Raw genomic sequence first — 55,969 nt, 5'->3', positions numbered from 1 at the left:
ATGATTAACCTGGCTCACAACCTGGAGCTGGAAGTCGTCGCTGAAGGCGTTGAAACCCCCGAGCAATTATCGTTGTTACGCGACTTTGGCTGCGACCAGGTGCAGGGCTACTTCATCAGCAAACCGTTGCCGCTGGCAGAACTGGTGGAGTTTTTGACGTTAGGGGCTGCGCAATAGGCCCGTCACGTCCATCCGTAGCGCACCAGATGAAAGAAAATCGGTGCTGCGAAACACACTGAGTCGAGTCGGTCCAGCATTCCACCGTGCCCTTCAATCATGTGCCCCCAGTCTTTCACGCCCCGGTCGCGCTTGATCGCCGACATCACAATTCCGCCAGCAAACCCCAGTAAGTTGATCAATAACGCGATCAAGAACGACTGCCACGGGTTAAATGGCGTCGCCCACCACAGCGCTGCACCAATCACTGACGACAGCAGTACTCCCCCTACAAAGCCTTCCACTGTTTTTGACGGCGACAGGTTGGGGGCTATTTTGTGTTTACCAAACAACTTGCCGCACACGTACTGCAAAACGTCAGAGAGCTGCACCACGATCACCAGGTAGGCGATCAGCAGGAGGCCGCGGCCCTCATGACCTGGAATGTCCAAAGTCAGTAGTGCTGGCACGAACGACACGCAAAACACCGCGATCATCAGCCCCCACTGCACTTTCGACGCGCGTTCCAAAAAGTGCGTACTGTCACCACCCAGAGAGGCAAGAATGGGTAACAGCAAGAACACATACACAGGAATAAAGATCGAGAAAAGCCCGTACCAGTCCAGGTAGATCAGCGCGTATTGCACTGGTAAAGCCAGGTAAAACGCAGCCACCAACGCCGGATAGTCGCTGCGACGGGTGGGGGTGAGGGTGAGAAACTCGCGCAGGGCGTAGAATGACACCGCGTAAAACAACAGGATCACGGCGCCAGAGCCCAGCCAGAAAGCGACGCCAATCACCACCACCATCACCCACCATGCGTTGATGCGAGCGTTGAGGTTGTCAATCAGCGCATTAGGCGCACCACGGGTGCGTCGTTTAAGGATCAGGCCGATAAGCGAGGCCAGGACCAGAATTAATCCGATCCCGGCGAACAACATCAGGGTGTGGCCATTCATGTCAGGATTGCTCCGAAGCAAGGGCGAGTAAAGCGTTGCGGGCGCGTACAAGAAACTGAGCCTTGTCTTCATCGCACTCCACGTACAGCGGTGCACCGAAGCGCAGGGTGCACAACAATGGCAGCGGTAGCGGGCGCCCCTTTGGCATGACACGGTTCAGATTGGCAATCCACACCGGAATCAATTCCACCTGTGGGTAACTTTTAGCCAAGTGATACATCCCGCTTTTAAACGCCAGTAAGCCCTCTTCCGGGTTGCGCGTACCTTCCGGGAAAATGATCAGTGAGTCGCCACTTTCCAAAGCGTTGAGCATTGGCTGCAAAGGGTTATCCACAGGCTCTTTGCGGTTACGGTCGATCAGAACACCGTTGAAGACCCGAGTGATGATGTAACGGCGCAAAACGCTCTTGTTCCAATAATCGCTGCCAGCGACCGGGCGCGTGAGCAGGCGCAAGTTGCGTGGCAAAGAGGCCCATAGCAACACGAAGTCACCGTGGCTACTGTGATTGGCAAAGTAGATACGTTGCACCGGCACCGGCGCGCAGCCCATCCATAAACTACGGGCTCCAGTGACAGTGCGCGCCAGCGAGGTAATCAAGGTGGCAACCATGGGTTCAAGCATGAGAATTCCTTATCCGCAGAAACGTAACCAGAAGCTGGTGAAAATGGCTGCCAGCGTCAGCATCACTTGCGCGCCGAATAACCACGCTTGCTTGTGCAGCAGTGCAAGCGCGCCATGACAGCGTTCAGTCCAAGGCCGGCCGGCTTTATTCGCCGTTTGCAGGCCAAGGCTTTGCAAGGCGAGGTCGAGTTGAGGGGTGTGGTGCAAGGTATCCGCCATCAAGGCGAACAGATCGGCGTCCAAAGCCACCCTTAGCGCCCAATATTTTTGCAAAAGGCCGACGATAATTATTCCAAGGCTCAATAGCAGAACGATCGGTGCAACAGGGAGCATCAATAGGGGCGCTAAACCCAATATCACACCCAACAAGGTCAGGCCCGTAGATAGGTGATCCAGCGCGCGGCCCCGACGCAACAAGCAGGCGGCCACCTGGAGCCGCATATCAGCGGGCATGCACCAAGGCCTTCAAAACGCTGCGATGGGCAGCATGCAGAACCACGCAGGGCCGTGCTGTACCTATAATGGCCACTGCCTGATCAAGCGTCTCCGCGCGCCGGCTGATCAACAGCCAAGCGGCAACCGCCGTAGCGCTTCGCGAATAACCCAGTGCGCAGCACACCAGCAACGGTCCGTGATGGCGTAAGCGCTCAATGGCTTGACCGGCTTCCAGACATTGCGACAGGGTAGGTACGGTCAAGTCCAGCACCGGCAAGCTGTAATAAACACGGTCCTGTGGTTTCACCGGGAGCTCTGCACACAGGTCCACCACGACGTTGAAGGGTTGTAGTTCGTTTGCTGCAGGAATACGTCCTAACCACACGTTATCCACAATCAGGTCAGGCCGTGGATGGTCATGCGTCCACAGCCGAGAGTTGACCCAAGCAGCGCCCAAATACGGCGCATACAGCCAGCGCGAGGCTTGAGTGAGCTGACCATCGATGCCTTTCTGAAAACCTGCAGCGCCCAGTAATCCATAATTGAGCGCTACCAACAGAAAGGATGCGGCTGGCCAGAGCATCCACAACCACCACCCGCCCAATTTAAATGCCAGTATCAGCAGCCCCAATACGCCCGCCCCATAGCGAAGCGCTAGTTGCCAGCGCGTTGAATCTTGCGCGAGTCGGGCACTCGACAACGGGCTGGACTGTTGCAATGGCCACATCCACACGCACAGCCAGCCAAGCAAAGCCCCGGTGGGCACATCGATAAAATGATGTTGATACGTGGTCAACACCGAAATACCAATCAGCCCGAACCAGCCATGCATCCACCAGCGCAACAGGCCTTGGGTATGGCGCTGGAACATGACCCACACAATCACCAGCAAAGCGATATGCAGCGACGGTGCCTGGTTGAACGGCTTGTCAAACCCCGCCAGCACAGCGAACAACCAACCGAACACACCGTCCAGTTCTGGCCGCTCAAACGTGAAGCGCAATGGCCAGATCAGGAAACAAGTGACCGCGATTAACTGGGCCGAAAGAAGACGCAGCACATGGCGTTTGAGCTCAGCGCGGTTATCGGGCAGAAACAAGGAGAGGCCATATAGCAGATCAATCGACCAGTACGGCACGATGGTCCAAGCCAGAAACGGCACATGGGTTTCCCAGGCGAATACCAACGTGCCCACGTCGTTACGCTGGCTAGTGAACCACGTCGCAAAACCGTAGGTGCTGAAAAATATCAGCGCCAACAGCAGCAGCCAAAAAGTCGCAAGCCTAAACAGACCGGGTTCGCGCATGGTCAGATCTTTTGCGCCAGGGACACGCTGAAAATGCCCCATTCGTCGACGCGCTGAGTCACCTTGCGGAAACCGGCGGCTTGTACCAGTTGATCCATTTCTGCCTGTGAGCGCCGGCGCATGACCCACGCCTGACCTTGACGGTGGCTGGTGAGGGCACGGGCAATCAATTCCAGTTGTGGATGCCATGGCTGGCCGGTGTAAATCAGATAGCCACCAGGCTCCACGGCCTCGGCAAGTCCGGCCAGAGAGTCCCCTACCATCGCGTTGTCGGCGAACAACTCATACAAGCCGGACACCACAGCTAACGTCGGTTTAGGTTGCAATGCTGCTAGATCTGCACGATCAAAAGCATCTCCTTTCACGAATTGCGCGATGCTTTCCAGACCTTTCTCACGAATGAGTGCGCCGCCGTTGCGTACATTTATATCGCTGTAATCGCGTAGCAAGATCGATTCCGGTAACGGCGTGACGCCCTGCAACGCTTCAAGAATGTAACGGCCGTGACCCGCAGCAATGTCGAGGATGCGGACTTCACGCCCTTCTTCGCGCAGCCGGGCCATGGTCGCACGCAGCAATTCCTCGGCGTTCAGCTTGCGCTGACGGATCCCGCGCCAGCCGATGGAATTCAGGTAATGGGCGTCGATCATCCGTCCCAGTGCGCCCTTGCCGGTGGGCTTGTTGCGGTAGACGTAATCCAGAGTGCTGCCGGAATCGAAGCCCGTTTCAACGCCCAGCTTTACACCCGCCGACAGGGCGCTGCCCAACCTCATGCTGGCACGGGTCATGCGCCAGTACAGATCGCGCAATGAATTGCGCGGTAGGGGCGCGGCCAGTGATTCGGACTCGGCACAAGTGGCCCCCAGTTTGTCGGCATCCAACAAGCACGTACGCGGCACGGGGTGCTCGAAGTTCTGCAGGATAAAACGCCGGGCACGGCTCAACGCCGTATCACGATCACGCTCACCGAGGGTGTCATGAAAGAAACCGGGAAGGATGTGCAGCTCTTTTTTCAGGCTGCCCAAGCGATCATGGAATTGCTGTTGGGGTTTGCGCTGAACCACAAAGTCCGAACCCGAGATCAACACCTGAGTCGGGACCTGAATGGCCTGAGCATCGGCAACCACCCGGTCGGCCGCTTCGTACAAGCCCAATAGCACGTTCACCGAAATCGCTTTGGTGATCAGCGGATCGCTGTCGTAAGAAGCGATGCGTTCAGGGTCGTGAGTGAGAAACTTGGACTTCACATAACTGTTCACGAAAAAGTTACCCCGCACTGCGCGCATCAGCGCCAAGCCCGGACGGGCGAAGGGCACGTAAAGTTTGACCTTGAAGGCGGGAGAGGCGAGTACCAAAGCGCTGATCTTAGGCGCGTAGTCATGCACCCACGTGGCCGCAACCACCGCGCCGACGCTTTGCGCGATCACCGCGAGGTTTTCTTCCTTAATTGCGTAGGTGCTGACGATATGGTCACAGAAGGTTTGCACGTCCCGTGCGCTGGTGGCAAAACTGGGGCTGTCACCTCGTGGGCCGGGAGACTGGCCATGTCCACGGGCGTCCCAGGCGAAGAAATCAAACTCCGGTAAGTCGAGTTCATCGACCACATGGGCGATACGCCCAGAATGCTCGTGACCGCGATGAAATAAAAGAACCGCCTTGCGCGGCTTCAGGTCTGTCGATTTCGCGGCAGGCCAGTGACGGTAGAAAAGTTCAACGCCGTCATGGGTGCTGAAAGTCTGTGTTTGCTGCTCTCGCATCGTAATGTCCTTATGCAGACGCTGAAGGTTTTATGGCTTCAAGGAGGCCCTGACGCACACGATTGACCGCGGTATAAACCAGCAACGCGCTAAGCAGCCACATCACTGCGTCGACTCCGCTGGCATCAAGCCAGCCCGTGGCCACCCCGATAGCCAATACGCTGATCACAAATGCCCGATCGCTCTTGCCCATGGGCCCGTCATAACGGCGCGAGGCGCCAACCATCGGCCCAAGGACGCCGGCGTATTCGCTGAACACGGCTAATAACGTCACCAGCAACACGGCGGTCAGGCTTACGTCGGGAATCAGTGCAAAAGGCAGAATTAGCGCGCAGTCAGCGATGACGTCGCAGAGTTCATTGAGATAGGCGCCGAGCCGTGACTGCTGGCCGAATTCCCGGGCTAGCATGCCGTCGATGGCATTGAAGGCCATGCGCAGAATCATCCACACCGGCATGAGCGCAAACAGCCAAACGTGCTGGACAAACACTATGATGAGCAGGCCGATCATCAGGGAAATAACTGCAGCCAGCACGGTGACTTGGTTGGCAGTGATACCGCGGTGGTCAATATATTTAACCAGCGGCCGCAGAAGATTTTGAAACGCAGGTTTAAGGTGGTAAATGGAAAGCATCTAAGAGTTATCTCGGCAGTTGAACGCGAGCCAACTCATGGTCGACTGCATTAGCCGACACGCTATCCAATACCGAAATTATTTGATGTAGGAACTATCTGAAATGTTTAAAACATATTGCTGATAGTTCCATTCAAACGTAACGCATGCTTTAGCGTCTAACGCTGACGTTTCAACATACGCCGCATTTTCCATTCAAAGGCCAACGTCAGGCTTATTGACGCGCAAGCCAGTCCCAATGCGAGCCCCCACCAAACACCCGTGGGGCCCCAGCCCAGTGTGAACGCCAATAGCCACGCCATCGGGGCGCCTATGACCCAGTAGCAAAACAGCCCGACCAAAAACGTGGTTCTGGCATCTTTAAGCCCACGAATGGCGCCCATGGCGATGGTTTGCGCACCATCGAACAGTTCGAACCAGGCAGCCACCGCCAACAAACTCACGGCCAGCTCGAAGACTGGACGGAACGCCGGGTCGTTGTAGTCCACAAACAGCCCGATCAGTTGGGTCGGCCAGAACCAGAACACCACTGAAAAACCCAGCATGATGAACGCACCACAACCGATGCCAACGCGCCCCGCCAATCGTGCCCGCAGTAAATCGCCGCCGCCGTAATGCTGGCCGATACGCATGGTGATCGCGTAGGACAGGCCGGCTGGCACCATAAAGGCGGCAGACACAATCTGTAGGGCAATTTGATGAGCGGCCAGTTGCGTACTGCCCATTGTGCCCATGCACAGGGCGGCAAACGCAAACAGGCCGACTTCTACCGCATAGGTGCCGCCGATGGGCAGACCAAGCCGCCACAGTTCACGCAGGTACGTAAGGTTGATCCGGGATAAACCTTTGCTGATCGGATACGCGTCGTAGGCCGGGTGCCAATGAATATGCCACGCAAGACCTAATGCCATAGCGGTGGCCACAATCGCTGTGACCAGCCCGATACCCATGAGACCCAGCTTCGGAAGCCCGAACATGCCTGTGATCAGTGCGTAATTGAGCAAAAAGTTGGCCACGGTGCCGATCAGGCTAATCACCATCACCGGCGTTGCACGGCCCATGGCACTGGTGAACCCTCGCAACGCCATAAACGTCATATAGCCGGGCAGGGCCAGCGGCAGCAGTAACAGAAACTGACCTGCGGCTTCGACGTTGGTGGGCGTTTGGCCAAATAGCAGCAACAGAGGTTTGATATTCCACAGTGCCACTGCACCCACCAGGGCCAACGCCCACGCAAGCCACAATCCGGCCTGAGTCAGGCGGGTAGCGCCTTCTATGTCCCCGGCCCCTTGGCGAATAGACACCAGCGTACCGACAGCGGCAATGACACCGATGCAGAAAATGGACACGAAGGAGTAACTGGCTGCCCCAAGGCTGCCCCCGGCCAATGCTTCGGGGCTAAGGCGCGCCATCATCAACGTGTCGGTGAGCACCATCAGCATGTGAGCCAACTGCGAGGCAATCAGCGGCCCTGCCAGCCGTAGAATGGCCCGGAGTTCGATACGTGCAGGATGCTTTTTGATCATCGGTCAATATTCTTCAAGTGCGTTTAAGGGCTGGATTTTCGGTGCCCTGACTGATTTAAGCAAAGGGATAAAAAAGATTAGTGGCATGATTTAAACTCATGCATCGTGTGGGTGCCCAACGCATCCAGCCCTTGCGCTACCGGAACAGCCCTGATGATCCGTAATCTACCGCCGCTTTATGCCCTGCGCGCGTTTGAAGCCGCAGCCCGTCATAGCTCGTTTACCCGTGCGGGCGAAGAGTTGTCGATCACCCAAAGCGCGGTGAGTCGACACATCAAAACCCTTGAAGCTCACTTCGCCTGCCGTTTGTTTCAGCGTAACGGGCGCACATTGCAACTGACTGAAGCCGCACGCCTGTTGCTCCCCGGTGTTCGCGAAGGGTTCAGCGCGCTGGAACGTGCGTGCACCACCTTGCGCGCCGAAGATGACATCCTTCGCATGAAGGCGCCCTCAACGCTGACCATGCGCTGGCTATTGGCACGTCTGAGCCGCTTTCGCCATCTGCAGGCAGGCAATGAAGTGCAGCTCACTAGCGCGTGGATGGACATCGACCATGTGGATTTCAATCAAGAACCGTTCGACTGTGCCGTGCTGTTGAGCAACGGCCACTTCCCGCCTGACTGGGAAGCGACCTTGTTGTTTCCCGAGATGCTGATCCCGGTGGGTGCGCCTATCGTGCAAGATGAATTGCCCTGGAATGCCGAACGGCTGGCGGCGACCGAACTGTTGCATCCCACGCCTGACCGTCGAGACTGGCGGCGCTGGCTTGACTGCATGGGGCTGACTGCACAGGTATCCCTTAAAGGCGGCCAGGTATTCGATACCCTGGAGTTGGGCATGATTGCCGCGGCGCGGGGTTATGGGGTCTCAATGGGCGATTTGTTGATGGTCGCCGAAGACGTAGCTCAGGGCCGACTGAGCTTGCCCTTTCGCGCGGCAGTGGCCAGCGGCGAAAACTATTACCTGGTGTGGCCCAAAACTCGGCCCGGCGGCGAACGTTTGCGCCGCTTGAGCGACTTTTTGCTGCAGGAAGTGGATGCAATGGAATTACCGGAGGTGGAACGTCATTAAGCTTCACCGACTGTCCGGCCGATACTGCAACGCCTCCGCCAGATGCGTCCTCTCTATAGCGTTTGCTTGCTCCAGATCCGCCAATGTTCGCGCCACCTTCAATAAGCGGTGGGCTGCTCGCAGCGATAAGCTCATGCGCTCACATGCGGTCTCCAGCCAAGTGTTATCCACTGCACTTAACGTGCATTGGGCTCGCACTCCCGGCAGGTCAAGAAAGGCATTGGCGCAGCCCTGACGTTGCAGTTGCCGCTCACGAGCAGCCGCCACTCGCTCGGCCGCCTTGGCCGTGGTGTCGTTTGAGGTCAGCGGAGGGTTGAGCGAGGTGGTTTCGCGAGCCACGGTCAGGTGCAGGTCGATCCGGTCGAGCAAGGGCCCGGACAGTTTGTTGCGGTAACGCTGGATTTGCTCCGGCGTGCAGCGGCAGCGTCCCGTCGGTTCACCCAGATAGCCACAGGGGCAGGGGTTCATGGCGGCGACCAGTTGAAACCGCGCCGGAAAGCGCATGCGGTCGCGGGCGCGGGCAATCACGATAAAACCCGATTCCATCGGCTCTCTTAAAACTTCCAGAACCTTGCGGTCAAACTCGGGCAGTTCATCCAGAAATAAAACACCGTGGTGGGCCAAGGTGATTTCGCCCGGTTGCGGTTTAGAGCCTCCACCCACCAAGGCGGGGCCAGAGGCTGAATGGTGTGGCTGACGAAAGGGGCGCTGCGGCCAACAGCTCAACGGCACATGGCTGGCAACGGATTGAATGGCGGCCACTTCCAATGCTTCCTGCTCGCTCAACGGCGGCAGCAAGCCGGGCAGGCGGCTCGCCAGCAAGGTTTTGCCCGTGCCGGGCGGGCCGGTGAACAGCAAGTTGTGGCTGCCCGCTGCGGCGATCAATAGCGCCCGCTTGGCGGAGAGTTGGCCTTGTACGTCGCTCAAGTCTGGGTAAGGTTTGTTCACGTGTAGCAAACCGCTCGCCACATACGGTTCGATGACGGCTCGTGCCGAGAAGTGCGCCACGACCTGCAGTAAATGTTCAGCTGCAATGACCGTCAGCCCTGAAGCCAGGCTGGCTTCTTCTGCATTGGCCATTGGCACCACCAGAATACGACCCGCTGCCCGAGCTACCAGCGCGGCCGGAAGCACGCCCTGCACGGGACGAATCGCGCCCGACAACGCGAGCTCACCGAGGCACTCCACCTGTTCCAGCGCTGCCGCGGGCATTTGCCCACTGGCCGCTAAAATGCCCAGCGCTATCGCAAGATCAAAGCGCCCGCCATCTTTGGGTAAATCGGCGGGCGCCAGATTGAGAGTGATGCGCCGGGCGGGGAAATCAAAACCCGAATTCAGGATGGCGCTTCGTACCCGGTCCTTGCTTTCCTTGACCGCAGTTTCGGGCAACCCGACCAGTGTCAGCGCTGGCAAGCCGTTCGCCAGATGAACCTCAACCGTGACGGCGGGCGCTTCCACGCCGACTTGAGCGCGGCTGTAAACGATGGCCAGCGACATGACTCATTCCTTGAGCAGGCAAAAAACGCATGGTGCGCGAATCGCGGGCCAAGGGCAGGGCGTGAATGGATACGGGATGTGTTTGTACGACGGTGCGGCCACCCGCTCTGGAATCCAGCGAACGGACTAAACGCACCGCTGTTGAGCGTTATTCGCCGGGTGGCAACAGTTTGGCTTCCAGCTCCGCCACTTTGGCTTCCAGGCTTTCAAGGCGAGCGCGGGTACGGGCCAACACCACCATCTGGCTGTCGAATTCTTCACGGCTGACCAAATCCAGTTTGCTGAAGCCACTTTGAAGCAAGGCTTTGAACTGGCTTTCGATTTCGTTGCGGGGCAACGGCGTTTCGCCACTGAACAAACGTGAAGCTTGGCCACTCAGGGCGTCGAGAAAGTCTTTGGGCGCGAGCATGGGTAATGTCCTGAACACTGATGGCGGCGAGTGTAGCACGCAGGCTGTGGGCTCAAGGCTGACGGCCCGGCGCACAGCTTTCGGGCAGGCTGCTCGCAAGCCGAGCACTGTTTTGGTGCGTAAATGTCTTCCAGCTTGGGTCTAAATGCCATCAATGGATCTTAATTGACTGTAATTATTGGTTTTTTCAGACATGGCAAGGTTTCTGCTTAGTTGCCTGTGACTCATGTACTGATGCAGTTGCTGTGACGATGGCAGTGCGGCAGGTGGTTCAGAGAGTGTTTTCGTCACCAGCGATTGATACACGTTGTGTTGCTTGTAACTGGCAGCGACGCGTTACAAAGCCAGACACTGCGCTTAGACTTGAGCCGGGTTTGTTTTCCTGGGGCAAGTCCACCAATTCGGGAGAAGTTTCATGAAGCTAGTCACCGCCATTATCAAGCCGTTCAAGTTAGACGACGTACGCGAGTCGCTGTCTGAAATCGGCGTGCAGGGCATTACCGTTACTGAGGTTAAAGGCTTCGGCCGGCAGAAAGGTCACACCGAGCTGTATCGCGGCGCGGAATACGTGGTCGATTTTCTGCCAAAGGTGAAGATTGATGTCGCCATTGACGACAAAGATCTTGATCGGGTTATCGAGGCGATAACCAAGGCTGCCAACACCGGCAAAATCGGTGACGGCAAGATTTTTGTAGTCAATCTGGAACAGGCTATTCGCATCCGTACCGGCGAAACCGATACCGACGCAATCTAAGCCGCCAAACCCCAACGCCCCAGGAGAAAACACTATGACTCTGCGTAAATTCGCAGGGCTCGGAGCCCTGTTGTCTGTCGTAATGCCTGGCCTGGCCATGGCCGCAGACGAAGTGGCCGCTCCAGTCCTGAACTCCGGCGATACCGCCTGGATGCTGACTGCAACAGCCCTGGTGCTGTTTATGACCATTCCCGGCCTTGCGCTGTTTTACGGCGGCATGGTGCGCTCCAAAAATCTTCTGTCCGTAATGATGCAGTGCTTTGCCATTACCGGGCTGATCAGCATTCTGTGGGTCATTTACGGCTACAGCATTACGTTTGATACGACGGGCATGGAAGAAGGCGTCACCAACTTCAACTCGTTTATCGGCGGCTTCGGCAAGGCCTTTCTGGCTGGTTTGACGCCCGCCAGCCTGACCTCGTCCACGGCTCTGTTTCCAGAAGCGGTGTTCATCACCTTCCAGATGACCTTTGCCATCATTACCCCGGCACTGATCGTGGGTGCCTTTGCCGAACGCATGAAGTTCTCGGCCATGCTGATCTTCATGGGCGTGTGGTTCACGCTGGTCTATGCGCCGATCGCGCACATGGTCTGGAGCGGTCCTGGCGGCCTGATGTGGGACTGGGGCGTACTCGACTTCGCGGGTGGCACGGTGGTGCACATCAACGCCGGTATCGCAGGTCTGGTGGCGTGTATCGTACTGGGCAAGCGCAAAGGCTACCCAACCACCCCGATGGCGCCCCACAACCTCGGTTACACCCTGGTGGGTGCCGCGATGCTGTGGATCGGCTGGTTCGGCTTTAACGCAGGCTCTGCGGCCGCCGCTAACGGCACAGCGGGCATGGCCATGCTGGTGACTCAGATTGCAACGGCCGCAGCCGCGCTGGGCTGGATGTTTGCCGAGTGGATCACTCACGGCAAGCCAAGTGCCTTGGGCATCGCCTCAGGCGTGGTAGCCGGGCTTGTCGCCATTACTCCTGCCGCAGGCACCGTTGGCCCTATGGGTGCCATCGTGATCGGCTTGTCGGCAGGTGTGATCTGCTTCCTTTGCGCCACTGCCCTCAAGCGCAAGCTGGGTTATGACGATTCGCTGGATGCGTTCGGTGTTCACGGCATCGGCGGTATCGTAGGTGCCATTCTGACGGGCGTGTTTGCCGCTCCGGCAGTCGGTGGCTTCGGCGCGGTGACTGACATTGGTGCCCAAGTCTGGATTCAGTTCAAAGGCGTAGCCTTTACCCTTGTCTACACGGCGGTGGTGACCTTCATCATTCTCAAGGTACTGGATGCCGTTATGGGCCTTCGAGTGAATGATGAGGAAGAGGCTGTTGGTCTGGATCTGGCGCTACACAACGAAAGAGGCTACAACCTGTAAGTAGCACTTTTAAAAATACCCGGCTTGCCGGGTATTTTTTTGCCTTTAATGTGAGTTATCCCCTGCAAGAGAATGATTTTTCCCACAGTTTTGAGACGGATCCCAGCCGCTAAAATTTGTAGGATGATCACTTACTGCACAAGTCGACTATTCGCTGCTTTGTTTTTTTCTTCAGCACGCTAGAATGCGCGCCGAGGGCAGCAAAGCTGCTCCCTGTGCAGGCTATGGAGCGAGGATAATTTCCTGGCGCTTCCATGCTTTGCGAGCCGGATTGTCGCGGTATGTGCCCTTGCGGCAGGTCAGCGACAGATGGCGCGTCAGCACAGTGTTTTTTGGACAGGCAGCGTGAACATGACGGTGCCTGAAAGTCCTCATCACCCTTTGTGGTGAGGAGGCGTAAGCCGGGGGATTGACCAGGGCTACTTTTTCACCACCCGAGGTCGACATTTGTCGCATCTGGTCTATATAAATAATCTGCTTTACGAAAGTCATGAGGTAGAACATGAGCGACGACGATCTGGAAAATGATGACCTCGAAGTAGGTGACGAGGACGAGACCGAAGAGGGTCTTGAAGCCGCTGCCGATGACGTGGCTGATGACGATGGCGAAGATACGCCGGCCCCGGTGGCCAAAGGCAAATCCAAAGCCGCAGTGTCGGTTGATGACCTGCCCAGCGTAGAAGCCAAAAACAAAGAGCGTGATGCTCTGGCTCGTGCGATGGAAGAGTTCCTTTCCCGTGGTGGCAAGGTGCAGGAAGTCGAGGCGAACGTGGTGGCAGACCCACCCAAAAAGCCAGACAACAAGTACGGCAGCCGTCCTATCTAAGGACTGCTGCACGGCTTGAAAAAAACCCGCCGTCGCTGCGGGTTTTTTTGTGGGTTCAGGGCAGGGACGCAGGCACAGGGCAGGGGGTTATTAAAACTGCTTAAGCACACTCGGCAACTCACTCAAGCAACCAATCTCGGCATCCGGTGCCTTGTCGCCGTCCCAGTGCTTGCCGCCAGGGTTGAACCACACCGCCCGCAAACCTGCTTGCTGAGCACCGGCAATATCATCGCCCGGATGATCGCCCACATGCACCGCCGCGCCTGCCGTAACGGCACCTCGCAACAATGCCTCGTGAAACAGCCGTGCATCCGGCTTGGCTATGCCGATGTCTTCGGCGCACAGCACAAATTTGAAATGATGCCCCAGCCCGATGCGGCGCACATCGGCATTGCCATTGGTCACTACGCCTAACGCGTAATCCCGGGCCAGCGCCGCCAGCGTCGGTTCCGCCTGCGCGAAGACCTCAAGTGCGTGCCGTGCCTCGATAAATACTTCGAATGCTTCATCGGCCAGCCGCTGAGCGTCGCCGTAACCGGTGTCTTGAAGTGCGTGAAACAGCACGCGGCGACGCAATGCACTGATTCGGTGCTTAAGCTCGGGTTGCTCCGTTAATACGCGCAGGCGAAGTGCCTGAAAGTCGGCCACCTCAAGAGCGCCCGCTTTTGGTGCATGAGTCGTCAGCCAGTCACGCAGTACGGCTTCGGCACGCACGATCACCGGAGCGGTGTCCCACAGGGTGTCGTCGAGGTCGAAGGTAATCAGCTCAATCGTCATTCACTGTCCTTGCTGCGTTTGGCCCGTGGGTGGGCGCTGTCGTAAACCGATGCCAGATGCTGGAAATCCAGATGGGTATAGATTTGGGTGGTTTTGATGTCTGCATGACCCAGCAACTCTTGCACCGCGCGCAAATCCTGCGAAGACTCCAGCAAGTGGCTGGCAAACGAATGGCGCAGCATATGTGGATGCAGGTTCTGGCCCAGCTCGCGCTCGCCCGCCGCCTTGACCCGTAACTGAATCGCCCGCGGACCCAGGCGCTGACCGCGCTGGCTGATGAAAACGGCATCATCCTGGGGGTTGGCCAAGGCGCGCAGGGGTAACCACGCCTGTAACGCCTCACGGGCCTTTCTGCCCACGGGCAACACGCGGGTCTTGCTGCCTTTACCCAGCACCTGGATCAGGCCATCGGCCAAGTCCAGCTGCTCCAGATTGAGCCCCGTCAGCTCTGACAGGCGCAAGCCCGACGAATAAAACAGCTCCAGAATGGCCTGATCGCGCTGCGCCAGAAAGTCTTCTTCAACCGCACCCTCCAGCAACTGAAGCGCTCTATCGGTATCAAGGGTTTTAGGCAAACGACGTTCGCCCTTGGGCGGGGCGAGACCGTTAGCCGGGTCGTGATCGCACAGGCCTTCTCGGTTCAGGTAGTGATAAAGCCCGCGCACCGCAGACAAAAGACGCGCAATGCTGCGTGATGACTGACCTTGCTGGTGCAACCGCGAGACAAGCTGGCGCAGGCGTTGAATATCCAGAGCAGCCCAGCGGGTGATGGACTCTTTGTCGCAGAACACCAGAACCTTGTTCAGGTCGCGGCGGTAGGCTTGCAGTGTGTGGGGCGACACTTGGCGCTCACTGCGCAAGTGGGTGCAGTAAGCGTCCAGTTGCCGTTCCACAACTAACGCACCGAACGCAGTGCGTGGGTAAAGCGCGGCAACATGCGCCCCAGGACTTCAGCGATGTGATTGAGAAACAGCATGCCCACCGAGCTTTTGTAATGCTGCGGGTCGCGACTGGCAACCGCCAGCACACCATGCAAGCCCAGATGGTTGAGCGCTACCACAGCGGTAGAGCCGATTTCCTTGCGCTGATTTTCGCCGAACAGGAAGTCCAGCTCATGCTCGCGCAGGCTGCCACTGACGGCTTTACCTTCCGCCAGCAAACCGCCCAAGGCGCGTTGAGCGTCAGCACTGTTGACCCATCGGCCAACAGGCATTGGGTTGTCACCAAACAGCACCAGACTGACAAACGGAACCTTAAAGTCCTGTCGCAGGCTGTCTTCGACGGCAATCACCAGTTCTTCAAGGCTGGTGGCATCCATCAAGGCCAGGTTCAAACGACGGGTTTTTTCGAACAAGCGGTCGTTATCGCGTGCCACGTCCATCAGTTGCGACAAGCGATGACGCATTTCGATATTGCGGCCCCGCAACAATTCCAGCTGGCGCTCCACCAGCGAAATGGTGTCGCCACGCTGATGAGGAATACGCAGCGACAGCAGCAGCTCGTCACGCTGGTTGAAGAAGTCTGGATGGGCCTCAAGGTAGGCCACTACGGCGGCCGCTTCGGGGCTTTGCTCAGAATGTTCGAGGTCTGAAGACTGTGGCTGATCGGTCATCGTGTGCGCTCGCTCATAAACGGACTTGTCCTTCGTAAACGCGCATGGCAGGGCCGGTCATGATCACCGAATGGCCAGGGCCAGCCCATTCAATCGACAATCGGCCACCGGGCAAATCGAGGATCAAGGGTGAGTCCATCCAGCCTTGGCTGATGGCTGCCACTGCCGCTGCACAAGCGCCAGTCCCGCATGCCTGAGTTTCCCCGGCACCGCGCTCCCATACCCGCAATTGCCCGCGTTGGCGGTCAACCACGTGCAGAAAGCCGACATTGACCCGGGCAGGAAAGCGCGGGTGATGCTCAATCTTAGGCCCCAACTCATGCACCGGCGCGTTATTGATGTCATCTACCCGCAAGACGGCGTGCGGGTTACCCATTGATATGGCGGCCAACTCAACCTTCTGCCCGTCCACATCCAGTTCGTAACTTAACGCTTGAGCGTCAGCGACAAACGGGATTTCTTCCGGGAGCAAGCGGGGCGGGCCCATATCGACGCTGATTTGCCCATCGCTGCGAACGTTCAGCTCAATAATGCCGCTTTTGGTTTCAACCTTGATCTGACGCTTGGTGGTCAATCGCTTGTCGAGCACGAAGCGCGCAAAGCAGCGCGCCCCATTGCCGCATTGCTCCACTTCCGAGCCGTCGGAGTTAAAGATCCGGTAACGGAAATCCACTTCCGGGTTGCTGGGTGCTTCAACCAGCAACAGCTGATCAAAACCGACACCCGTGTGCCGATCACCCCATTGTTTGGCGTGCTTGGGCAGGATGTGCGCGTGCTGGCTGACCAGGTCGAGCACCATGAAGTCATTGCCCAGGCCATGCATTTTAGTAAAACGCAGCAACATGGGATTACTCCGGCAGCAGGCTTTCGCCAGCAAACAACTCAGCGACCGTCTCGCGACGGCGAACTTCAAACGCTTGATCGCCATCCACCAGCACTTCGGCGGCGCGGCCACGGGTGTTGTAGTTCGAACTTATCACAAAACCATAGGCGCCAGCCGAATGCACGGCCAACAAATCGCCTTCAGCCAGCGCCAACTGGCGGTCTTTGGCGAGGAAGTCACCGGTTTCACAGATCGGCCCCACGATGTCATAGGCGCGGGCTTCAGTGTCTCGCGGGCGAACTGCAGTCACGTCCATCCAGGCCTGATACAGCGCCGGGCGAATCAAGTCGTTCATGGCGGCATCGACAATGGCGAAGTCTTTGTGCTCGGTGTGCTTGAGGTACTCGACTTGCGTCAGCAACACCCCGGCGTTGGCCACGATAAACCGGCCCGGCTCAAACACCAGCGCCAGGTCACGCCCGTCGATGCGCTCACGTACTGCTTTGATGTAATCACCTGCCAGCGGCGGCTCTTCATCGCGATAACGAACGCCCAGGCCACCACCGAGGTCAATGTGACGCAGGTAAATGCCGCAATCGCTTAAGCGGTCAACCAGTGCCAAAAGGCGGTCGAGGGCGTCGATAAACGGCTCAAGCGTGGTCAGTTGCGAACCGATGTGGCAATCCACGCCGACCACTTCCAGGTTTGGCAACTGGGCGGCACGGATGTACACATCTTCGGCGTCAGCAATGGCGATACCGAATTTGTTTTCTTTAAGGCCGGTGGAAATGTACGGGTGGGTGCCCGCGTCAACGTCCGGGTTGACTCGCAGCGAAATCGGCGCGCGAACGCCCAGTTCTGCAGCGACTACTTGAAGACGCTCCAACTCGTCGGTGGACTCGACGTTGAAGCAATGCACGCCGACTTCCAGTGCGCGACGCATATCATCGCGGGTCTTGCCGACACCGGAAAAGACGATTTTGTCTGCCGAGCCACCCGCGGCCAGCACCCGTTCCAGCTCGCCCCGGGACACAATGTCAAAACCGGCGCCCAAACGCGCCAGGACATTGAGGACAGCCAGGTTGGAGTTGGCCTTGACGGCGAAACACACCAGGTGCGGCATGCCCTTCAGCGCGTCGGCGTAAGCGTTGTACTGCGCCTCGATGTGCGCGCGGGAGTAAACGTAAGTCGGCGTGCCAAAACGCTCGGCAATCGACGTCAGCGCAACACCTTCGGCGAACAACTCACCATCGCGGTAGTTAAAAGCGTCCATGGTGCTCCCTTATTATTGGTGCTTGTGTGCTTGCGATTGCGACGACTTCGCTTGCTCATCGGGAGATTTACTGTCATCGGGCAGATACAGCGGACCTTTTTGACCACAGGCAGAAACAAGGCAGGCAACCGCGACGAGCGCAGCAATAGAAGAGATCAGGCGCTTCATGGCGAAATCCTTTGAAAAGCATTAATTGCGCCCGAGTATACCGAGCACCCACCAGCTTGCCTATGCAGTAGACGGCTCCCGTAAATCCACCTGTGTGGATAATCAGTGGTGCATCGGGCCGCGTCGTCTTAGGGTTTGCAATCGGTCTGGAGCGCCCGTATCTTGCGAGTTCCGAGCATGACTAGATATTACGAGGTTCCACCATGAGTTTGACTGAAGCCCGTTTTCACGATCTGGTCGATGCAACCCAGGAAAACCTGGAAGACATCTTCGACACCTGCGATCTGGATGTTGATGTAGAGAACTCAGCCGGCATTTTGACGGTCAAGTTCGAGAATGGAAAAGCACTGATATTCAGCCGCCAGGCCCCTCTGCTACAGCTATGGCTTGCGGCTCCCAATGGTGGTTTCCACTTCGACTACGATGAAAAGCGCAGCGCATGGAAGTGCGACAAAAGTGACGAGCTGCTCAGCGAAATGGTTGAGCGCCTGACTAAGGAACATGCAGGCGCCGAGCTGGAATTTGAAGAGATTTAATTGTGACTGCTTCTGCTAAACCCGCAAAACCGCTCTACAGCAACGTCAGCCCGGCCGTGGCTTCACCTTGCATCAGCACGTGCCGGCTTGATGAGCACAAAGTTTGCCTTGGCTGCTTTCGGCATGTCGAAGACATCCGCGAGTGGCGCTCGGCAGACGACCAGCGTCGTCGGGTGATTTGTGAGCAGGCCCGTCAACGAAAGGGCTGAAACGCATTTCCTCCTCCCTTGTGTATTTATTTTGCTGTGGTAGTGTCCGGGTTCGCCTCGCACTGTCGAGGTTGGTCAAAACCCCGCCATATTCCGGCGGGGTTTTGCTTTTTCGTGCAGAAAAAAGGAGTCTGCCAGTGAGTACTTCACCCGCCATCATCCTCACCCGCCTCGATGTTCAACGTCTGGAGGCATTGATCGACAGCCTTGATGATTCATTGCCGGGCGTTATTGCGTTGCAGGACGAACTGGATCGCGCTGAAACCCTGGTGGGCCATGAAGAGGTGCCAGCAGGCGTCGTGACCATGAATTCTCGTGTGCACTGTCGCGAAGAAATCAGCGGCAAGGACTATCACCTGACCCTGGTTTATCCGAAAGATGCCAACGCCGACGAAGGCAAGATCTCCATCCTTGCGCCTGTGGGTAGCGCATTGTTGGGCTTGCAGACGGGTCAGCACATCAACTGGCCAGCGCCGGGTGGCAAGACCCTCAAGCTCAAGCTCAAGCTCCTTGAAGTTGAATACCAGCCCGAAGCGGCCGGCGACTACAGCCTTTAAGGTCGATCCTCAAGAGCGGTAACGCACGGTTTCGCAGCGTTACCCCAATGCCGTGGTCCGCACTTTTTCGCCGAGCGCAAAGTGCCTCAAAAATCGATAGCTGACGCTCAGCTCGCGGGCGACCGCCAGGCGCTCATGGCTCACCTGTTCGGCATCCCAGTGCGAACGATTGTCGAGCGCCGCACGCGTGCATTTATCCCAGCCCCACTCAACCGTCAATCGCTCCAATAATTGGCGCTGCCATTGCCTGCCCACGTGCACAGTGGGACCAGTGAGCTTGCGATTGACCTGCAGGTACAGACTGCGGCGTACCCGCTCCAGCCGTTGCAAGTCACCCACCCCTATTAGATAACGTTCGATAAGTCGGTACACCCCGACATAGGGGTCCAGTTCGTCGAGGTTCAGCGGGTTGGCGTGCACCGCTCGCTTGAAGTCCAGACTCAAGCAGTTCACGTGCGGATGCTCGCTGGCGTACACCTCAATCAGCAACAGTTTGAGCACTGATTTGTGGGGCGATTCAATCCCTTTGAACAGTTGCCATAACCCGGCCCCCAAAAATTCGTTCGAGGGTATGCGCGCCAGATGCCCAAGATCCACGACCTCATCGCTGTCCATTAAAGGCTGATCTCGTGTGGCACGGGTGAATTCAGCGTACCGAAATTCTTCGCAGGCAGGCACGTACCACCACAAGGGTGTGCGCCCCGCTAGCCAGATGGCGGTGCGATAAAACTCATCGAGCAATAAATGATGTTGAGTCGTACCGCCATTTTCGGTGCACAACTGAACCTCATGCTCGCCTTGAGCGAAGCGCTGGGTGTCGATTAAAAAGCAATGCGCTTCGAACCCCTGACTGGCCGCCCACATCTCCAGCCGCTGGCATTTACGCTTCAAGGCTTTTCGCTCGGCCTCAGTTAACTGCGGGCCATGGCACACCCACACATCCATATCGCTTTGATCGGTATGAGCCAGAGTGCCGAGGCTGCCCATCAAAAAGACACTGTGGATGGGCTGTCGGCGTTCGGGGTTTGAAGCATAAGTAAACTCACGAGCCAAGCGTTTAGCGGTGCTGATGACCGCCGCATCGGGTTCATAACCGGATACCCCGGCAGGGGTGCAGTCCGATACATAACCCGGCAGTGAAGGGTGGTTTACATGGAAGAACAGCGCCAGCAGGCGCAGGAAGCGTTGCTGGCGAGGCGCCAGACTCTCCATGGCACGGGCTATTCGGCCTTGGTTGACGGTCAAAAAACGCTCACGTATGCGCGCAAAAGACTGCCGGTCGCAGGTGCTCTTTAACGTTGGGCGCTTTTCAGGTGGGTGTGTCATCTCAAACACAAACAGGCTGCCACGTCAGGAAGAAAGGAAACGTAGGAGGAGTTTACAGTTCGCGATGCCAAAGGCTTATGGCGGATGTATTTTTGGCGTCAGAATTTTTACGGGTAGAGCAAGTGTGCCCGCGGAATCGTTAAGTTGCTGGATCCCGTGGGCATGGCAGTTGGTTAGGCAAGTTCTTTCAGAGGCACTTCAACGAACGCCTCAGTGGTGAGAATGGTCAGCAGTGTTTTCACGCTTTCAACCGCATCACGACCTAAACCTGTCAGGTAGCCGCCATCGGGCTGAGTGATCAGATCTTTTGCATACAACCGCTTTGCGGCTTCAACCAGTGCAGGATCGGCGGTTTGATGGACTTTCAGGCCCTCAAATGTGCTGTCCAGGTCAAACAGGGCAAGGACTTTCAGTTCGGCAACCAACTCAGGGGTGAACGACATAAAGACTCCAGGCTTTGCAGGAAAAGACGACAGTGGCTCTAAGGTGATCCCACTTGCGCTGACTGTCCAGCGAGATAAAGCATCCTGTCGTGCCTGCCCCGCATTAACGAGGCAATTGGAGTGTAGTCAGTGCATGCATTTATGCCGTGGAATTCTTACCTGCTGTCTAAATGTCATTTCAGTTATATAAACATTCTTAAATAGTATTTTTAAGAATAATCCCGGCTCACTACTATTGCCCCTACGCCAGCATCCCCCTCGGCATTTTATTTCAGGAGCAGCACCATGAGCGCATCTCTGCGTAGCGTTGACGGTCAGGACGAAGCCACCATTCTGCGGGAAATCCAGAGTGCGCTGCGAGATCTGCGTTTTGGCGCTGTGGAAATCACCGTGCATAACGCCCAAGTGGTTCAGATCGAACGCAAAGAAAAATTCCGTCTGCAAAACCCTGGCCAAAAAAACACCTGATCTGTCCAAAGCGCATTCACCTGAATGCGCTTAATAAAAACTAAAAAGTGCTTTGGAGCCTCACCTATGTCCCTACGCCGTTACGCTTTGGCCGCGCTGGCCAGTGCCATTTTTGCCGGCTCCGCAGTGGCCAAAGATTACGAGTTGTTGAACGTCTCCTACGACCCGACGCGTGAGTTGTATCAGGATTACAACGCTGAGTTCAGCACGTTCTGGAAGCAAAACCATCCCGGCGATACGGTGAAAATTCAGCAATCGCACGGCGGTTCAGGGAAGCAGGCCCGTGGTGTGGTTGACGGTTTGCGTGCCGACGTCGTGACCTTGGCGCTAGCCGGTGACATTGACGAAATCAGCAAGCTGAACAAAGGCTCGCTGCCGGAAAACTGGCAAACCCGCCTGCCGGACGCCAGCACCCCGTACACCTCGACCATCGTGTTTCTGGTGCGCAAGGGCAACCCTAAAGGCATCATGGACTGGGGCGACCTGACCAAAGACGGCGTATCGGTCATTACCCCCAACCCTAAAACCAGCGGCGGCGCCCGCTGGAACTTCCTTGCGGCTTACGCCTACGGCCTGAAAGCCAACGGCGGTGACGAAGCCAAGGCCAAAGAATACGTCAGCCAGCTGTTCAAACACGTGCCTGTTCTGGACACCGGCGCTCGTGGTTCAACCATCACCTTCGTCAACAACGGTCAGGGTGACGTGTTACTGGCCTGGGAAAACGAAGCGTTCCTGGCCCTGAAAGAAGATGGCGGTGCTGACAAGTTCGATATTGTCGTGCCTTCTCTGTCGATTCTGGCCGAGCCTCCGGTGGCTGTAGTCGACAAAAACGCCGACAAAAAAGGTAACGGCGAAATCGCCAAAGCCTACCTCGAACACCTGTACAGCCCGGCGGGTCAGGAAATCGCGGCGAAGAACTTTTACCGTCCCCGTGACGAAAAAGTCGCTGCCAAATACGCTCAACAATTTCCCAAGCTGGAACTTGTCACTATCGACAAAGACTTCGGTGGCTGGAAAACTGCGCAACCCAAATTCTTCAATGACGGTGGCGTATTCGATCAAATCTACACGCCGCAATAACCTCTGGGGTGGGGCCTTGCGCCTCGCTGAAAGCTAGAACATCGAGCCCGCGACTGAGTTGCGGGCTTCGTGCGTTAACCAAGGACTCTTATGTCACGTCGTATTTCCCCCGTCATACCCGGCTTCGGGCTGACGCTGGGCTACACCTTGGTGTACCTCAGCTTGATTGTGCTTATCCCGTTGGCCGCGATGTTTGTGCATGCTGCGCAACTGACCTGGGAGCAATTCTGGGCCATCGTTACCGCTCCCAGAGTGTTGTCGGCGTTGCAATTGAGCTTCGGCACCGCCTTTGTTGCCGCGCTGATCAATGGCGTCATCGGCACGGTGCTGGCGTGGGTGCTGGTGCGTTACACGTTTCCCGGCCGCAAAGTCATCGACGCCATGATCGACCTGCCGTTTGCATTGCCCACTGCCGTAGCCGGTATCGCCCTTACCGCGTTGTATGCACCTAACGGCTGGATCGGCCAGTTCGCGGCTGATCTGGGCTTCAAAATAGCCTACACCCCGATGGGCATCACGCTGGCGCTGACCTTCGTCACCTTGCCGTTTGTGGTGCGTACAGTGCAGCCAGTGTTGGCCGATATTCCGCGTGAAATCGAAGAAGCCGCTGCGTGTCTGGGCGCTAAACCTTTGCAGGTCTTCCGCTACATTCTGGTACCGGCCTTGTTGCCGGCGTGGTTAACCGGTTTTGCCTTGGCCTTTGCACGGGGTGTCGGTGAATACGGCTCGGTAATCTTCATCGCCGGCAACATGCCGTTCAAAACCGAGATCCTGCCGCTGTTGATCATGGTCAAGCTGGACCAATACGACTACACCGGCGCTACCGCCATCGGCGTGATGATGCTGGTGGTTTCCTTCATTTTGCTGCTGATCATTAACTTGATTCAGCGGCGCATCGAAAAACCGTGAAGGAGGCCTGACATGTCCAACTCAACACTGAGCGCCTCATCCGTGGCCAACGCCGCCCGCCGTGGCAGCCCGCTGTCGCGGCGCTTGCTGATCGGCTTTGGCTGGTTGTTCTTCATTGTCTTCTTGCTGCTACCGCTGCTGATTGTTGTGTCCCAGGGGCTGAAACTCGGCTTTGGCGCGTTCTTCGACGCGATCCTTGAGCCGGATGCCTTGTCGGCCCTGAAGCTGACCATCATCGCCGTGGTGATTTCCGTGCCGCTGAACGTGGTGTTCGGCGTCAGCGCTGCCTGGTGCGTGAGCAAGTACAGCTTTCGCGGCAAAAGCATTCTGGTCACCCTGATCGACCTGCCGTTTTCGGTCTCGCCGGTCATCGCCGGTCTGGTCTACGTGCTGATGTTTGGCGCGCAAGGCTTTCTCGGTCCGTGGTTGCAAGACCACGACATCCAGATCGTGTTCGCCTTGCCGGGCATCGTGCTGGCCACCATCTTCGTCACCGTGCCCTTTGTGGCGCGTGAGCTGATCCCGCTGATGCAAGAGCAGGGCACTCAGGAAGAAGAGGCGGCACGCCTGCTGGGCGCGAATGGCTGGCAGATGTTCTGGCACGTCACGGTGCCCAATATCAAATGGGGCCTGATCTACGGCGTGGTGCTCTGTACTGCGCGGGCGATGGGTGAATTCGGTGCGGTGTCAGTGGTTTCCGGGCACATTCGCGGGGTGACCAACACCCTGCCGCTGCACGTCGAGATCCTCTACAACGAATACAACCACGTTGCCGCCTTTGCTGTGGCCACCCTGTTGCTGATCCTGGCGCTCTTCATCCTGCTGCTCAAGCAGTGGAGCGAATCCCGTATTAACCGCCTGCGCGCCAGCGCCGCGGAGGAATAAACCATGTCGATCGAAGTCCGTAACGTCAGCAAGAACTTCAACGCCTTCAAGGCCCTGAACAGCATCAATCTGGATATTCACAGTGGTGAACTGGTGGCGCTGCTGGGCCCTTCGGGCTGCGGCAAGACCACCTTGTTGCGCATCATCGCCGGCCTCGAAACCCCCGACGAAGGCAACATCGTGTTCCACGGTGAAGACGTCTCGGGTCACGACGTGCGTGATCGTAATGTCGGTTTTGTATTCCAGCATTACGCCTTGTTCCGTCATATGACGGTGTTCGACAACGTGGCGTTCGGCTTGCGCATGAAGCCGAAAAAAGAACGCCCGAGCGAAACCCGCATTGCCGAAAAAGTCCATGAACTGCTGAACATGGTGCAACTGGACTGGTTGTCGGATCGTTACCCTGAGCAGCTCTCAGGCGGTCAGCGTCAACGTATTGCGCTGGCCCGAGCATTGGCCGTCGAGCCCAAGGTTTTGCTGCTGGACGAACCGTTTGGCGCATTGGACGCCAAGGTGCGTAAAGAGCTGCGTCGCTGGTTGGCGCGCTTGCACGAAGACATCAACCTGACCTCGGTCTTCGTGACCCACGATCAGGAAGAGGCGATGGAAGTCGCGGACCGTATCGTGGTCATGAACAAAGGCGTGATCGAACAGATTGGTTCACCGGGCGAGGTGTACGAACACCCGGCCAGCGATTTTGTGTATCACTTTTTGGGCGACTCCAACCGCCTGCATCTGGGCGAGGATCAGCATGTGCTGTTCCGTCCGCATGAAGTGTCGTTGTCGCGTCACGAGCTCGAAGACCATCATGCTGCAGAGGTGCGTGACATTCGCCCATTGGGTGCGACCACCCGGGTGACCTTGAAGGTTGAAGGGCAAAGCGAGTTGATCGAAGTGGAAGTGGTCAAAGACCATGACAGCCTGACCGATCTGGCGCGGGGCGAAACGTTGTTCTTCAAGCCCAAGGTGTGGCAGAAGGCTTAAAAGCCAGAGCACCCTCACCCCAACCCTCTCCCGGAGGGAGAGGGGGCTAAAGGCAGAAGCAGATTTAGATGGCCCCACGAATCAGTCCCCTTTCCCAGAGGGAGAGGGGGCTAAAGGCAGAGGCAGATTTATGTAGCCCCACGAATTAGTCCCCTCTCCCTCCGGGAGAGGGTTAGGGTGAGGGGCTTTTGATCTTCAGGGCTTTTTCAGTTTCGGATTAGGAAAAAACTGCACCGCCTGCACCTTCGGGTCCGGCGTCTTTTTCAATGCCGACACATTCACCCGCGTGCCCAATTCCTTGGGCACCGACAAACCCTGCTCATTCAACGTATCCGAATAACCACAGGCCACACACTCACGGTGCGGCACGTCGTCTTCGTTCCACATCATCAACTTGTCAGGCTCGCTGCACGCCGGGCAAACAGCCCCGGCGATAAAGCGTTTTTTGGTCACGTTCACAGGGGCCTCACTCATACCGCGGCGTCCTCAGTCAGGCCGCTGTGGCGCAACAGGGCGTCAATCGACGGCTCACGGCCGCGGAAGTCCTTGAACAGTTCCATCGGTGCTTTCGAGCCACCACGGGCCAGAATGGCCTGGCGGAACGCTTTGCCTGTGTGTGGGTTGAACACGCCTTCTTCCTCAAAGCGCGAAAACGCATCCGCCGACAGCACTTCAGCCCACTTGTAGCTGTAGTAACCCGCCGCGTAGCCGCCCGCGAAAATGTGCGCAAAGCTGTTCGGGAAGCGGTTGTAGGCCGGTGGACGCATCACCGACACTTCGTCACGAATACCATCAAGCACCTGAGCCACGCTGCGACCGTCGCCGTGGGTGGCGTGCAGTTCAAAGTCGAACAGCGAAAATTCAAGCTGGCGAACCATCATCAGCCCGGACTGGAAGTTTTTCGCGGCCAGCATCTTGTCGAGCAAGTCTTTAGGCAGTGCTTCGCCGGTTTCGTAATGGCTGGAAATCAGCGCCAAGCCTTCAGGCTCCCAGCACCAGTTTTCCATGAACTGACTTGGCAACTCGACCGCATCCCACGCCACGCCGTTGATACCCGACACGCCCGCGTGTTCGATTTCGGTCAGCATATGGTGCAGGCCATGACCAAATTCGTGGAACAAGGTGGTCACTTCATCGTGGGTCAGCAGCGCAGGCTTGCCTGAAACCGCTGGGGTGAAGTTGCACACCAGATTGGCCACCGGGCTTTGCAGCGTACCCGCCATAGTGCGACGGCGGTCGCGGGCGCCATCCATCCACGCGCCACCACGTTTGTTGGCGCGGGCATACAGGTCAAAGAAGAAGCGTCCGATGTGCTGGCCGTTTTCCTTGATTTCGAAAAGGCGGACGTCCGGGTGCCAGGTGTCAAAGCCTTTGAGTTCAACAATGTCGATGCCGTACAGCGTATGCACGATGTCGAACAGGCCACTCAGTACCTTGTCGATCGGGAAGTAGGCGCGCAGGGTTTCTTGCGACACGCTGTAACGCTGTTCGCGCAATTTCTCGCCATAGAAGCCCACGTCCCAGCTTTTCAGCTCCGGGCAACCCTGTTCGGTGGCGTACGCCTGCAATTGCTCAAGGTCGCGAGCGGCGAAGGGTTTGCTCTGCTTGGCCAAATCGCGCAGGAAGGTCAGCACCTGTTCCGGCGTCTCAGCCATTTTGGTGGCCAGACTCAACTCGGCAAAACTGCCGAAACCCAGCAGTTTTGCCAGTTCCTGACGCAGGTCGAGGATTTCTTCCATGACCGGGCCATTGTCGAACTTACCGGCATTCGGGCCTTGGTCCGACGCACGGGTGCAGTACGCGGCGTAGACTTCTTCGCGCAGGGCGCGGTCTTCGGCGTAGGTCATGACCGGGTAGTAGCTTGGGAATTCGAGGGTGATCAGCCAGCCATCCAGACCTTTGGCTTGAGCCGCCGCAGCCATTTGTGCCTTGGCTGAATCGGTCAGACCCGCCAGCGCGGCCTCGTCGGTGATGTGCTTGGTCCAGGCTTGGGTGGCGTCCAGCAACTGGTTGGAAAACTTGCTGCCCAGTTCAGACAATTTGCTCTGCACTTCGGCGTAACGCTTCTGCTCGGCTTCAGTCAGGTCAATGCCCGACAGCCGGAAGTCACGCAGCGAATGCTCAAGGATGGTCAGTTGGGCCTGATCGAAATCAGCCACCTGCGGGCTGTGGGCCAGCGCTTCAAAAGCCTGGAACAACGCACGGTTTTGGCCCATCTCGGTGGAGTAAGCGCTCAATGCCGGCAGGCAGGCCTCATAGGCTTCACGCAATTCAGCGCTGTTGCACACCGCATTAAGGTGACTAACCGGGCTCCAGGCTGCGCCCAGACGGTCGTTCAGCTCGTCCATCGCCAGCACCAGACCTGCCCACGTAGGGTTTTGGCCTTGGTCGGCAAGGATGTTTTGAATGCCGGCGCGGTTGTCGGCGAGGATCTGCTCGATGGCCGGCTGTACGTGCTCAGGACGGATCGCCGAGAACGGCGGCAGGTCGTAGGGCTGCAAAAGAGGGTTGTTCTCGCTCACGTTGGCACCTTGGCTGGAAGAAACATTGGGCCATCTTAATTACAATCGCCGTTGCACGCAGCATTGCAACGTCCTATTACGGCTAAAGAAGGAAGCTATTTGTGTCCATTCGTCCATTTCAGCAGCACACACCGGCCTTGGGTGAGCGTGTCTTCGTTGACCGCTCGGCCGTGGTGATAGGCGACGTCGAGATCGGCAGCGACAGTTCGGTCTGGCCGCTGACCGTTATTCGTGGCGACATGCACCGTATCCGCATCGGCGCGCGCACCAGTGTGCAAGACGCCTGCGTGCTGCACATCACCCATGCCGGGCCCTTCAATCCCGAGGGTTTCCCGTTGTTGATCGGCGACGACGTGACCATCGCCCACAAAGTGATGCTGCACGGCTGCACCGTGGGTAGCCGTATTTTGATCGGCATGGGCAGCATTGTGATGGACGGTGCGGTGATTGAAGACGATGTGAGCGTGGGCGCGGGCAGCCTGGTGCCACCGGGCAAGCGTCTGGCCAGCGGGTTTCTATATGTGGGCAGCCCGGTCAAACAGGTGCGCGAATTGAGCGACAAAGAAAAAGCCTTCTTCACCTACAGCGCGGGCAACTACGTGAAACTCAAAGACCAGCACCTGGCCGAAGGCTACGATCAGCCGGTTTAAGCCCTTTTTTTGGAGCCTTGCATGCACTATCAAAACGTATTGTTCGACCTCGATGGCACCCTTACCGATCCGCGTGAGGGGATTACCCGTTCGATCCAGTTTGCCCTGAGCAAAATGGGTATCGAAGAGCCTGATCTGACACAGTTGGAACACTTTATTGGCCCGCCGCTGCTGCAAGCCTTTATGGAGTTCTATGCCTTCACTGAAGCGCAGGCGTGGGAAGCCGTGGGGTATTACCGCGAGCGTTTTGCGGTGACGGGGCTGTATGAGAATCAGGTGTTTGAAGGCATTGCGCCGTTGCTTGAAGCGCTGAATGAGCAGGGCCGCAACCTGTTTATTGCCACCTCAAAGCCGCAGATTTACGCGCGTGAAATTGCCCGTCATTTTGACTTCGGCAAGCATTTCAAGGTTATTTACGGCAGTGAGCTGGACGGCACCCGCACCAACAAGGTTGAGCTGATCAAGCACTTGATGACCCAGGAAGGCCTCGACCCGGCACACACCTTGATGATTGGCGACCGCAAGCACGACCTGATCGGTGCGCGGGACAACGGAATGGACGCGGCCGCCGTGGGCTACGGTTTTGGTAGCTTTGAGGAATTGAACTCGTTTGCGCCCACGTATCATTTCGAGACGCTGGCGGACATGCATCGGGCTTTTGTGGCAACCGCTTGAGCCTGACGTTACATCTCTCGCATGACCAGAACCCCCAGCACATCGCAGCCTTCTTGCAACAACAGTGAGGAGGCCTCGCACACAGCGCTCAAATCATGGGGATCGCTGCTGTAAGCGTTCATGTGGGAGAGGCAGCGCAGCAGATTCTTGGCCGCCTGAATGCGCTGTTCAGCGCACGCCAAGAGGGCGTGAAGCGGGGCACGGGTATCGATCAATAAAACGTTTGAATCGGCGGGGTTGTCGGTTTGTGGAAGAAAGTGCGACATGGTTGAACTCCAATTATTAAAGGAGCCAAATCGATCAGCTTGCATGCAGAAAGAAGGTGGCCGTTGTGCGCGGGTATGCAAGACCGGTTATTGGAACCCGGCAGACCCGAAGATCTCCCACGCACAACTGCCATAACGCTGAGTGCAGGCGTGGAGCCTATCAAAGCGATATGAAAAGTTGAAATCCAATAGTCAGGCTTGCATACCTGATCGCTGATTGTCAGCGACGGCGGACTATAGGCAGGCCGCCACTGACGCCACAATAGGGCCTACGAAGGCCGAGCCGTGTCCCACAGAAGTCAGGGAAGGGTCTGTCGCAGCCCTCACCCTAACCCTCTCCCGGAGGGAGAGGGGACTAAACGCACGCGACTTCAAGAACACCACAAACCAGCCCCCTCTCCCTCTGGGAGAGGGTTGGGGTGAGGGTCAGCCGTTACCTCAACGCACCAAGTGCAAGAACTGCATATGCCGCTCGTACTGATCGAGGATGTCGTTGATGATTTGCTCTTTGGTATAGCCCGTCAGGTCATAGTCCTGACTGCCCTCAGCCAAGTGCACTTCTGCCCGGTAATAGCGGCGGTTGCGCAGTTGCTCTTTTTTACCAAAGCCACCGCGTGCGAACGACGGTGTGAAGTAGCCGCGCATCTGTACCTGATAGATGAACGGGTGCTCTTCACCATGCCCAATTTCCAGACTGACGTTGTCGTTGGCCGGATCCGGCTGGGTGACAACGCTCAGGCCTTTTTCACGGAACACCGCACTCACCTCTTCAATCGCCGGGCGCACGGTGGAGTCCATAAAGCGGTACACCTCGTCACGTGACGGGAAGTGAACGGCCTGGCTCAAGCGCTGACGCCAACCACCACGGCGCGAGTGAGACACGGGCGCCAATGAGTGTGTCTGGGCGATTTTCTTCTGCGACTCCAGGTAGAACGCCTTGTGCAGCCCCCACATCATCAGCAACAGAATCAACGAGAAGGGTAGCGACGTCAGTACCACCGCCGATTTAAGTGCGTCGATGCTGCCCGAGAACAACAATGCACTGGTGACCAGCGCGGTCATTGCGCCCCAGAACACCCGCAGCCATTTCGGGCCGTCTTCGTCAGCGTTGTTGCCCCGCGCCGACAAGGTAGACAGCACCACGGTGCCGGAGTCGGCCGAAGTCACGAAGAACACAAAACTGATGAACACCGTCACGGCGATCACGGTTTTGCTCCACGGATAGGTTTCCAGCAGCAAGTACAGGGTGCGCGACGGGTCATCAATGGCCGACTGGCCCAAGGCAACCATGCCGTGGTTGAGCACTTGATCGATGGCGCTGTTGCCGAAGATCGACATCCACGCCAACGTGAAGCCCAGCGGAATCAACAGCACGCCAAAGACGAACTCGCGGATGGTGCGGCCACGGGAAATGCGCGCAATAAACAGGCCCACAAACGGCGACCATGCAATCCACCAGGCCCAATAAAACACCGTCCAGCCGCCCAGCCAGTCGCTTGGCTTGTTATAGGCGTACACATCGAAACTCTTCACGGGCAATGCGCCCAGGTAATCGCCGATGTTCTGGATCAGGGTGTTGAGCAAGTGTTGGGTCGGCCCTGCGAACAACACAAACAGCAGCAGCGCACAGGCCAGCAGCATGTTGATGTCGGACATCACCCGCACGCCTTTATCGACGCCGGCAATGGCCACCAGAATGGCCGCGCCCATCATCAGGGTGATCAAGCCCACCTGAATCCATTGGGTATGCGGAATGCCAAACAGGTAATCGAGGCCAGAGTTGAGGTGCAACACCCCAAAGCCCATGTCTGCGCCCAGACCGAACACCGTGGCGATGATGCCAAAGCCGTCCACGGCGTAACCGATGGGGCCGTTGATGCGTTTGCCAATCAGCGGATACAACGCCGACCGCAGGGCCAGCGGCAGGTTGTGACGATAGGCAAAGTACGCCAGCGCCATGCCGACAAAGGCAAACACACCCCAGCCATGCAGGCCCCAGTGCAAGAACAGTAGCTGCATGCCTTGGCGTGCAGCTTCTGACGTGCCGGCCGGGCCCTGAGGCGGGGCGAGCATGTGGGTCAGGGGTTCCGAAACACAAAAGAAAAACAGCGTGATGCTGATCCCGGCGGCGAACAACATCCCCGCCCAGGACAGGTAACTGAACTCAGGTTCGTCGTGGTCGGCACCGAGCTTGATCTTGCCGTAGCCGGACAAGGCGGTGACGACCACGAAGATCAGATACAGGGTCATCGCTAGCATGTAATACCAGCCGACCGTATTGGCCGCCCAGTTTTGTGCAGCCAGCAGCCATTCACCGGCCGCTGCGGGCATGGAGATCACCACCACACCAAAGATCAGAATGAACGCTGCGGCAAAGTAAAACACCGGCGGGTTCATGCGTATGACTGACGTCTCAGACGTTGTTGGGGCACTCATTGGATGTGCACCTTGTAGAGGTAAAACGCGGGCAAAAAGAGCAGATTCGGCAAAGGTTAGCCTCCTGTTGTGAGCGGGCAGCGGACCACCGGTTTAACTTGAACAAGCATTCAAGTTAAACATAGATGGCTTTTTAGAACTAATCGCTGCCCACGGCTACGCGTCTAATACGTTAGCTCATGGCAGGGTATGACACATGGCCATGATCAACGTTCAGCCGTTATAGGATGGGGCTATCAGAGATTTGCGGTCGGTAGTAAAAGACGGGCTTTTTGCACCGTGAAAAAAAATTTGAAACGCTGCGTGGCTGGTTAAAAAACCGACAAATTCAATGGCCGAATCGCGCCCATCCAGATGGCATGGTCGGTATGGTCGAGCAGGTTATGGCCGGTGTCGGGATGCAAAAACACCACCAGCCCATGCCGATTCAGCGCCAACCACGGCAAGACGACGCCGATCAGCTCGGGGCCGAAGGCCAATTGGCAGCTCCAGTCCGGGTGCGGTCCGACAGGCCGCTGGTGAACCCGCCCCTGGGTGACGCCAAACAGCTGCGCGGCCTCTTCGCATAAGGCGCGGGCCTGTTCGAGAGTGCTGGCGTCGAAATAAACGTGCGCGTGGTAGCCCTTGATTCGTTGCATATGCCCCTCTTTATCACGACCCCATTCAAGCGCTGGCGCATGATAGGGTTCTGCCTGACTTTGTGTTAACGAGACCCTTATGGCCTGGCCCAACCGCGCTGACATCCTGCCATTTTTATCCTGGTTGCCCAAGCAAACCCGCGCCAGCGTTGGCCGTGATGCGGTCGTAGGCCTGAGCGGGGCGGTTCTGGCGTTGCCGCAGTCTATCGCCTATGCGCTGATTGCCGGGTTACCCCCGGAATACGGGTTGTATGCGGCTATTGTGCCGGTGATCATCGCCTGCTTGTGGGGCTCGTCGTGGCATTTGATTTGCGGCCCCACGGCAGCGATCTCTATCGTGCTGTTCGCCAGCGTCAGCCCGATGGCGGTGCCCGGCTCGCAGGATTACATCGGTTTGATTCTGTTGCTGACGTTTTTGGCCGGTATTTTTCAGTGGCTGATGGGGATGCTCAAGTTTGGTGCGTTGGCCAATTTTGTTTCGCATTCCGTGGTGCTCGGGTTCACGTTGGGAGCCGCCGTGGTGATTGCATTGGGACAGTTACCCAATGCGCTGGGGCTGGATATTCCAAGTAAAGCGACTGCTCTCGACAGCCTGCTGACACTGCTTGCCCATGTGCGCGAGTTTGATCGCGCTTCGCTGGGCTTGGCGTTTGCAACTCTGCTGGTGGGGATAGTGCTCAAGCGCTGGCTGCCACGTTGGCCGGGCTTATTGATTGCGCTGGTCAGCGCCAGCCTGATGGTGTGGGGCTGGCCGCAGGTGTTTGGCCATGTCCGACTGGTGCAGGCGTTTGTCCCAAGCCTGCCGCCCTTCAGCCCGTTGCCACTGGATCTGGAAGCCATACTCCGCCTGCTGCCCAGCGCCGTGGCGGTGGGGATGCTGGGGCTGGTGACCAGCTTGTCGATCGCCCGCTCGTTAGCCGCCCGCTCGCAGCAAATACTCAATGCCAATCAGGAAATTCGTGCACAAGGCTTATCCAATGTCGTCGGCGCGCTGTTCTCCGGGTATCTGTCTTCAGGCTCCTTTACCCGTTCAGGGTTGAGTCTTGAGGCCGGTGCCCGGTCGCCGCTGGCCGGGGTGTTTTCAGCGCTGTGGGTGGCGCTGTTTGCCGTCACCGGGGCAAAGCTGATCGCCCACATTCCGATTCCGGCCATGGCGGGTGGGATTTTGTTGATCAGTTGGGGGTTGGTGGACACGCGTGGCATCCGCGCGCTGTGGCGGGTAAGCCGGGCTGAGTTCGCGGTCATGGCGCTGACGTGTGTGGCCACCTTGTTGCTGGAGCTGCAAACGGCGATTTATGCCGGGGTGTTGGCTTCGCTGTTTTTCTATCTCAAACGCACATCACGGCCACGCATTCAGCGCTGGCGTGAGGGGGATGAAGAGGTATTGCGGGTCGGCGGTTCGATCTTTTTTGGTGCTGCCCATTACTTGCAAGTGCGCCTGCAACGTACGCAGGGAAAGCGAGTAGTGATTGAGGCGCAGCACATCAACTTTATCGATTATTCGGGGGTTGAAATGCTGCATCAGGAGGCCAGGCGACTGCGCGAGACGGGTCGCAGCTTGACCTTGCGGGGCGCACGCCCGCAGGTGGTGGAGGAACTGAAAAAGCTGGAAGGGGCAGCGAACTGCCCCATTTTGTTTGAAGGTTGAAAGGGCAGCCCTCTGTCGCACAGAGGGCGCGTTTCAATAAGGCTTGATGGCTGCCGGGTTCATCATGCGGGTCAGGCCCATGTTTTTCAGGGCCAGTTGCACGGTGCTGCGAATGACCTGCGGGTTGTCGATGGTCATGACTTCGGCCAGTAACTCTTTCGCCCGGCTCAAACTGACCTGACGCAGCATCCATTTCACTTTGGGCAAGTTGGTGGCGTTCATCGACAGGCTGTCAAAGCCCATGGCCATCAACAAAATAGCCGCCGCCGGATCACCGGCCATCTCGCCGCATATGCTCACCGGCTTGCCTTCGGCATGGGCGTCGCGCACGACCGATTGCAAGGCTTGCAGCACCGCCGGGTGCAGGTAGTCGTACAAATCGGCGACTCGCGGGTTGTTGCGGTCGACGGCCAGCAGGTATTGGGTCAGGTCGTTGGAACCCACCGACAGAAAATCCACTTGGCGCGCCAGTTCTTTGGTCTGGTAAACCGCAGCCGGGATTTCGATCATCACGCCTATCGGCGGCATCGGTACATCGGTGCCTTCGTCACGCACTTCGCCCCAGGCACGGTGCAGCAAGTGCAACGCTTCTTCGAGCTCGTGGGTGCCGGAAATCATCGGCAACAAGATGCGCAGGTTGTTCAGGCCTTCGCTGGCCTTGAGCATGGCCCGGGCTTGCACCAGAAAAATTTCGGGGTGGTCGAGGGTTACGCGAATCCCGCGCCAGCCCAGGAACGGGTTGTCTTCCTTGATCGGAAAATACGACAGTGACTTGTCGCCGCCAATGTCCAGGCTGCGCATGGTCACCGGTTGCGGATGGAAGGCGGCGAGTTGTTCGCGATAAATCGCCAACTGCTCCTTTTCGCTCGGAAAGCGCTGATTGATCATGAACGGCACTTCGGTGCGGTACAGACCTACGCCTTCAGCGCCTCGCTGCTGCGCCCGGGCAACATCGGCCAGCAGGCCGGTGTTGACCCACAGCGGCATGCGATGGCCGTCCGGGGTGATGCAGGGCAGCTCGCGCAGAGCGTCGAGCCCTTGGGACAACTGACGTTCTTCTTCGACCACCTCGGCGTATTGCTTGCGCAGCACGTCGCTGGGGTTGGTGTAGACCTCGCCGTGATAACCGTCGACGATCATCTGAATGCCGTCGACCCTGGAATAGGGCAGGTCGACCAGCCCCATGACCGTGGGAATGCCCATGGCCCGAGCGAGAATGGCGACGTGGGAGTTGCCCGACCCCAACACCGACACCAGACCGACCAGCTTGCCTTCAGGCACTTCGCCGAGCATGGTGGCGGTCAGTTCTTCGCTGACCAGAATGGTGTTGTCGGGGTACACCATGGTTTGCTGGCGATCATGTTGCAGATAAGCCAGCAGGCGGCGCCCGAGGTCACGTACGTCCGACGCCCGCTCACGCAGGTAGTCGTCGTCCATCAATTCAAAACGGTTAACGTGATCCGTGACCACTTGGCGCAGCGCACCCTGTGCCCACTGGCCGGTCTTGATCACATTTTTGACTTCGCTGCCCAGCGAGGCGTCGTCGAGCATCATCAGGTACACGTCGAACAGTGCCTGTTCTTCGGGTCGCAACTGAGTGGCGAGCTTTTTCGACACGGCGCGCATGTCGCTGCGCACGCCTTCGAGGGCGGTTTTGAAGAGGGCGATTTCAGCTGGAATGTCGGTAATGGTTTTATCTGGCACCACGTCCAGATCGGCGGGTGGCAGCATGACCACCGCCGTCCCGACTGCCGCGCCCGGGGACCCCGGTACACCGACGAACTTGGCCTCTTGTATGCCCTTGCCCTGACGCCCAAGCCCGCGAATCGACCCCGTGGCTTCAGCGTGGGCGATCACCCCGGCCAGTTGCGCGCTCATGGTTACGAGGAAGGCTTCTTCGCCCTCATCGAACTGGCGGCGCTCTTTTTGCTGGATGACCAGCACCCCGACTACGCGGCGGTGGTGGATGATCGGTGCGCCCAAAAAGGAGGCGTAGCGCTCTTCGCCGGTTTCAGCAAAGTAGCGATAGCGCGGGTGATCGGCGGCGTTTTCGAGGTTCAGGGGTTCTTCGCGGGTGCCCACCAGGCCGACAAGGCCTTCGTTGGGCGCCATGCTGACTTTGCCGATTGAGCGCTTGTTCAAGCCCTCAGTGGCCATCAGCACGAAGCGATTGGTCTCCGGGTCAAGCAAGTAGACCGAGCAGACCTGGCTGCCCATCGCCTCTTTGACGCGCAGCACAATAATGCCCAACGCCGCCTTGAGATCCTTGGCGGAGTTAACTTCCTGGACGATCTTGCGCAGCGTATTGAGCATGGCTCGGGGTCGAACTCCGTGTCAGGCGCGCGTTAAAAGGCGCGGGGCAAGCTCTTTGAGAGCGCGACGGTACACCTCGCGCTTGAATGTCACCACCTGGCCCAACGGATACCAATAGCTGACCCAGCGCCAGCCATCGAATTCCGGTTTACCGGTCAAATCCATCCGCACCCGTTGCTCGTTAGAGACCAGGCGCAGCAAAAACCACTTCTGTTTCTGGCCGATGCACAGCGGTTGGCTGTGGGTACGCACCAGACGTTGCGGTAAACGATAACGCAACCAGCCTCGCGTGCAGGCGAGTATTTCAACATCTTCGCGTTCAAGGCCAACTTCTTCGTTCAGCTCACGGTACAAGGCGTCTTCCGGCGTTTCGTCAGGGTTGATACCGCCCTGTGGAAACTGCCACGCGTCTTGATTGATTCGGCGAGCCCAAAGTACCTGACCAGCATCATTTGTCAGAATAATCCCGACATTAGGGCGGAAACCATCGGGGTCGATCACGGCAACAACCTCGCAAACGCATGTCGCCGCATTGTTCCACAAAGGTTGTTAAAGCAGCAACGCGCCTTCCTGCCTTATGTGCACTCTTATTAAAAGACCGTATTCTTGTAGGCTCTCTACTGACAAGTGCGCGGGTAATTGCAATGCGTCTGGCTTTATTCGACTTGGACAACACCCTTTTAGGCGGCGACAGCGACCACGCATGGGGTGATTACCTGTGCGAACGCGGCATTCTCGATGGTGCGGCTTACAAGGCACGTAACGACGAGTTTTATCAGGATTACCTGGCTGGCAAGCTCGATAACGAGGCTTACCTCAATTTCAGCATGGCTATTTTTGGTCGTACTGATCTGGCTCAATTGGATCAGTGGCACCGTGAATTCATGCGTGATCGGGTTGAAGGCTTAATGCTGCCCAAGGCCGTTGCGTTGTTGAATGAACACCGACAGGCCGGTGACACGTTGGTCATCATCACCGCGACCAATCGGGTGGTGACGGCGCCGATTGCGCAAAAATTGGGCGTGGAACATTTGATCGCCACTGAATGCGAAATGATTGAGGGGCGTTACACCGGCAAGGTCACGGATGTGCCGTGCTTTCGCGAGGGCAAGGTGACTCGCCTGAACCGCTGGATCGAAGAAAACGGCTACAGCTTGGATGACAGCTATTTTTACAGTGATTCGCTGAACGACCTGCCGTTGCTGGAGCAAGTGGCGCATCCGGTGGCGGTTGATCCGGATCCGAACTTGCGGGCTGAAGCCCTAAAGCGCGGCTGGCCAGTGATTTCGTTGCGCGATTAAAGGCAAAAGCCCCTCACCCTAACCCTCTCCCGGAGGGAGAGGGGACTAAAAGCTAAAGCACCGATCAAGCCCCCTCTCCCTTTGGGAGAGGGTTGGGGTGAGGGAGGGGCTTAAATCGGCTTGGCGCCCATCAACCCGGCAATGGCGATAAAACACACCGCACAAAAGACCGCCAGCACCACGCTGAACCCCGGATGTTTGGCCACGCGCCCCAGTCGCAGTCGATTTAGCCGCACTACCAGCCACAGCCAGCTCAGGCCGCCAAGCAGGTATAAAATGCTCCCTGCCAGCAACCACATCTGACCCAGCGGCCAACCCGCCATGTGCACCAGAAACCAGCCACTGACCGGTAACGCCAGCAGGCACAGCCCCATCAACGCCCACACAAACCCCCAGGGACGCCGCAAAGCACCGCCCGCGAGATTTTTTTCACCCGCCCGCCAGCGCCGAATGATGACGATCAATATCGCTAGCGCGCTGACAAACAACAGCAATGTCGGGACGCCGTGCAGCAGCTTCAACGCGGTGAAGGTTTCCATGCGAATTATTCCTTGAGCCTTTCATTCAGCGTAGCGGCTATCAGCCAAGAAACAGCTGATACGCCGGATTGTCGCTCTCATCCCAATACGGGTAGCCGATATCCGCCAGCGCGGCCGGCACCAGATGGCGCTCGTCTGCCGGCACTTGCAGGCCCGCCATCACTCGGCCATCTGCTGCGCCATGGTTGCGGTAATGGAACATGGAGATATTCCAACGCCCACCCAGCTTGTTGAGGAAGTTAAACAGCGCGCCCGGCCGCTCAGGGAACTCAAAACGGAACAACAGCTCGTCACTGACCTTGGCCGCGTGCCCGCCCACCATATGGCGGATGTGCAGCTTGGCCAGTTCGTTGTCGGTCAAATCAACCACCGGGAAACCTTGCTCCGTCAGGCTGGACAGCAATGCACTGCGCGGGTCAGTGACCGGGTGCGTCTGCACGCCAACAAAAATGTGTGCTTCGCTACCCGTGTGGTATCGGTAGTTGAACTCGGTGATTTGACGTTTGCCAATGGCCTGGCAGAAGGCTTTGAAGCTGCCGGGTACTTCCGGAATGGTCACAGCAATGATGGCTTCACGGCCTTCGCCCAGTTCGGCGCGCTCGGCCACATGACGCAAACGGTCGAAGTTGACGTTGGCCCCGGAGTCGATCGCCACCAGGGTCTGACCGCGCATGCCGCGTTGTTCAACGTATTTTTTGATCCCGGCAACCCCCAAAGCACCGGCAGGTTCGGTGATCGAGCGGGTATCGTCGAAGATGTCCTTGATGGCGGCGCAGATCTCATCGGTGCTGACCGTGATCACTTCATCCACATAGTCTTTGCAAATATCGAACGTGTGCTGGCCAATCTGCGCCACGGCCACGCCATCGGCAAAGATCCCTACCGTCGGCAACACCACGCGCTCACCCGCCGCCATTGCCGCTTGCAGGCAGTTGGAGTCATCGGGCTCGACGCCGATGATCTTGATGTCAGGGCGCAGGTATTTCACATACGCCGCAATACCCGCAATCAGTCCGCCGCCGCCTACCGGCACGAAGATCGCGTCCAGAGGGGCCGGGTGCTGACGCAGAATTTCCATCGCCACGGTGCCCTGCCCGGCAATGGTGTGCGGGTCATCGTAGGGGTGAACGTAAACGTAGCCTTCCTGTTCGACCAGTTGGAGCGAATAGGCCAGTGCCTCGGGGAATGAGTCGCCGTGCAACACCACGATGCCGCCCCGTGAGCGCACGCCTTCGATCTTGATCTCGGGCGTGGTTTTAGGCATGACGATGGTGGCTTTGACCCCCAGTACCTTGGCGGCCAGCGCCAAACCTTGCGCGTGGTTACCCGCCGACGCTGTGACCACGCCGCAGGCGCGCTCGGCATCGGTCAGGTGCATCAGCTTGTTATAGGCGCCACGAATCTTGAAGGAGTAAACCGGCTGCAAGTCTTCGCGCTTGAGCAAAATCTGGTTGCCCAGACGCTCAGTCAGTTGGTTGGCAGCTTGCAGAGGCGTTTCTACGGCAACGTCATAAACGCGCGAGGTGAGGATTTTCTTAACGTACTGTTCGAGCATCGGAAAGCTTCACTGGGCGAGTTGGCAGGGACCAAGGAGTCTAACCCAGCGTTTGCGCAGCAGACCATACGAAATGGAAGGTTTATAGCAGGACGGCGCTCACCCTTTCCCGTGATGGAAAAGGGGAGGCCTTTAATCCCGTATTAACGAACGCTGCCTTCGAAACGACTTGCGCCCGGCAACTCAAGGATCAACTGATCGCCCACATTCAGCGGCCCAACTCCCACCGGTGTGCCGGTCATGATCACGTCACCGGCCTGCAACGAGAAGCACGAGGCCATGTGCTGAATCATCGGCACGATCGGATTTAGCATCAGGGCGCTGTTGCCGTCCTGACGGACTTCACCGTTGATGGTCAGGCGAATACCAATGTCAGAGAGGTCTGCGAAGGTGCTGCTCTGCACGAAAGGCGCGAGTACACAGGCGCCATCGAACGATTTGGCGACTTCCCACGGCAAGCCCTTGGCTTTGAGTTCGGCCTGTTTGTCGCGCAGGGTCAGGTCCAGGCCAGGGGCAAAACCGGAGATGGCGTCCAGTACTTCTTCAGTACTTGGGGTATTGGACAGCGGCTTGCCGATCAGCACCGCAATCTCGGCCTCGTAATGCACAGAGCCGCGATCTTGAGGAATGGCAAAGCCGCCCTCCAACGGGACAACACAACTTCCCGGCTTGATAAAAAGCAGGGGTTCAGTCGGGATCGGGTTATCCAGCTCTTTGGCGTGCTCGGCGTAGTTACGCCCGATGCAGACCACTTTGCCGAGAGGAAAGTGAATCCGGGTACCGTCGACATACTGGTGCTGATAGCTCATGGACCGACTCCGCTGATGAATGCTGCAAAGGACGTAACGTGATCTGTGTCGTGGGTTAAACCGCAAAAATCTTGCCGGGGTTCATGATGCCCTTGGGATCGAACACCGCCTTGAGCGCTTTCATGTACTCGATTTCTACCGGCGAACGGCTGTAGGTCAGGTAATCGCGTTTGGTCATGCCCACACCATGTTCAGCCGAGATTGAGCCGTTGTACTTCTCGACGGTTTCAAATACCCATTTGTTGACGGTGGCGCACTTGGCGAAGAACTCGTCCTTGCTCAGGTTTTCAGGCTTGAGAATGTTCAGGTGCAGGTTGCCGTCGCCAATGTGACCAAACCAGACGATTTCAAAATCCGGGTAATGTTCGCCGACGATGGCGTCAATTTCTTTCAAGAACGCCGGGACTTTCGAGACGGTCACCGAAATGTCGTTTTTGTATGGCGTCCAGTGGGAAATGGTCTCGGAGATGTACTCGCGCAACTTCCACAGGTTGTGCAGCTGGGTCTCGCTCTGGCTCATCACGCCATCAAGTACCCAGCCTTCTTCCATGCAGTGCTCGAAGGTTTCCAGCGCCGCGTTAGCCACTTCTTCAGTGGTCGCTTCAAATTCCAGCAGGGCGTAGAACGGGCAGTCGGTGTCGAAGGGCGACGGCACATCACCGCGCGCCATGACTTTGGCCAGCGCTTTGTCGGAGAAGAACTCGAAGGCCGTCAGGTCCAGTTTGTTCTGGAAGGCGTGCAGCACCGGCATGATGGAATCGAAATCCGCCGTGCCCAAGACCATCGCCGTCAGATTTTTAGGCGCGCGATCCAGACGCATGGTGGCCTCGACCACAAAACCCAAGGTGCCTTCGGCGCCGATAAACAGCTGGCGCATGTCATAGCCTGTGGCGTTTTTGATCAGGTCTTTGTTCAGTTCGAGCACGTCGCCCTTGCCGGTCACGACTTTCATGCCTGCCACCCAGTTGCGGGTCATGCCGTAGCGAATCACCTTGATGCCACCGGCATTGGTGCCGATGTTGCCGCCAATCTGGCTGGAACCTGCCGAGGCGAAGTCGACCGGGTAGTACAAGCCTTTTTCTTCGGCCAGATTTTGCAGGTGCTGGGTCACGACACCCGGTTGGCACACCACCGTGCGGTCGGTCAGGTTGATGTCCAGCACTTGGTTCATGTAATCGAACGACACCACCACTTCGCCATTGGCCGCCACCGCCGCCGCAGACAAACCCGTGCGACCGCCCGAGGGCACCAGTGCCACGTTATGAGCGTTGGCCCAGAGCACGATGGCTTGCACTTGCTCGGTGGTTTTGGGGAACACAATGGCCACGGGCGCCGGGGCGAAATGCTTGGTCCAGTCCTTGCCATACGCATTGAGGGAATCGGCGTCGGTCAAAACCTTTCCAGGTTCAACCAGGGTCTTTAGCTCTTCAATTACGGCAGGATGGGTCATCAACAGAACTCTCGAACAATTCATGGTCATCCTGAGAACGCTTCACGTCGCAGGAATGGGTGTTTAGCGGGGCGCTTATGCTAGCATACGGCCCCCGCTCAGAATCGAGCTGTAGGACGATTCTCGGTGCCGGATTTACGCCGGTCAGGTCAGCTCAGGCTGTCCACTTCCCTGCCATTTTTTCTCTGGGACACAGGTTTACGCAGATGAGCAAGACTTCTCTCGATAAGAGCAAGATCAAGTTCCTTCTTTTGGAAGGCGTCCACCAATCGGCTGTTGAAGTACTGAAAGCTGCTGGTTATACCAGTATCGAGTACATCACCAGCTCCTTGCCTGAAGCCCAGCTGAAGGAAAAGATCGCTGATGCCCACTTTATCGGCATCCGTTCTCGTACCCAGCTGACCGAAGAAGTGTTCGACTGCGCCAAGAAGTTGGTGGCTGTTGGTTGTTTCTGCATCGGTACCAACCAGGTCGACCTCAACGCTGCTCGCGAACGCGGTATCGCTGTTTTCAACGCTCCGTACTCCAACACCCGTTCGGTGGCCGAGTTGGTGCTGGCTGAAGCGATCCTGTTGCTGCGTGGCATCCCTGAGAAGAACGCGTCCTGCCACCGTGGTGGTTGGATCAAAAGCGCCGCCAACTCTTTCGAAATCCGCGGCAAAAAGCTGGGTATCGTCGGTTACGGCTCGATTGGTACTCAGCTGTCGGTACTGGCTGAAGGCCTGGGCATGCAGGTGTTCTTCTACGACACCGTGACCAAGCTGCCATTGGGCAACGCGACACAGGTTGGCAATCTGCACGAGCTGTTGGGCATGTCCGACATCGTGACCTTGCACGTACCTGAAACTGCTGCAACCCAGTGGATGATCGGTGAGAAAGAAATCCGAGCCATTAAAAAGGGCGGCATTCTGATCAACGCTGCCCGTGGCACCGTGGTTGAGCTGGACGCGCTGGCCGATGCGATCAAGGATAAACACCTGATCGGCGCCGCCATCGACGTGTTCCCGGTTGAGCCGCGTTCCAACGACGACGTGTTCGAAAGCCCGCTGCGTGGACTGGACAACGTGATCCTGACCCCGCACATCGGCGGTTCCACCGCTGAAGCGCAAGCCAACATCGGTCTGGAAGTGGCAGAGAAGCTGGTCAAGTACAGCGACAACGGTACGTCGGTATCGTCCGTGAACTTCCCGGAAGTGGCCCTGCCGGCTCACCCTGGCAAGCACCGTCTGCTGCACATCCACGAAAACATTCCGGGTGTGATGAGCGAGATCAACAAGGTCTTCGCCGAAAACGGTATCAACATCTCCGGCCAGTTCCTGCAAACCAACGAGAAAGTTGGCTATGTAGTGATCGACGTCGACGCCGAGTCCTCGGACCTGGCGCAAGAGAAGCTGCAAAAGATCAATGGCACCATTCGTTGCCGCGTATTGTTCTGATCGCGCTTCACTAAAAAAGGGAGACCCTCGGGTCTCCCTTTTTTTATGCGAAAACTTACTTCACATTAACAGTGATTTTTTCCGACACCAGGCTTGGCTTGAAGGGCACGTGTACCTGGTTACCCAACACCAGCTGCAGAGTGTGCTTGCCCGGTGGCAGGGTCACTTGCGTTTCGGTCTGGGCCTTGCCGAAATGGATGTGGTTGGCGTCTGCCGGGATCGGCGCGTTCTCGGCAGGCAGTTGGTCGACGTCGATCAACAGATGGTGATGGCCGGCGTGCGGCGTGGCTTCGGTGATAGGGGCCAGAGGCATGCCTTCGATGCCGAACTTGACCGTAAAGGTTTGATCAACCGTCGCGCCGTCTTTAGGTTCGATGATAAACACTTTGGCGCCTTTTGGAGCTGGCTCGGACTCCAGGCCAGCCGCAGTGGCCAGGACCGAAGCGCCCATCAATACAGAAGCCAATGCAACACGAGACAGTAGAGCTTTCATTTATTTCTCCGGTTTTTTGCGAAATGCGTAGGGGCCAGACAACTTTTTGGCATATCGCTGTCCAACGCCGCATTCGAACAACATAAAGCAAAGCGCACGCCCATTGCGAATCGCTTGCATCACATTCAAAGGAGTGACCATGCGTTTTTGGCCGGGACTGATGCTTTTATTGCCGCTGGCGAGCCCTTTTGCTCATGCCGAACTGATTGACGAGGTGAACGACCGGGGCGAACTGCGCATTGCCCTGAGCGCCGACTTACCCCCTTTCAGCTTTAAACAAGACGATCGGCTGACAGGATTCGACGTTGAACTGGGCGAATTATTGGCCAAGGAGCTGGAGGTTAAACCATCGCTTTTGGTCACTGACCACGATGACTTGCTGTCAGGCGTTGAAAGCGGCAAATACGACGTGGCGATTACGCCTGTCGTTATGCCTCGTGAGGTTGAGGATCGATTCGATTTCACCGAACCCTACAGCGACACCGCTTCACAGCCGACGGTGAGCCTGGCCATACCCTTGCAAAAGGGCAATCCTGCCTTCCAGACCAGCTTGAACAACGCATTGCAGCGGATCAAGGCAGACGGTCGACTGGCTGCCTTGTCACAGAAATGGCTGGAGCGGGAGGCGCTCCAGCCGTAACGCGCATTCGGCAGGCCCGCAAGCGGGCTTGCCTGCGATAGCTTTATTGCGGCTTTTGCCCTTGCCCCTGTTGTATTACCCACTGCACCACTTGCGCTGACATCACATCAGCGGCCTGACCGAAGCCGGCCACCACGCTTGGCACTTTCGGGTCATTCAAGGGCTGACGGACATCAAAGCGTTTGGAGCCAATGACGCGTTGGTCACTGGTGCGCACCAGCCGTGCGTTGTACTGGATCAGTACTTCAGGGTTATTGCCGTTGTAATGGGTCTGGAACGCCAGCAATTCACCGCCTAACTCATAGTCAGCCTGCAAGTTGCTGTCATCGGTGCTCAGGCCTTTGATTCGGCCATCCTGCAAAAAGGCATCGAGCAGTCGGTTGCGCACCAGTGCCGGTGCAGGGTCGCTCCAGCGTGCGCCCTTGTAGTAGCTGATCAGATTGCTCTGCGGTACGACGGCGATGTTCTGATTGTTCAGTGCAAGGCTGGCCATCGGCTTGTCGAGCCGTAGCGACCAGTTGACCGCGCCGCTGCGGCTGGCCACGGGCGCTTGGGCGCTAGGCAGGATGTACTGGTCGACCAGTTCCGGCTTGGGCAAGATCGAACAAGCGCTGAGCAAGCCCAGGCCTACAGCCAAAAACACTGAACCAGCAAGGCGATAGGGACGGATCATGGCGTGAATTCCTTGGTCTGTTCGCGGTTCAACAAGAAACCGCTGGGATTGGCTTCCAGTCGCCGCGAAATGGAGCGCAACGTACTCAGCGTTTCGCGCAGTTCATTAACCGCAGGGCCAAGCTGGTTAAGCCCTTGCATGCCATTGTTGAGCGAATCCTCGTTGTTGTTGATCAGCGCATTGATGGTTTGGGTGCTCTGCTCCAGCGATTTCATGGCCTGACCGGCATCGCTGAACATCTGCTGGCCCTGAGTATTCAAAATGCCATTGGCATTGCGCATCAGCGTGGTGGTTTGTTCCAGTGCCGCCGTGGCCTGCTTTCCAACCAGGGAAAGCTGTTTGAGCGTTTGGGCAATGTCACCCCGCTGGCTTGAAATGGCCGTCGTGGTCTGTTCAAGGTTGTTCAGGGTTTTACCAAAGCTGTCGACGTTTTCAGGCGAGAACAGTTTGTTGGCGTTGTGCAGCAGCATATTGACGTTGGAAATCACGTCGGTGCCATCGGTGAGCAAACGCGCAATCGGCGAGGGTGAGGCCACAATCACGGGCAGCTTGCCGTCTTTGCCTTTGAGAGGTGGGCTGTTGGGGTCGCCACCGCTGAGCTGGATGATCGATGTACCGGTCACGCCGGTCAGCGCCAATTTGGCCTTGGTGTCGACTTTGACAGGCGTATTGGCGGCCAGGCGAATCAGTGCCAGCACCCGGCGCGGGTCTTTGTCGTCGAGGCGCAGCTCAATGACGTCGCCCACCTTGATGCCGTTGTATTGCACCGAACTGCCTTTGGACAAGCCGCTGACAGCCTCGTTGAACACCACTTCGTAGTCCTTGAAGGTGTTGTCCATGCTCGATTTGGCCAGCCACAGGCCGAACAGCATGCCGCCCACCACGACTAGAACGGTGAACAAGCCAATCAATACATGATGGGCGCGGGTTTCCATGTTAATGCTCCTTGCGCTGGGTTGCCGCTTCGTACGCGGCGCGGCCACGGGGGCCATGGAAATACTCATGAATCCACGGGTCGTCGAAGTTCTCGACCTCGCTGATCGGTGCTGCCACCAATACTTTTTTCTGTGACAACACCGCCACCCGGTCAGTGATGGTGTACAGCGTATCGAGGTCGTGAGTGACCAGAAACACGCTCAAACCCAACGCATCGCGCAGGGTCAGAATCAGTTGATCAAATGCCGCCGCGCCAATTGGGTCCAGACCAGCCGTTGGCTCATCGAGAAACAGGATGTCCGGGTCCAGCGCCAGCGCTCGGGCTAGTGCGGCACGCTTGATCATCCCGCCGGACAGTTCGGACGGGTATTTATTGGCCGCTACCAACGGCAACCCGGCCAAGGCCAATTTGACCAGCGCCAGGTGTTCGGCGTCAGGGCGGCTCAAACCGGCATGTTCGATCAAGGGCAGGGCGATGTTCTCAGTCACGGTCAGTGATGAAAACAATGCCCCCATCTGAAATAACACGCCGAAACGTCGCTCAAGCTTCGAGCGCTGGTCTTCGGGCAGGCTCATCAGGTCTTGTCCGAACACCCGCACTTGCCCTTCATTGGGCCTGCGCAGGCCGACGATGCTGCGCAGCAGCACCGACTTGCCGGTACCCGAGCCGCCCACCACCCCCAGAATTTCCCCTTTATACACATCAAGGTCCAGATGCTCGTGCACGCTCTGAGTGCCAAAGCGGTTGCACAGGTCGCGTACCTCGATCACCGCCTCGCCGGGCGTTCGCGTTGGACTTTTCACCAGCCCATCTCCATAAAGAACAGCGCGGCGACCGCGTCGAGCACGATCACGATAAAGATCGATTGCACCACGCTGGACGTCGTGTGTTCGCCCACCGATTCAGCGCTGCCGCTGACTTTAAAGCCCTCAAGGCAGCCCACTGCGGCGATCAGAAAGGCGAAAAACGGGGCCTTGACCATGCCCACCAGAAAGTTTTTGACGCTGATGTCGGAATGCAGCATTGAAATAAACATGTCGGGCGAGATGCCCAACGACACCACACACACCACGGCGCCGCCGATGATGCCGGCCATCATTGCCAGAAAGGTCAGCAAGGGCAGGGCAATCAACAGGGCCAGTACTCTGGGCAGTACCAGCAGGTCCATCGGATCAAGGCCCAAGGTGCGGATGGCATCAATTTCTTCATTGGCTTTCATCGAGCCGATTTGTGCCGTAAAGGCGCTGGCTGTGCGACCTGCCAACAGGATAGCGGTGAGCAAAACACCAAATTCGCGCAGGAAGGAAAACGCAACCAAGTCGACGGTAAAGATGCCAGCACCAAAGTTGGCCAGCACGGTAGCTCCCAAAAAGGCCACCACGGCGCCCACCATGAAGGTCAGCAGCATGACAATCGGGGCAGCATTGAGGCCTATTTGTTCGATATGCGCGACCACGGGCGTGATGCGCCACTGTGAAGGTCGAAACAGATTGCGGGCCAGGGTTTGCAGGATCAGACCGATGAAGCCCAACAGTTGCAGGGTGTCTTGCCAAAGCTTGTAGACGGCGCTGCCGATGCGGCACAACAACTGGGTAATGACATTCTGCTGAACCGTTTTGACCGGTACGCAAAAGTCGCGCATAGACGAGTAAACCGTTTGCAGCAGGGCGCGATCGGCGGCGGGGAGTTTATGGGCGGTTTCGGTCAATTGACTGACGCGCTCTGCGCCCAGCAACTCCACCATCAGTGACGCCCCGGCGGTGTCGATGCTGGAGACGTCGTCCAGATCAATCGCGGTTTGGGCGTCGTATTGGCCAGCGAGCTGCTCGGTTTGCTGTTTGAGGTCAGTGTAATGAGCAAGCGTCCAGTCACCGCTGAGTCGCAGCCGCGCCGGATTGCTTGAGGTGTCTAGTTGGGCAGTGCCCGCCGTGGCTGTAATAGTCGTCAGCTCCATGCTCAATACGTGTAAACGCAGACTTTATGTAATAGCACAGTCTCGAAAAAGTGCCTCAGTTTGCCTGAACATCCGTTGCCGCCGATTGATCTGGGTTAACCCTGAAGCGCAAGACGCCAATCATTTGTCCGTCTTCTGTCAGCACCCGCACTTGCCAGCGGCCTACCGGATTGGGCGGGAAGTTCTGCTTATGGGTCCAGGCGCGATAGCCCTCTTTGCGTCCGCCATGAATATCCAGGGCAATGCGGTCGACTTCCTGACCATTGAGCTGCCACACGTGATAGATCCGCTCATTCAGACCTCGCGGTGCGTTGATGGATGTGTAGGCGTACAACCCGCGACTGCGTAGCTCGCTGACGCTGATCTGCTTGATGCTGTCACCGGGCGTACGGTCTTGCAGTTGCGTGGTCACGGCCACTTCTGTCATCCACAGCGTGGCGGGCGGCACCCAGGAGCGTAGCAGCCAACCGGTGCTGCCCAGTGCCAGTACGATCAAAGGCAATATCAGCCAGCCGCGCCAGGTTTTGAGGGGCAAGCTGACGGCCAGACTGGGAATGGAAAGCAGCACGGCGGCGCCCAGAGCCAACTTGTAGCTCTCTGAAGTGGTCAGGTTGAGGATGATCGGCAGCGCGGTCAGCAGCGCCGCAAACAGGGCCAGCGTATGCAGCGCCAAAAACAGCCAGCGCCGGGGGGCAAGCCATCGGTAGTACAGAGGGTCGGTAATGGTGACCAGTGCGCTGGCGCCGAGCAGTCCGGTAAACACCAGCTGGCCGCTGTTCCAGGTCGTGGTGATGAAGAAAAACGGCAAAACGAAAAACAGACTTTCCTGATGGATCATCTGAGTGGCGTACCGCAGCAAGGGCGGCGGTATTTCGCGCTTGAACACCCGAGCGAACAGCTGCGTGAAGGTATTCTCCAGCATCAGCCAGACCCAGCTAACCAGAAGGATGACCGCGATCCAGCGAGCCATGCCTTGTTGGCGGTCAACCAGAATGAAACTGCCCACCCCCGAGAAAAAGCCGAATACGGCGATCAACCCTGGATAGCGCTTCATCAGCTCAATGACGCGCTGTAGGTAGTGGTTCCAGTTAGGCATGGGGCGGTTCACATTCTGTATAGAGAAAATCCTCGACAGAATAGCGTTTTAGGCAGTAGCGAGTGTGGGAGTTTGTTGCCTCTAGCCCTTTACAGGTAGATCTGTCACACAACTGCAATAATTGCGTTATCTAATGCGCCACAAGACAGTTAAATGACAAGAGGATTAAGGCATGGCTGGCAGGAGCATTTTGATCGTTGATGACGAGGCACCCATCCGCGAAATGATCGCCGTGGCACTGGAAATGGCAGGCTATGACTGCCTTGAAGCCGACAATGCTCAAGACGCCCACGCCATCATCGTTGATCGCAAACCCGATCTGATCCTGCTTGACTGGATGCTCCCCGGCGGCACCTCTGGTATCGAATTGGCCCGCCGCCTCAAGCGCGAAGAACTGACCAACGATATTCCGATCATCATGCTGACGGCCAAAGGTGAAGAGGACAACAAGATCCAGGGGCTGGAAGTGGGGGCGGACGACTACATCACCAAACCCTTCTCACCCCGGGAACTCGTGGCGCGCCTCAAGGCTGTGCTGCGCCGTGCCGGCCCCGCTGATACCGAATCCCCTATTGAAATTGGCGGTTTGCTGCTCGACCCCATCAGCCATCGCGTGACCATTGACGGCACACCGGCCGAAATGGGTCCCACAGAATACCGTCTGCTGCAGTTCTTCATGACCCACCAGGAACGCGCCTACACCCGTGGTCAATTGCTTGATCAGGTCTGGGGCGGCAACGTGTATGTCGAAGAGCGCACGGTAGACGTTCACATCCGCCGCCTGCGCAAGGCACTCGGCGAAGCCTATGAAAATCTGGTACAAACCGTGCGCGGCACAGGGTATCGGTTTTCCACCAAAGCCTGACACAAGCGGCCAGCCGCCATTGATCGGCGGTGAGCCTAATGCGATTGCGCTTAATGCTTGCGACTGAAAGCTCATAACGGGACGTATGACCTTGAACCAAAAATGGCATAGCACGCTGATTCGTCATTTAGTGCTTCTGATCGGCGTGTGCCTGTTGATCGGGCTTGTCAGTGGTTATTACGGATTGAGCCTGGCGGTGGGTCTGGCGCTTTATTTGGGCTGGACCCTCAAGCAGTTATTGCGCTTGCACCATTGGCTGCGCCAGCACAAACCCGATGAACCTCCGCCAGACGGCTACGGCCTGTGGGGTGAGGTGTTTGACAGCATCTACCACCTGCAACGTCGCGACCAACGAGCGCGCGGCCGCTTGCAAGCGGTGATTGATCGGGTACAAGAATCGACGGCTGCACTCAAGGACGCGGTCGTCACCCTCGACAGCGATGGTAACCTCGAATGGTGGAACCGCGCTGCCGAGACCTTGTTGGGGCTAAAGACCCCTCAGGACAGCGGCCAGCCGGTCAGCAATCTGGTGCGCCATCCACGCTTCAAGGAATATTTTGAGGCGGGCAACTATGTCGAGCCGCTGGACATTCCCTCGCCGGTCAACGACCACCTGCACATCCAGTTCTACATCACGCGCTACGGCAATAATGAGCACTTGATGCTGGTGCGCGATGTAACCCGCCTGCACCAGCTTGAACAAATGCGTAAAGACTTTATCGCCAATGTCTCCCATGAGTTGCGCACACCGCTGACGGTAATCTGCGGCTACCTCGAAACCTTGCTCGATAACGTTGATGATGTGAACCCGCGCTGGAAACGCCCGCTGTCGCAAATGCAGCAACAAGGCGAGCGCATGCAGACCTTGCTTAACGACTTGCTGTTACTGGCCAAGCTTGAGGCGACGGACTACCCGTCTGACAATCAGCCGGTGGCCATCGACGCCTTGTTGCAGTCGATCAAGGGCGATGCGAAAGCGTTGTCCGGGCAGCGCAACCAGACCATCACGCTGGACGTTAAAAGTACTGCTGCCCTCAAAGGCAGTGAGCCCGAGCTGCGCAGTGCGTTCTCCAACCTGATCTTCAACGCGGTCAAATACACCCCGGATGGTGGCAACATCCATATCCGCTGGTGGGCCGATGCTTCGGGCGCGCACCTCAGTGTTCAGGACTCCGGTGTCGGCATCGACAACAAACACTTGCCGCGTCTGACTGAGCGTTTCTACCGCGTGGACTCCAGCCGCAATGCCAGTACGGGTGGTACCGGATTGGGTCTGGCCATCGTCAAGCATGTGTTGCTGCGCCACCGCGGGCGTCTGGAAATCAGCAGCGCGTTGGGACAGGGCAGCACGTTTACCTGCCATTTCGCTGCGTCACAGGTGGCCAAGCCTGCTCTTTCGACAGCCAATGACTAAGCACCTGCGGCTTTTGCCCACTAGGCAAGGGCCGCATCTGCCGCTACATTGCGTTACATCTGTCTGATTAACAGACCTGAACCCCTTCTTTTTTCGAAATAACGGAACCCGTAAAACTCCATCATGGACCCTTCCCCTGGTTTGACCCTCGCCTCACTCTTCGCCGACTTCGGCATGATTCTTTTTGCTCTGATCCTGGTTTTGCTCAACGGTTTTTTCGTTGCGGCGGAATTCTCCATGGTCAAATTGCGCGCCACGCGGGTTGAGTCCATCGCCGACGTCAACGGCTGGAGCGGCCGAATCCTGCGCATTGTTCATAACCAGCTCGATGCTTATCTGTCCGCATGTCAGTTGGGTATCACCCTGGCGTCGCTGGGCCTGGGCTGGGTCGGTGAACCGGCATTCGCTCATATTCTGGAGCCGCTGCTGGGCGCCATCGGTGTCGAATCGCCTGAAGTGATCAAAGGTGTGTCGTTCTTTGCCGCCTTCTTTGTCATTTCTTACCTGCACATCGTGGTGGGCGAGCTGGCGCCAAAATCCTGGGCTATTCGCAAACCCGAGACGTTGTCGCTGTGGACCGCCGTGCCGCTGTACCTCTTCTATTGGGCGATGTACCCGGCCATTTATTTGCTCAACGCCAGTGCCAATGCCATTTTGCGCATTGCAGGGCAGGGCGAGCCGGGCGCGCACCATGACCACGCCTACAGCCGTGAAGAACTCAAACTGATTCTGCACTCCAGCCGTGGTCAGGATCCCAGCGATCAAGGCATGCGCGTACTGGCCTCAGCAGTCGAGATGGGCGAGCTGGAAGTGGTCGACTGGGCCAACTCCCGTGAAGACCTGGTGACTCTGGATTCCAAGGCGCCGCTGAAAGAAATTCTGGCGATGTTTCGTCGTCACAAATTCAGCCGTTACCCGGTCTACGATGCTGAAACCAACACCTTTCTCGGGTTGCTGCACATCAAAGACCTGTTGCTGGAATTGGCCGACCTTGATCACTTGCCCGAGACCTTCAACCTTGAAGAGCTGACCCGCCCTCTGGAGCGCGTGTCGCGTCATATGCCGCTGTCGCAGTTGCTCGAGCGCTTCCGCAAGGGCGGCGCGCACTTTGCGCTGGTTGAAGAAGCAGATGGCAAAGTGGTCGGCTACCTGACGATGGAAGACGTGCTTGAAGTCCTGGTCGGCGATATTCAAGACGAACACCGCAAGGCTGAGCGCGGCATTCTTTCGTACCAGCCGGGCAAACTGCTGGTGCGCGGCGATACGCCTTTATTCAAGATCGAGCGCCTGCTGGGCGTTGACCTTGACCACGTAGAGGCCGAAACCATCGCGGGGCTTATCTACGACACCTTGAAACGGGTGCCCGAAGAAGAAGAAACCCTTGAAGTGGAAGGCCTGCGCATCATCATCAAAAAGATGAAAGGCCCGAAAATCGTCTTGGCCAAAGTCCTCAAAAAGGACTGAGCAGACTCTGCTGAGTACTGATGAAACACGGTACTCAGCAGGGAGCTGCGCCCTCGGCTCAGCTCAAAAAAAACGGTCCAGAAACGCAAAATAATCCTCGCGTATCTGCGCCGTTTCATTCGCCAGATGATGCCGCGCGTTGGGCAACACCAGCACCTGCGGCTGGTTGAACTTGGCGGTCAGAACTTCAAGGTTATGCTGCCAATCGACTGTTTTGTCGGCCGAGCCCTGAACGACCAAGGGTTGGCGAGAGCAGGGCGGTGCGTTTTCGATACGCGGTATCCAGCGCGCGAGCGCCCCTACCCAAGCGGTTGGCAGGCGTAACGGCTGCAAGGGATCGGCTTGCAGAAAGGGCAGGAAGTCGGGGTCGTTGGAATTCTCGCTGAAGCGCCGGGCGATGCCCTTGACGAAGGGCCTGAGCAAGTAATAACTGAATTTCGACCAGCCCCAGTCCTTGGGCCGCACTAGTGGCGACAGCAGCACGATTTGACCCTGAGCTGGGCTTGTATCGCCATAGCGCAGCACATGATCCAGCACGATTGCGCCCCCCGTACTCTGACCACACAGGTGCCAGGGCTTGGGTAAATCGAGTGATTGCGCTTCGATAAACAACCCCTGAAGCACCGCCTGATACTGCGCGAAATCATCAATGCTGGCCCGTTCGCCACTCGACAGCCCATGCCCCGGCAAGTCACAGGCAATCACCGCGAAACCGTGGTTCAAGCCCCACTCGATGACATGCCGGTACAAGCCCATGTGGTCGTAAAACCCGTGGATCACAAAGAGCGTCGCGACCGCACGCTCGGGCCACCAAACCTGACTGACCAGGTCGTAACCTGCCGCACTGAAACGCCCCAATTGCCGGCGCACAGGTGCTGAGCGCTGGGCAAAATCCAGCCCGTAAAAGTGCTGGTACGCCAATCCATCGCTCGACAGTGGCTGGCCTGCGCTCAAGGGTTGCAAGCTGGCGCGCAAGTCATCGGGAGAAAACGGGGGGGACATAGCGATTTCCAAACAGGCTTTATAGACCGACGATATTCATCTGTCGGGTCAAGCATGGCAAGCTACGTGTACTTCGAGGACCTGATTGAATGCCTGAGCTAACGTTAAAAACGCTGCTGGCCTGCCTGCTGACGCTGTTATGCGCTGCGGGGTTATGGAGGGCTTACGACTGGTTTCAAGGCCGTTACATTCGCACGTTCAGTGATCAAGCTGTGCTGTTCGCCGGGGATGCCCTGCGTTTACCTGCCGAATTGTCAGGCCCGGGCGCCATTCGCGTCGTGCACTTCTGGGACCCGGATTGCCCGTGCAATGTGGGTAACTATCAACACCTGAGCGAGCTGATCAACCACTACGCGCCACAGGGCATCGAGTTTTATGCCGTTCAAAAACCCGGTACACACGGGCAACTGCCCATCAGGCTGGGGGCCCTCAAACCATTGACCCACCTCCCCGGCGCAGAGCACCTGAGCGCCAGTCCGGCCATCGCGATCTGGGACCGCAACGGTAAATTGGCTTACATCGGGCCTTACAGTGAAGGGGCTACCTGCAACGCGGGCAACAGCTTTGTCGAACCTGTGTTGCAAGCCCTGAGCCAAGGCCGTCCGGCAAATACCACGCACACTTTGGCCGTAGGTTGTTATTGCCCTTGGCAGGTCCAACCGCCAGCCGCGTGAGCTTCATTCGAACGGTACAGGCTAATCAGGCTGTTTCATCTCGTGAACAACCCGAATAAAGCATGTGCGTGCAATAATCGCGGCTATAAGCCTTTAACAGCGTCTGTTTATCCAATGCCCGTTGCAGGCCTTGTACAGGGCAATAGGCAAACTTGCCTTGATCACGGTCCATAAAGTTGCTCGAACTGAAATGGCCAAAACTGGTTCGATCCTCGGTTTGTTGCGAAACCCTATGAACAATAGCGGATACCGGCGACGGGCAGCGGGCCGTCAAGACTTCCATCGATAAGCCAAAGTTGATCACGAACAGATTGTGGGTAGCGTCTACGCGTTCCCAGCGATCATATCGATTCACTTCAAGCCCCTGACGGGTGGTTCGTAAAATTGTCAGAAAGCCATCATCTTTGTGCGAACTCAAACCCACGGCGTCCAGCTGTGTGCGGTAATGGTTAAACGTCAGGTGATAGGCGCCTTCTGCGTGAGAACAACTGCCGCTACCCCGAAGCCAGACCGAAGGCGGGATACCAGCAAACTCCAGCGCGGCACACACTATTTGCTGTGACAACGCTGTCATTTGTTCGCCGATAAGCGCAATTTCGACGGGGTAGTGACTGCCCCAGAACCGGCGTTCAAGCAGGAACTGCTCAATCTGATCAACTCGCCGATGGAACCCCAGCAAGCCGTCGTCAAAAGAGGCGGAAGTTAACGCCTTGAAGCCGCCATACAAGCTGGCGTCGCCCCGATAGAACTCATTGGCGAATTGATCGGCGGCACCCACATCCAGGTCATCGGGAATGTGCAGCAGAAAAACACCGTTGGAAAAGGCTTGATGGCGCTCTTCCTGACTGGAAAACCACAACTTGCCAGCATTCATGCGAGCGCACACCAGATCAGCCGTAGAACCTGCCGGCTGAGGGGCATCATGCATGTGGCAAACTTCGCTATAAAGTTGACCTGCGGCGAATGGGGGCATCCTTATTCCTTGTCAGCACAGTAACGAAAGTTGATATGCAAAACGTGATAACGCCAGGAAAGATCAAGCTATATGTAACTTGTAATAACGTATTACAGGGCGGCGGCAAAAACTGAGTGCAACACCTGACCTTTCCGGTACGGTGCTGCCCTATGTCTTATTCCGAACTCAG

The 55,969-nt window shown here is 57.4% G+C and carries 58 protein-coding genes and 1 pseudogene (1 of these 59 cut by a window edge); 23 read left to right on the top strand and 36 right to left on the bottom strand.

Annotation, left to right across the window (positions count from 1 at the left end):
* Positions 1-177 carry the 3' end of a putative bifunctional diguanylate cyclase/phosphodiesterase gene (locus GHN86_RS10535; RefSeq protein ID WP_153377453.1) on the top strand. The gene continues 1,473 nt to the left of window position 1, outside the view, so the window shows 177 of its 1,650 coding nt (coding positions 1,474-1,650); the start codon falls outside the window, past its left edge; it ends in the stop codon at positions 175-177.
* 5 nt (positions 178-182) lie between these two features.
* Here the strand turns inward: GHN86_RS10535 and GHN86_RS10530 are convergent, their stop codons facing one another.
* The 7 genes from GHN86_RS10530 to GHN86_RS10500 form a co-directional block, all read right to left on the bottom strand.
* A complete protein-coding gene (locus GHN86_RS10530; RefSeq protein ID WP_153377452.1) occupies positions 183-1,115 on the bottom strand; it encodes a phosphatidate cytidylyltransferase in 933 nt (310 codons plus the stop codon).
* 1 nt (position 1,116) lies between these two features.
* A complete protein-coding gene (locus GHN86_RS10525; protein WP_153377451.1) occupies positions 1,117-1,737 on the bottom strand; it encodes a lysophospholipid acyltransferase family protein in 621 nt (206 codons plus the stop codon).
* 9 nt (positions 1,738-1,746) lie between these two features.
* Entirely contained in the window at positions 1,747-2,190 is a 444-nt protein-coding gene (locus GHN86_RS10520) for a hypothetical protein (RefSeq protein ID WP_153377450.1), read from the bottom strand.
* Positions 2,180-3,478 (bottom strand): phosphatase PAP2/dual specificity phosphatase family protein, encoded by a 1,299-nt coding sequence (locus tag GHN86_RS10515; RefSeq protein ID WP_153377449.1) that lies wholly within the window; start codon positions 3,476-3,478, stop codon positions 2,180-2,182. Before GHN86_RS10515 ends, GHN86_RS10520 begins: the two co-directional genes overlap by 11 nt.
* Before the next feature lie 2 nt (positions 3,479-3,480).
* Positions 3,481-5,235, bottom strand: a complete 1,755-nt coding sequence (locus GHN86_RS10510) for a bifunctional alpha/beta hydrolase/class I SAM-dependent methyltransferase (RefSeq protein ID WP_153386524.1) — start codon at positions 5,233-5,235, stop codon at positions 3,481-3,483.
* Positions 5,236-5,245: 10 nt separating this feature from the next.
* Positions 5,246-5,869 (bottom strand): CDP-alcohol phosphatidyltransferase family protein, encoded by a 624-nt coding sequence (locus GHN86_RS10505; RefSeq protein ID WP_153377447.1) that lies wholly within the window; start codon positions 5,867-5,869, stop codon positions 5,246-5,248.
* Between the two features lie 158 nt (positions 5,870-6,027).
* Positions 6,028-7,395 (bottom strand): NorM family multidrug efflux MATE transporter, encoded by a 1,368-nt coding sequence (locus GHN86_RS10500; RefSeq protein ID WP_153377446.1) that lies wholly within the window; start codon positions 7,393-7,395, stop codon positions 6,028-6,030.
* Between the two features lie 153 nt (positions 7,396-7,548).
* On the opposite strand from GHN86_RS10500, the gene GHN86_RS10495 reads away from it, so the two are divergent.
* Complete coding sequence (locus tag GHN86_RS10495) at positions 7,549-8,466, top strand: LysR substrate-binding domain-containing protein (RefSeq protein WP_153377445.1); 918 nt, start codon at positions 7,549-7,551, stop codon at positions 8,464-8,466.
* Between the two features lie 3 nt (positions 8,467-8,469).
* Here the strand turns inward: GHN86_RS10495 and GHN86_RS10490 are convergent, their stop codons facing one another.
* Positions 8,470-9,963, bottom strand: coding sequence for a YifB family Mg chelatase-like AAA ATPase (locus GHN86_RS10490; RefSeq protein ID WP_153377444.1), 1,494 nt, complete (start codon positions 9,961-9,963; stop codon positions 8,470-8,472).
* 148 nt (positions 9,964-10,111) lie between these two features.
* Positions 10,112-10,372: an accessory factor UbiK family protein gene (locus tag GHN86_RS10485; RefSeq protein WP_153377443.1), complete on the bottom strand. Its 261-nt coding sequence runs from the start codon at positions 10,370-10,372 to the stop codon at positions 10,112-10,114.
* 415 nt (positions 10,373-10,787) lie between these two features.
* Between GHN86_RS10485 and glnK the strand changes: the two genes are divergently transcribed.
* The 3 genes from glnK (at position 10,788) to sutA (ending at position 13,324) form a co-directional block, all read left to right on the top strand.
* Positions 10,788-11,126, top strand: coding sequence for a P-II family nitrogen regulator (gene glnK, locus GHN86_RS10480; RefSeq protein ID WP_002555808.1), 339 nt, complete (start codon positions 10,788-10,790; stop codon positions 11,124-11,126).
* A 34-nt stretch (positions 11,127-11,160) separates the two neighbouring features.
* Complete coding sequence (locus GHN86_RS10475; RefSeq protein WP_153386522.1) at positions 11,161-12,498, top strand: ammonium transporter; 1,338 nt, start codon at positions 11,161-11,163, stop codon at positions 12,496-12,498.
* 502 nt (positions 12,499-13,000) lie between these two features.
* The gene (gene sutA / locus GHN86_RS10470) at positions 13,001-13,324 is read left to right on the top strand and encodes a transcriptional regulator SutA (protein ID WP_153377441.1); all 324 of its coding nucleotides are present in this window, start codon (positions 13,001-13,003) and stop codon (positions 13,322-13,324) included.
* A gap of 90 nt (positions 13,325-13,414) precedes the next feature.
* Here the strand turns inward: sutA and GHN86_RS10465 are convergent, their stop codons facing one another.
* Genes GHN86_RS10465 through lptM form a run of 6 tightly spaced genes read right to left on the bottom strand, consistent with a single transcriptional unit; the run spans position 13,415 to position 17,977 of the window.
* Positions 13,415-14,101 (bottom strand): HAD family hydrolase, encoded by a 687-nt coding sequence (locus tag GHN86_RS10465; protein WP_153377440.1) that lies wholly within the window; start codon positions 14,099-14,101, stop codon positions 13,415-13,417.
* Positions 14,098-14,994, bottom strand: a complete 897-nt coding sequence (xerC, locus tag GHN86_RS10460; RefSeq protein WP_323369150.1) for a tyrosine recombinase XerC — start codon at positions 14,992-14,994, stop codon at positions 14,098-14,100. The genes GHN86_RS10465 and xerC overlap by 4 nt, the downstream gene beginning before the upstream one ends.
* Positions 14,995-14,996: 2 nt before the next feature.
* Entirely contained in the window at positions 14,997-15,713 is a 717-nt protein-coding gene (locus tag GHN86_RS10455) for a DUF484 family protein (RefSeq protein WP_153386521.1), read from the bottom strand.
* Positions 15,714-15,726: 13 nt separating this feature from the next.
* Positions 15,727-16,557, bottom strand: a complete 831-nt coding sequence (gene dapF, locus GHN86_RS10450) for a diaminopimelate epimerase (protein ID WP_153377438.1) — start codon at positions 16,555-16,557, stop codon at positions 15,727-15,729.
* A gap of 4 nt (positions 16,558-16,561) precedes the next feature.
* Positions 16,562-17,809: a diaminopimelate decarboxylase gene (gene lysA / locus GHN86_RS10445; RefSeq protein ID WP_153386518.1), complete on the bottom strand. Its 1,248-nt coding sequence runs from the start codon at positions 17,807-17,809 to the stop codon at positions 16,562-16,564.
* Between the two features lie 12 nt (positions 17,810-17,821).
* Positions 17,822-17,977: an LPS translocon maturation chaperone LptM gene (gene lptM, locus GHN86_RS10440; protein ID WP_122786287.1), complete on the bottom strand. Its 156-nt coding sequence runs from the start codon at positions 17,975-17,977 to the stop codon at positions 17,822-17,824.
* Between the two features lie 203 nt (positions 17,978-18,180).
* Between lptM and cyaY the strand changes: the two genes are divergently transcribed.
* From cyaY to rnk, 3 genes are all read left to right on the top strand, one after another.
* Complete coding sequence (gene cyaY, locus GHN86_RS10435; RefSeq protein WP_153377436.1) at positions 18,181-18,513, top strand: iron donor protein CyaY; 333 nt, start codon at positions 18,181-18,183, stop codon at positions 18,511-18,513.
* A 2-nt stretch (positions 18,514-18,515) separates the two neighbouring features.
* Entirely contained in the window at positions 18,516-18,722 is a 207-nt protein-coding gene (locus tag GHN86_RS10430; RefSeq protein ID WP_397462645.1) for a DUF1289 domain-containing protein, read from the top strand.
* 137 nt (positions 18,723-18,859) lie between these two features.
* A complete protein-coding gene (gene rnk, locus GHN86_RS10425) occupies positions 18,860-19,279 on the top strand; it encodes a nucleoside diphosphate kinase regulator (RefSeq protein WP_323369966.1) in 420 nt (139 codons plus the stop codon).
* Between the two features lie 63 nt (positions 19,280-19,342).
* Here rnk and GHN86_RS10420 read toward each other — a convergent pair.
* Together GHN86_RS10420 and GHN86_RS10415 are read right to left on the bottom strand one after the other, a co-directional pair.
* Positions 19,343-20,605, bottom strand: a pseudogene (locus GHN86_RS10420) (class I adenylate cyclase); the annotation flags it as partial.
* 173 nt (positions 20,606-20,778) lie between these two features.
* A complete protein-coding gene (locus GHN86_RS10415; protein ID WP_153377434.1) occupies positions 20,779-21,048 on the bottom strand; it encodes a TIGR02647 family protein in 270 nt (89 codons plus the stop codon).
* A 285-nt stretch (positions 21,049-21,333) separates the two neighbouring features.
* Between GHN86_RS10415 and oscA the strand changes: the two genes are divergently transcribed.
* The 5 genes from oscA (at position 21,334) to GHN86_RS10390 (ending at position 25,374) form a co-directional block, all read left to right on the top strand.
* Positions 21,334-21,516, top strand: a complete 183-nt coding sequence (gene oscA, locus GHN86_RS10410) for a sulfur starvation response protein OscA (RefSeq protein ID WP_048381447.1) — start codon at positions 21,334-21,336, stop codon at positions 21,514-21,516.
* A gap of 66 nt (positions 21,517-21,582) precedes the next feature.
* Positions 21,583-22,596 (top strand): sulfate ABC transporter substrate-binding protein, encoded by a 1,014-nt coding sequence (locus GHN86_RS10405; protein ID WP_153377433.1) that lies wholly within the window; start codon positions 21,583-21,585, stop codon positions 22,594-22,596.
* A gap of 90 nt (positions 22,597-22,686) precedes the next feature.
* A complete protein-coding gene (gene cysT, locus GHN86_RS10400; protein WP_153377432.1) occupies positions 22,687-23,505 on the top strand; it encodes a sulfate ABC transporter permease subunit CysT in 819 nt (272 codons plus the stop codon).
* Positions 23,506-23,517: 12 nt separating this feature from the next.
* Entirely contained in the window at positions 23,518-24,390 is an 873-nt protein-coding gene (gene cysW / locus GHN86_RS10395) for a sulfate ABC transporter permease subunit CysW (protein ID WP_153377431.1), read from the top strand.
* A gap of 3 nt (positions 24,391-24,393) precedes the next feature.
* Entirely contained in the window at positions 24,394-25,374 is a 981-nt protein-coding gene (locus GHN86_RS10390) for a sulfate/molybdate ABC transporter ATP-binding protein (protein ID WP_153377430.1), read from the top strand.
* Positions 25,375-25,569: 195 nt separating this feature from the next.
* Here GHN86_RS10390 and GHN86_RS10385 read toward each other — a convergent pair whose 3' ends face one another.
* Entirely contained in the window at positions 25,570-25,848 is a 279-nt protein-coding gene (locus GHN86_RS10385; protein WP_122786297.1) for a YheV family putative zinc ribbon protein, read from the bottom strand.
* A complete protein-coding gene (prlC, locus tag GHN86_RS10380) occupies positions 25,845-27,896 on the bottom strand; it encodes an oligopeptidase A (RefSeq protein WP_323369148.1) in 2,052 nt (683 codons plus the stop codon). The genes GHN86_RS10385 and prlC overlap by 4 nt, the downstream gene beginning before the upstream one ends.
* Before the next feature lie 101 nt (positions 27,897-27,997).
* Here prlC and GHN86_RS10375 point away from each other — a divergent pair, with 101 nt between their 5' ends.
* Together GHN86_RS10375 and GHN86_RS10370 are read left to right on the top strand one after the other, a co-directional pair.
* A complete protein-coding gene (locus tag GHN86_RS10375) occupies positions 27,998-28,546 on the top strand; it encodes a gamma carbonic anhydrase family protein (RefSeq protein WP_323369147.1) in 549 nt (182 codons plus the stop codon).
* A 21-nt stretch (positions 28,547-28,567) separates the two neighbouring features.
* Positions 28,568-29,221 (top strand): HAD family hydrolase, encoded by a 654-nt coding sequence (locus GHN86_RS10370; RefSeq protein WP_153377429.1) that lies wholly within the window; start codon positions 28,568-28,570, stop codon positions 29,219-29,221.
* 8 nt (positions 29,222-29,229) lie between these two features.
* On the opposite strand, the gene GHN86_RS10365 is transcribed toward GHN86_RS10370, so the two are convergent.
* From GHN86_RS10365 to GHN86_RS10355, 3 genes are all read right to left on the bottom strand, one after another.
* Positions 29,230-29,487 (bottom strand): hypothetical protein, encoded by a 258-nt coding sequence (locus GHN86_RS10365; RefSeq protein ID WP_153377428.1) that lies wholly within the window; start codon positions 29,485-29,487, stop codon positions 29,230-29,232.
* Between the two features lie 438 nt (positions 29,488-29,925).
* Positions 29,926-31,923, bottom strand: coding sequence for a choline transporter BetT (gene betT, locus GHN86_RS10360; RefSeq protein ID WP_153377427.1), 1,998 nt, complete (start codon positions 31,921-31,923; stop codon positions 29,926-29,928).
* A gap of 311 nt (positions 31,924-32,234) precedes the next feature.
* On the bottom strand, positions 32,235-32,561 hold the full coding sequence (locus GHN86_RS10355; RefSeq protein ID WP_153377426.1) for a DOPA 4,5-dioxygenase family protein: 327 nt from the start codon (positions 32,559-32,561) through the stop codon (positions 32,235-32,237).
* Positions 32,562-32,640: 79 nt separating this feature from the next.
* On the opposite strand from GHN86_RS10355, the gene GHN86_RS10350 reads away from it, so the two are divergent.
* On the top strand, positions 32,641-34,209 hold the full coding sequence (locus tag GHN86_RS10350) for a SulP family inorganic anion transporter (RefSeq protein ID WP_153377425.1): 1,569 nt from the start codon (positions 32,641-32,643) through the stop codon (positions 34,207-34,209).
* 33 nt (positions 34,210-34,242) lie between these two features.
* Here GHN86_RS10350 and ptsP read toward each other — a convergent pair whose 3' ends face one another.
* Positions 34,243-36,522, bottom strand: coding sequence for a phosphoenolpyruvate--protein phosphotransferase (gene ptsP, locus GHN86_RS10345; RefSeq protein WP_153377424.1), 2,280 nt, complete (start codon positions 36,520-36,522; stop codon positions 34,243-34,245).
* Between the two features lie 21 nt (positions 36,523-36,543).
* A complete protein-coding gene (locus GHN86_RS10340; protein ID WP_019828104.1) occupies positions 36,544-37,023 on the bottom strand; it encodes an RNA pyrophosphohydrolase in 480 nt (159 codons plus the stop codon).
* 143 nt (positions 37,024-37,166) lie between these two features.
* On the opposite strand from GHN86_RS10340, the gene GHN86_RS10335 reads away from it, so the two are divergent.
* Complete coding sequence (locus GHN86_RS10335; RefSeq protein WP_153377422.1) at positions 37,167-37,823, top strand: HAD family hydrolase; 657 nt, start codon at positions 37,167-37,169, stop codon at positions 37,821-37,823.
* A 110-nt stretch (positions 37,824-37,933) separates the two neighbouring features.
* Here GHN86_RS10335 and GHN86_RS10330 read toward each other — a convergent pair whose 3' ends face one another.
* From GHN86_RS10330 to GHN86_RS10315, 4 genes are all read right to left on the bottom strand, one after another.
* Positions 37,934-38,362, bottom strand: coding sequence for a DUF2269 family protein (locus GHN86_RS10330; RefSeq protein ID WP_153377421.1), 429 nt, complete (start codon positions 38,360-38,362; stop codon positions 37,934-37,936).
* 40 nt (positions 38,363-38,402) lie between these two features.
* The gene (gene ilvA / locus GHN86_RS10325) at positions 38,403-39,917 is read right to left on the bottom strand and encodes a threonine ammonia-lyase, biosynthetic (RefSeq protein WP_153377420.1); all 1,515 of its coding nucleotides are present in this window, start codon (positions 39,915-39,917) and stop codon (positions 38,403-38,405) included.
* Between the two features lie 143 nt (positions 39,918-40,060).
* Positions 40,061-40,726 carry a fumarylacetoacetate hydrolase family protein gene (locus tag GHN86_RS10320; protein WP_153377419.1) on the bottom strand — a complete coding sequence of 222 codons (666 nt, stop codon included), beginning with the start codon at positions 40,724-40,726 and terminating at the stop codon, positions 40,061-40,063.
* Between the two features lie 55 nt (positions 40,727-40,781).
* Positions 40,782-42,176, bottom strand: a complete 1,395-nt coding sequence (locus tag GHN86_RS10315) for an FAD-binding oxidoreductase (protein ID WP_153377418.1) — start codon at positions 42,174-42,176, stop codon at positions 40,782-40,784.
* Positions 42,177-42,382: 206 nt separating this feature from the next.
* Here GHN86_RS10315 and serA point away from each other — a divergent pair, with 206 nt between their 5' ends.
* Positions 42,383-43,612: a phosphoglycerate dehydrogenase gene (gene serA, locus GHN86_RS10310; RefSeq protein ID WP_048381242.1), complete on the top strand. Its 1,230-nt coding sequence runs from the start codon at positions 42,383-42,385 to the stop codon at positions 43,610-43,612.
* 55 nt (positions 43,613-43,667) lie between these two features.
* Here the strand turns inward: serA and GHN86_RS10305 are convergent, their stop codons facing one another.
* On the bottom strand, positions 43,668-44,105 hold the full coding sequence (locus tag GHN86_RS10305) for a DUF4399 domain-containing protein (protein WP_153377417.1): 438 nt from the start codon (positions 44,103-44,105) through the stop codon (positions 43,668-43,670).
* A gap of 139 nt (positions 44,106-44,244) precedes the next feature.
* Here GHN86_RS10305 and GHN86_RS10300 point away from each other — a divergent pair, with 139 nt between their 5' ends.
* Complete coding sequence (locus GHN86_RS10300; protein ID WP_153377416.1) at positions 44,245-44,745, top strand: transporter substrate-binding domain-containing protein; 501 nt, start codon at positions 44,245-44,247, stop codon at positions 44,743-44,745.
* Positions 44,746-44,788: 43 nt separating this feature from the next.
* Here the strand turns inward: GHN86_RS10300 and GHN86_RS10295 are convergent, their stop codons facing one another.
* The 5 genes from GHN86_RS10295 to GHN86_RS10275 are packed head-to-tail and all read right to left on the bottom strand — an operon-like array spanning position 44,789 to position 49,405.
* Positions 44,789-45,418, bottom strand: coding sequence for an ABC-type transport auxiliary lipoprotein family protein (locus tag GHN86_RS10295; RefSeq protein ID WP_153377415.1), 630 nt, complete (start codon positions 45,416-45,418; stop codon positions 44,789-44,791).
* Positions 45,415-46,353 carry an MlaD family protein gene (locus GHN86_RS10290; RefSeq protein ID WP_153377414.1) on the bottom strand — a complete coding sequence of 313 codons (939 nt, stop codon included), beginning with the start codon at positions 46,351-46,353 and terminating at the stop codon, positions 45,415-45,417. Before GHN86_RS10290 ends, GHN86_RS10295 begins: the two co-directional genes overlap by 4 nt.
* Before the next feature lies 1 nt (position 46,354).
* Positions 46,355-47,161 (bottom strand): ABC transporter ATP-binding protein, encoded by an 807-nt coding sequence (locus GHN86_RS10285; RefSeq protein WP_153377413.1) that lies wholly within the window; start codon positions 47,159-47,161, stop codon positions 46,355-46,357.
* On the bottom strand, positions 47,155-48,309 hold the full coding sequence (locus GHN86_RS10280; protein WP_153377412.1) for an ABC transporter permease: 1,155 nt from the start codon (positions 48,307-48,309) through the stop codon (positions 47,155-47,157). The genes GHN86_RS10285 and GHN86_RS10280 overlap by 7 nt, the downstream gene beginning before the upstream one ends.
* A gap of 55 nt (positions 48,310-48,364) precedes the next feature.
* Entirely contained in the window at positions 48,365-49,405 is a 1,041-nt protein-coding gene (locus tag GHN86_RS10275) for a DUF5924 family protein (RefSeq protein WP_153377411.1), read from the bottom strand.
* A 172-nt stretch (positions 49,406-49,577) separates the two neighbouring features.
* On the opposite strand from GHN86_RS10275, the gene phoB reads away from it, so the two are divergent.
* The 3 genes from phoB (at position 49,578) to GHN86_RS10260 (ending at position 53,148) form a co-directional block, all read left to right on the top strand.
* Positions 49,578-50,270: a phosphate regulon transcriptional regulator PhoB gene (gene phoB, locus GHN86_RS10270; RefSeq protein ID WP_122781943.1), complete on the top strand. Its 693-nt coding sequence runs from the start codon at positions 49,578-49,580 to the stop codon at positions 50,268-50,270.
* An 85-nt stretch (positions 50,271-50,355) separates the two neighbouring features.
* Positions 50,356-51,684, top strand: coding sequence for a phosphate regulon sensor histidine kinase PhoR (gene phoR, locus GHN86_RS10265; protein ID WP_194286180.1), 1,329 nt, complete (start codon positions 50,356-50,358; stop codon positions 51,682-51,684).
* A 123-nt stretch (positions 51,685-51,807) separates the two neighbouring features.
* Positions 51,808-53,148: a hemolysin family protein gene (locus GHN86_RS10260; RefSeq protein WP_122781942.1), complete on the top strand. Its 1,341-nt coding sequence runs from the start codon at positions 51,808-51,810 to the stop codon at positions 53,146-53,148.
* Between the two features lie 63 nt (positions 53,149-53,211).
* Here the strand turns inward: GHN86_RS10260 and GHN86_RS10255 are convergent, their stop codons facing one another.
* Positions 53,212-54,150, bottom strand: coding sequence for an alpha/beta hydrolase (locus GHN86_RS10255; protein WP_153377409.1), 939 nt, complete (start codon positions 54,148-54,150; stop codon positions 53,212-53,214).
* A gap of 89 nt (positions 54,151-54,239) precedes the next feature.
* Here GHN86_RS10255 and GHN86_RS10250 point away from each other — a divergent pair, with 89 nt between their 5' ends.
* On the top strand, positions 54,240-54,824 hold the full coding sequence (locus GHN86_RS10250) for a DUF6436 domain-containing protein (RefSeq protein WP_153377408.1): 585 nt from the start codon (positions 54,240-54,242) through the stop codon (positions 54,822-54,824).
* Positions 54,825-54,849: 25 nt separating this feature from the next.
* On the opposite strand, the gene GHN86_RS10245 is transcribed toward GHN86_RS10250, so the two are convergent.
* Positions 54,850-55,752 carry a 2OG-Fe(II) oxygenase family protein gene (locus GHN86_RS10245; RefSeq protein ID WP_194286179.1) on the bottom strand — a complete coding sequence of 301 codons (903 nt, stop codon included), beginning with the start codon at positions 55,750-55,752 and terminating at the stop codon, positions 54,850-54,852.
* Positions 55,753-55,969: the final 217 nt, after the last annotated feature.

The sequence above is a fragment of the Pseudomonas helleri genome (assembly GCF_009600315.1).
Lineage (GTDB): Bacteria > Pseudomonadota > Gammaproteobacteria > Pseudomonadales > Pseudomonadaceae > Aquipseudomonas > Aquipseudomonas helleri_A.
Note: the sequence above shows the minus strand (reverse complement) of the source record. Positions and strands in the feature narration are given on the sequence as shown.

Coding starts and splice junctions, on each gene's coding strand:
- GHN86_RS10365 (WP_153377428.1), bottom strand. CDS start 29,487: ATGTCGCACTTTCTTCCACAAACCGACAACCCCGCCGATTCAAACGTT.
- GHN86_RS10475 (WP_153386522.1), top strand. CDS start 11,161: ATGACTCTGCGTAAATTCGCAGGGCTCGGAGCCCTGTTGTCTGTCGTA.
- oscA (WP_048381447.1), top strand. CDS start 21,334: ATGAGCGCATCTCTGCGTAGCGTTGACGGTCAGGACGAAGCCACCATT.
- sutA (WP_153377441.1), top strand. CDS start 13,001: ATGAGCGACGACGATCTGGAAAATGATGACCTCGAAGTAGGTGACGAG.
- GHN86_RS10455 (WP_153386521.1), bottom strand. CDS start 15,713: ATGACCGATCAGCCACAGTCTTCAGACCTCGAACATTCTGAGCAAAGC.
- GHN86_RS10305 (WP_153377417.1), bottom strand. CDS start 44,105: ATGAAAGCTCTACTGTCTCGTGTTGCATTGGCTTCTGTATTGATGGGC.
- GHN86_RS10300 (WP_153377416.1), top strand. CDS start 44,245: ATGCGTTTTTGGCCGGGACTGATGCTTTTATTGCCGCTGGCGAGCCCT.
- GHN86_RS10520 (WP_153377450.1), bottom strand. CDS start 2,190: ATGCCCGCTGATATGCGGCTCCAGGTGGCCGCCTGCTTGTTGCGTCGG.
- GHN86_RS10370 (WP_153377429.1), top strand. CDS start 28,568: ATGCACTATCAAAACGTATTGTTCGACCTCGATGGCACCCTTACCGAT.
- GHN86_RS10275 (WP_153377411.1), bottom strand. CDS start 49,405: ATGCCTAACTGGAACCACTACCTACAGCGCGTCATTGAGCTGATGAAG.
- glnK (WP_002555808.1), top strand. CDS start 10,788: ATGAAGCTAGTCACCGCCATTATCAAGCCGTTCAAGTTAGACGACGTA.
- GHN86_RS10505 (WP_153377447.1), bottom strand. CDS start 5,869: ATGCTTTCCATTTACCACCTTAAACCTGCGTTTCAAAATCTTCTGCGG.
- betT (WP_153377427.1), bottom strand. CDS start 31,923: ATGAGTGCCCCAACAACGTCTGAGACGTCAGTCATACGCATGAACCCG.
- GHN86_RS10355 (WP_153377426.1), bottom strand. CDS start 32,561: ATGCAACGAATCAAGGGCTACCACGCGCACGTTTATTTCGACGCCAGC.
- GHN86_RS10465 (WP_153377440.1), bottom strand. CDS start 14,101: ATGACGATTGAGCTGATTACCTTCGACCTCGACGACACCCTGTGGGAC.
- GHN86_RS10515 (WP_153377449.1), bottom strand. CDS start 3,478: ATGCGCGAACCCGGTCTGTTTAGGCTTGCGACTTTTTGGCTGCTGCTG.
- GHN86_RS10495 (WP_153377445.1), top strand. CDS start 7,549: ATGATCCGTAATCTACCGCCGCTTTATGCCCTGCGCGCGTTTGAAGCC.
- GHN86_RS10490 (WP_153377444.1), bottom strand. CDS start 9,963: ATGTCGCTGGCCATCGTTTACAGCCGCGCTCAAGTCGGCGTGGAAGCG.
- GHN86_RS10290 (WP_153377414.1), bottom strand. CDS start 46,353: ATGGAAACCCGCGCCCATCATGTATTGATTGGCTTGTTCACCGTTCTA.
- cysW (WP_153377431.1), top strand. CDS start 23,518: ATGTCCAACTCAACACTGAGCGCCTCATCCGTGGCCAACGCCGCCCGC.
- GHN86_RS10315 (WP_153377418.1), bottom strand. CDS start 42,176: ATGACCCATCCTGCCGTAATTGAAGAGCTAAAGACCCTGGTTGAACCT.
- ptsP (WP_153377424.1), bottom strand. CDS start 36,522: ATGCTCAATACGCTGCGCAAGATCGTCCAGGAAGTTAACTCCGCCAAG.
- lysA (WP_153386518.1), bottom strand. CDS start 17,809: ATGGACGCTTTTAACTACCGCGATGGTGAGTTGTTCGCCGAAGGTGTT.
- dapF (WP_153377438.1), bottom strand. CDS start 16,557: ATGTTGCTGCGTTTTACTAAAATGCATGGCCTGGGCAATGACTTCATG.
- GHN86_RS10385 (WP_122786297.1), bottom strand. CDS start 25,848: ATGAGTGAGGCCCCTGTGAACGTGACCAAAAAACGCTTTATCGCCGGG.
- GHN86_RS10485 (WP_153377443.1), bottom strand. CDS start 10,372: ATGCTCGCGCCCAAAGACTTTCTCGACGCCCTGAGTGGCCAAGCTTCA.
- lptM (WP_122786287.1), bottom strand. CDS start 17,977: ATGAAGCGCCTGATCTCTTCTATTGCTGCGCTCGTCGCGGTTGCCTGC.
- GHN86_RS10500 (WP_153377446.1), bottom strand. CDS start 7,395: ATGATCAAAAAGCATCCTGCACGTATCGAACTCCGGGCCATTCTACGG.
- GHN86_RS10255 (WP_153377409.1), bottom strand. CDS start 54,150: ATGTCCCCCCCGTTTTCTCCCGATGACTTGCGCGCCAGCTTGCAACCC.
- GHN86_RS10280 (WP_153377412.1), bottom strand. CDS start 48,309: ATGGAGCTGACGACTATTACAGCCACGGCGGGCACTGCCCAACTAGAC.
- GHN86_RS10295 (WP_153377415.1), bottom strand. CDS start 45,418: ATGATCCGTCCCTATCGCCTTGCTGGTTCAGTGTTTTTGGCTGTAGGC.
- GHN86_RS10405 (WP_153377433.1), top strand. CDS start 21,583: ATGTCCCTACGCCGTTACGCTTTGGCCGCGCTGGCCAGTGCCATTTTT.
- GHN86_RS10250 (WP_153377408.1), top strand. CDS start 54,240: ATGCCTGAGCTAACGTTAAAAACGCTGCTGGCCTGCCTGCTGACGCTG.
- GHN86_RS10350 (WP_153377425.1), top strand. CDS start 32,641: ATGGCCTGGCCCAACCGCGCTGACATCCTGCCATTTTTATCCTGGTTG.
- GHN86_RS10510 (WP_153386524.1), bottom strand. CDS start 5,235: ATGCGAGAGCAGCAAACACAGACTTTCAGCACCCATGACGGCGTTGAA.
- GHN86_RS10530 (WP_153377452.1), bottom strand. CDS start 1,115: ATGAATGGCCACACCCTGATGTTGTTCGCCGGGATCGGATTAATTCTG.
- GHN86_RS10330 (WP_153377421.1), bottom strand. CDS start 38,362: ATGGAAACCTTCACCGCGTTGAAGCTGCTGCACGGCGTCCCGACATTG.
- phoB (WP_122781943.1), top strand. CDS start 49,578: ATGGCTGGCAGGAGCATTTTGATCGTTGATGACGAGGCACCCATCCGC.
- serA (WP_048381242.1), top strand. CDS start 42,383: ATGAGCAAGACTTCTCTCGATAAGAGCAAGATCAAGTTCCTTCTTTTG.
- GHN86_RS10320 (WP_153377419.1), bottom strand. CDS start 40,726: ATGAGCTATCAGCACCAGTATGTCGACGGTACCCGGATTCACTTTCCT.
- GHN86_RS10245 (WP_194286179.1), bottom strand. CDS start 55,752: ATGCATGATGCCCCTCAGCCGGCAGGTTCTACGGCTGATCTGGTGTGC.
- GHN86_RS10260 (WP_122781942.1), top strand. CDS start 51,808: ATGGACCCTTCCCCTGGTTTGACCCTCGCCTCACTCTTCGCCGACTTC.
- GHN86_RS10390 (WP_153377430.1), top strand. CDS start 24,394: ATGTCGATCGAAGTCCGTAACGTCAGCAAGAACTTCAACGCCTTCAAG.
- GHN86_RS10415 (WP_153377434.1), bottom strand. CDS start 21,048: ATGTCGTTCACCCCTGAGTTGGTTGCCGAACTGAAAGTCCTTGCCCTG.
- phoR (WP_194286180.1), top strand. CDS start 50,356: ATGACCTTGAACCAAAAATGGCATAGCACGCTGATTCGTCATTTAGTG.
- cyaY (WP_153377436.1), top strand. CDS start 18,181: ATGAGTTTGACTGAAGCCCGTTTTCACGATCTGGTCGATGCAACCCAG.
- GHN86_RS10335 (WP_153377422.1), top strand. CDS start 37,167: ATGCGTCTGGCTTTATTCGACTTGGACAACACCCTTTTAGGCGGCGAC.
- ilvA (WP_153377420.1), bottom strand. CDS start 39,917: ATGCTCGAACAGTACGTTAAGAAAATCCTCACCTCGCGCGTTTATGAC.
- GHN86_RS10525 (WP_153377451.1), bottom strand. CDS start 1,737: ATGCTTGAACCCATGGTTGCCACCTTGATTACCTCGCTGGCGCGCACT.
- cysT (WP_153377432.1), top strand. CDS start 22,687: ATGTCACGTCGTATTTCCCCCGTCATACCCGGCTTCGGGCTGACGCTG.